Below are 56165 nucleotides of genomic sequence, written 5' to 3'. Positions count from 1 at the left end.
GGCGCCGCCGGACCGTGCTGACGATGGGGCTCGGGCTGCTGGTCGCCACCGCCGGCACCCTGGCGGTGGCGAGGATGGCCACGGACGGGCAGCGCAGCGACCGGGCCGCCACGGTGGTGCTGACCGACGACGGACCGCAGCAGCCCGCGCCGCTGCCGGACGCCTCCACTCCGCGCGCCCCCGCGGCCGTGGCCTCGGGCAAGGCCTCCGGAGCCGCGAAGGCCACCGGGGCCGCTTCGAAGTCCGGCGGGCCCGCGGCGGAGGGCTCCGAGGGTGCGGCGCAGCCGGCGCCCTCCTCCTCCGCCCCCGCCCCGGCGACCTCGGGGCCGGCCTCCGGCACGCCCAGCCCGCGGGGCTCCGCGAAGCCGACCGCGTCGGGACAGCCGACGCCGACCGGGGCCCCGACCACGGCGCCGCCGCCCGCGCCGCCTGCGCCGGCGCCCCCACCCCCCAAGGACTGCGGCTTCCTGGGGATCCTGTGCTGGGGTGACTAGCCCAGCATCCGCCTGAGCAGGTCCCGCAGGGCCGTCCGCTCCTCGGCCGACAGGCCGGCGAGCGGTTCGCGCGCGAAGTCCAGCGACTCGCGCAGCCGGTCCGCCGTCTGCACGCCCTCCTCGGTGGGGGCCGCCAGCTTGACGCGCCGGTCCGCGGGGTCCGGGCGGCGCTCGACCAGGCCGCGGGTCTCCAGCCGGTCCACGATGCCGGTCACGTTCGAGGGCTCGCACCTCAGCTTCTGGGCGATCCGGCGCATCGGCAGCGGCTCCAGCGCCAGCAGGTTCAGCACCCGGGCCTGGGCTCCGGTCAGCTGGTGGCTGGCGGCCGCGTGCTCGTACTCCATGTGGTAGCGGGCCACGACGTCGCCGATGAGTTCGACGACCTCGAGGGTCACTGGGTCTGCGCGACGACTGGGCATGGAACCAGCGTACCCATTTACTTGACAACATGAAATATCCAGGCGCATGGTTGTTTCACCTAGTGAAGCAATTTCGTCTTACCAGGAGCGCCGCATGTCCCAGATCCCTGCCGTCAGCCGCGAATGGCACCTCGTCCGCCGCCCGCAGGGCTGGCCCGTCGCCGAGGACTTCGCCCTGCGCGAGGTCCCCGTATCCGCCGAGCCCGCCCCCGGCCGGATCCTCGTGCGCAACCTCCACATGTCCGTGGACCCCTACATGCGCGGCCGGATGAACGACGTGAAGTCCTACGTCCCGCCCTTCCAGCTGGACGAGCCGATGCAGGGCGGCGCGGTCGGCGAGGTCGTCGCCTCCGCGGCCGAGGGCTTCGCCGTCGGCGACCACGTCCTGCACCACCTGGGCTGGCGCGAGTACGCGGACCTCGACGCGAAGTACGCCACCAAGGTCGACGCCGCGCTCGCCCCGCTCTCCGCCTACCTCGGCGTCCTCGGCATGCCGGGCCTGACCGCCTACGCCGGGCTCTTCGAGGTCGGCTCCTTCAAGGAGGGCGACGCCGTCTTCGTCTCCGGCGCCGCCGGTGCGGTCGGCAGCCTCGTCGGCCAGTTCGCGAAGATCAAGGGCGCGTCCCGGGTGATCGGCTCCGCCGGCTCCGACGAGAAGGTGACGCTCCTCACGGAGAAGTACGGCTTCGACGCCGCCTTCAACTACAAGAACGGCCCGGTCGGCGAGCAGCTGCGCGCCGCCGCCCCCGAGGGCATCGACGTCTACTTCGACAACGTCGGCGGGGACCACCTGGAGGCCGCGATCTCCTCCCTGAACGTGAACGGCCGGGCCACCCTGTGCGGCGCGATCGCCGGCTACAACGACACCGAGGCCGCCCCGGGCCCCCGCAACCTGATGCAGGTCATCGGCAAGCGCCTGCGCCTGCAGGGCATCCTCGTCAACGACCACGCCGGCCTCCAGCCGCAGTTCGTCCAGGACGTGGCCGGATGGCTGCGTTCCGGTGAGCTCCGCTACGACGAGACGGTCGTCGAGGGCGTCGAGAACGCGACCTCCGCCTTCCTCGGCATGCTGCGCGGTGAGAACACCGGAAAGATGATCGTTTCTTTCACCGGTTAGGCTCACCCCACACCGCTGTGGTCGTGGGCGCGAGTCACGGCGATTCATCTGGAGGATTTTCTTCATGACCATCACGCAGTCCGACGTCGCTTACACCGCTGTCGCCACCGCCGAGAACGGCCGTGACGGCCGCGTCGCCACCAACGACGGCCAGCTCGACGTCGTCGTGAACCCGCCGAAGGAGCTCGGCGGCAGCGGCGCCGGCACCAACCCGGAGCAGCTGTTCGCCGCCGGCTACAGCGCCTGCTTCCAGGGCGCCCTGGGTGTCGTCGCGAAGAACGTGAACGCCGACATCTCCGGCTCCACCGTCACCGCCGAGGTCGGCATCGGCAAGAACGACGAGGGCTTCGGCCTGATCGTCAAGATCTCCGCCGTGATCCCGAACGTGGACGCCGCCACCGCCAAGGAGCTCATCGAGAAGGCCCACGAGGTCTGCCCGTACTCCAAGGCCACCCGCGGCAACATCACCGTCGAGCTCGCCGTCTGATCCGGCGCCGCTCGAGGAAGGCCGCACCCCGGCTCGGGGTGCGGCCTTCGTCGTAGACTGGCGCCATGCGTGATCTTGCGGGGGGATTCCGGTATCTGCTGGCCGGACAGCGATGGGTGCTGGGGCACGGCCGCTGGCTCGGCTTCGGACTGCTTCCCGGGCTGGTCTCGCTCGTCCTGTACGCCGGCGCGCTGATCGGGCTCGGCTACGGCGCCGACGACTTCGCCGCGTGGGCCACGCCCTTCGCCGACGACTGGTCCTCGCCGTGGCTCGGGATGCTGCGCGGCTTCCTGACCGGGCTGGTCTTCTGCCTCGGCCTCTTCCTCTCCGTCATCACCTTCACGGCCGTGACCCTGCTGATCGGCCAGCCCTTCTACGAGTCCCTCTCGGAGCAGGTCGACCGCAGCGAGGGCGGCGACGTCCCCGAGTCCGGGCTCCCGCTGTGGCGGGAGCTGTGGATCTCCGCCCGGGACAGCGTCAAGGTGCTCGGCCGGGTGCTGCTGTACGGGATCCTGCTCTTCGCCCTCGGTTTCATCCCGCTGGTCGGGCAGACCGTGGTCCCGGTCCTCGGGTTCTGCGTCTCCGGGTTCTTCCTGACCCAGGAGCTCACCTCCGTGGCCCTCCAGCGGCGCAAGGTGGACCTGGCCGAGCGGCTCGTGCTGCTGCGGTCGCGGCGGATGCTGGTCCTGGGCTTCGGGGTGCCGCTGGTGCTGGCGTTCCTGGTCCCGCTGGTCGCGGTGTTCCTGATGCCGGGCGCCGTGGCCGGCGCCACGCTGATGGCCCGGGACCTGACGGGCGCCGACGAGGCTCCGCGGGGACAGGCCGGAGCCGGATCGGGGCACGGGGCCGGGCCCGGGGTCACGGCCGGCGGGTTCGGGCCGCCGCCGCCCGCGTACCCGTAACCGCCCGCCCGCGTATTCGCCCCCGCGCGCCGCGTACCCGTAACCGCCCGCCCGCGTATTCGCCCCCGCGCGCCGCGTACCCGCCACCGCCCCGCCTGCGCGGGAGCGCCCGCCTTCCCGCGGTCAGGCGTGCCCGGGCAGGCTGATCGCCCCTTCGGTCGGGGGCCGTCCCTTACCCCGGGTGGGCCCGTAGTATGCATGGCAGCAACTGCCAAGGCTGTCTCTCACTGCCCTTGAGTTCGCCCTGGCCCGGAGCTTCGGCGCGGGGTCCGGAGTCGGGCAGCGGCTTGCCGAGCAACGACCGGCCGTCGGGCCGAGGACCGACCAGCAGTAGGGACACAGCAGTGACAGTCAGTACCGAGGGCACCGCGACCGTGCTGCCCCCGGGCGGACCGGCCGCGTCCGCCCGCCCCATACCGGCCGCCCGGCGCAGGCCGGGCTCCCGTGGCACGCTCCTGCTCCTCGAAGCCGTCGTCGCGTTCGCCGCGGCGCTCGTGCTCCCGCTGCTGGCCCGCGGCTTCGACCTCGACCCCCTCGACCGGATCGCCCAGGTCAGCGGCCTCGCCGCGATCCAGCTGCGGTTCGCGCTCGTCGGGCTGCTGTTCATCGCCGCCGTGGCGCTGGCCCTGCGGCTGCGCCAGGGCCGGCACTTCGACCTGGCCGCCCGGATCGCCTCCGCCGCCATCGCCGGCCTGGCCAGCGGCTTCGTCGCCGCCGGCGCGGTCGTCGCCCTGCACGGCACGCCCTGGCCGATGTTCGGCCTCAACGGCGACAGCGGCCGCATCGTCGAATGGGCCAACGCGGTGGCCAACGGCCGCCCCTCCGGCTCCCCGGTCTACCCGCCGGCCCCCCTGCACACCCTCGGCTACTACGCCGAATGGTTCCGCGGCGGCAACACCGCCTACGCCTTCAAGGACCTGCAGATCCTGGGGGCCGCCGCCTTCGGGCCGCTGGTCTACCTCTGCTGGCGCATGCTGCTCAGCCCGGTCCGGGCCCTGGCCTTCGGCGTGGCCCCGGCCTTCGCGCTGATCGACGCCTACAAGCCGTACAGCCAGACCGTCCTCGTGCTCCTGGTGCCGGTCCTGGTGGCGCTCGTGGTGTCGCTGGGCCGCAGCGCCGCGCAGGGCTGGCGGCCGCTCCTGGCCAAGGGCGCCGGCTTCGGCGCGCTGCTCGGCCTGCTGTTCCTCACGTACTCGGGCTGGTTCCTGTGGAGCGCGGCCGGTGTGTTCTTCGCCGCACTGCTCTACTTCCCCTGGCGGAGCGGCCGGCTCGGCCGCCTCAAGGGCGCGGCCTTCCTCGGGACCACCCTGGCGGCCTTCCTCGTGGTCGCCGGGCGCTACCTGCTGGTCATGCTGACCGAGGGCCAGACCACCAAGGACTACAACTTCCGCTTCGACAACTTCACCGACCCGGCGTACTACCTCATGTGGCGCACCGACATGCCCGGCAAGGTGGGGGACTGGCCGCCGCCCGGCGAGTACGGCGGCGTCGGGCTGTTCGCGCTGGTCACCTTCGTCTGCCTCGGTGCCGCGATCTGGCTGGGCATCCGCAAGCCGATGGTGGTCACCATCGCGGCCATGTTCATCAGCGCGTGGGTGATGCGCATGTACATCGCCTCGCACATGTACGAGACGCAGACCGTCCAGCTCTACACCCGCACCAACAACCAGCTGCTCTACTGCGGGCTGCTGCTGTGCGCGCTCGTCGCCCACCTGGTCTCGCAGCGGATGGCCGCACGCAGGGCCGAGGCCGAAGCCGTCGCCGGGCCCGCCGCCGGGCCCGCGGGGAGCAGGTCGTCCGCAGGCTTCCCGGCCCGCGAAGGGGCGGTGATCGGATCCCTGTGCGCCCTGCTGCTGCTCCTCGGTACCGTCTCCTCGTCGATGGCCGACCGCTACATGCCGGCCAAGGAGAACACCTACCGCATCCTGCCCTGGGTCTCGCACACCATCACGGAGCAGGACGGGAGCTGCCCGAAGTACGCACCCGGCGGCACCTGCTCCAAGGACGGCGACCAGAGCTGGCTGAGCTTCATCCGATGACTCGAGGGAACCGATGATCCCCGCACTGACGCGGTTGGCCGACTGGTCGGCCGGAACACCCAAGCGGCTCTGGCTCGTCTCGTTCGCGCTGTTCTTCGCGCTCGCGGGCTCCTGGTCCGCGGCCAGCCCCCTCGGCGGCTCCCCCGACGAGCACGCGCACTTCATCCGTGCCGCGGCCGTCGCCCGGGGCCAGATCGGCGGACCGCAGGTGATGGTCCCGCACACGGTGGCGGGCGTCGAGGGGCAGTTCGCCGAAACGGGGGTGCAGCTGCCGGAGTGGTACCGGAACCTGCCCTCCGTGCACGAGTGCTACTCCTGGAAGCAGTCCCGGCCCGCGTCCTGCGCGCCCTCGCTCGGGAACTCCGAGAAGATCGTGCAGACCACCACGGCCGCCGGGCGATACCACCCGGCCTACTACCTGGCGACCGGCTGGCCCAGCCTGCTCGTCGACGGCCCCAAGGGCCTGTACCTGATGCGCTTCGTGTCGGCGCTGCTCTGCTCCGCGCTGCTGGCCAGCGCGGTGGTCACGGCCGCCGAATGGCGGCGGCGCTCGCTGGCGGTGCTCGGCGTGCTCGCGGCGGCCACGCCCATGACCCTGTACATGAGCGGCATGGTCAACCCCAGCGGCGGCGAGATCGCCGCCGGGATCCTGGTGTGGACGGCCCTGCTCGCGATCGTGCTGTCACCCGATCCGCACCTGCTGAACCGCCGGCTCGCCCGGTTGGGCATCGGCGCACTGGTGCTGATCAACATCCGGCCGCTCGGCCTGATCTGGTTCGTCGGGGCCGTGGTCTTCTGCCTGCTGCTGACGCAGCGGCGCGGCGTGCTCGGCTCGGTGCTGCGCCGCAAGGCCATGTGGATGTGGACGGGCCTGCTGGGCCTGGCCACGGCCGGGGCGCTGTACTGGGCGGCGAACCACCCCGACAACTCGAAGATAGACATCCCCGACACGATCACGGCGGGCTGGGCGGCCAAGCGCACCATGGGCAACACCGACTGGTACGTCAAGCAGATGCTCGGGTTCTTCGGCTGGCTGGACACCCCCGCCCCGGCCTTCACGTACCTGGTGTGGATGGCGGTGCTCGCGACGATCGCCGCGCTGGCGCTGGTCTACGGCCGCAAGCGCGACGTGCTGGCGGTTCTCGGCATGCTCGCGGCCATCGTGCTGGTCCCGGTGGCCGCGCAGGCCTCGGAAGCGGAGCGGATCGGCATGGTCTGGCAGGGCCGCTACCTGCTGCCGTTCGCCGTCGGCCTGCCGCTGATGGCCGTGCTGATCTGCGCCACCCGCGCCCCCGAGCGGGGCTTCCCGTGGCGGCGGCTGGTCGGCTTCTCCGTCGCCGGCCTCGCGCTGGCCAACGGGGCGGCGTTCTACTGGACGCTGCGCCGCTTCACGGTCGGCACCGGGGGTTCGTGGCTGGCGACCCACGCGCACTGGGCCCCGCCCGGCGGCTGGGTGTTCTGGACCGGCGTGTACACGGCGGCCGCCTTCGCCATCGTCGTGGCGGCCCTGATGTCGGACCGCAAGCCCGCCGTGCTGCGGCTCCCGGACCTGGAGCCGCCGCGGCCGGAGTCCCAGGCGCGGGTTCCCGAGCCCGCCTGATCCGCCCGTCAGGTGGTGGCCCCGACCCCGGCGGTCACCACCGACGGTGTCCGGTCGTCCGCCTCGGCCAGCAGCCCGCCGCCCGGCGCCCACACGGCCGCGCCGCCGCAGCCGGTCCACGGGCCCGCCGGGCCGACGTGGTTGGCGAGGACGACGTACACGCCGTTGCGCTCCGCGATCCCGGGGTGGATGCTCGTCCGCTCCTGGACGCCCCCGCCCGTCCCGTACAGGGACGAGGCGAGGTGCACCCGGCAGCCGTCGGCGGCGCCCCGGCCGGGCAGCTCGGGGAAGTGGTTGTCGTAGCAGATGCCGAGCGAGAAGCGGATCCCGCCGAGTTCGAACCGCCCGTCGCGGTCCCCGGGGCTGAAGACGTCCTGCTCGTGCCGGTAGAGGTGCTGCTTGAGGTACGTGGTCACGTGCGCGCCGTCCGCGTCGTGGACCAGCGTCGCGATGGCGGGCCGCCCGTCCCCGGCGGGCACGGCCACGTTGACGGCGGTCGCGATGCCGGCGGAGCGCAGCGGGTCCAGCCGGGGATCGTCGGCGGCCGTCCACAGCCCGGGGTCGGCGGCCAGCGCGTCCAGCTCGTAGCCGGTGAGCGCGAGCTCGGGGAACACCACGAGCCCGGCGCCCTGTTCACGGGCCTGGACGGCGAGGGCGGCGGCCCGTGCGGCGTTGCCGCGGACATCGGCGGGGATGCAGGTCAGCTGCGCTGCGGCGATCTTCACCCGCCCAGCCTAGGCCGTTCGGATCACCGCTGTTCCGGGCCCCGCAACAGGGCCAGGAAGGAGCGGAACGCCGCGGGCATGTCCACCGATTCGGGGGCGAGGAGCCACTGGTACTGGAGGCCGTCCATGACCGCCGTCAGCAGCGGAGCCGCCTCTTCCGGCGTGAGGCCCGAGGGGAGGCGCTCGCCGAACTCGGCGCGCAGGACCGCCGCCATCTCGCCGCGGACCTGCGCGTAGCGCTCGGTGAAGAACTCCCGGGCCGGGTGGCCGTCGGTCACGCTCTCGCCCAGCAGCGCCGAGAAGGTCTGCACGATGCCCGGGCGCATGGCGTTGTACTCCACCAGCGAGGCCAGCAGGTCCAGGCGCCAGGTGTCCGCCGAGGCGCGCGAGCCGCCGCCCGTGTCCCAGCGGTCGCGCTCCCGCAGCACCGCGACCAGCAGGGCCTCCTTGGTCGGGAAGTAGTGCAGCAGCCCCTGCTGGGTCAGGCCGACCCGCTCGGCGACCGCCCCCAGGGACGCACCCCGGTAGCCGCGTTCCGCGATGACCTCCACCGCCGCGCGCACGATGTCCTCGCGCCGTTCCTCGCTCCTCGCCCTGGCCATCGCCCGGCACCCCTTTTCCGTTCGCGCCCGTCCGCAGCACCGTACGACATTCGAATATCACGAAAACATTACGACACCTACCGCTCTACAGGTAACAGGTCCACGATGGGGGCACCGCACCGCGCTCGCACCGCACTCGCACCGCACTCAACGAGGAGGCACGGCCGTGACCGATGCCGATCAGGTCCGCAACAGCGTCGTAGAAGAGGCGCTCGGCAAGCTGGATCTCGACACCAAGACCCGTCTGCTGGCCGGCCAGGACATGTGGTCCCTGCCCGCCGTCCCCGAGATCGGGCTGCAGTCCCTGGTCATGTCCGACGGCCCCATCGGGGTGCGCGGCGTGCGCTGGACCGCCGACGACCCGTCCATCGCGCTGCCCTCCCCGACCGCGCTGGCCGCCGCCTGGGACCCCGGCCTCGCCCGCCGGGCGGGCCGGCTCCTGGCCCAGGAGGCCCGCCGCAAGGGCGTCCACGTCCTCCTCGCCCCCACCGTCAACCTGCACCGCTCCCCGCTCGGCGGCCGCCACTTCGAGTGCTACTCCGAGGACCCGTACCTGACCGGCGCCGTGGGAGCCGGGTACGTGAACGGCGTCCAGGACGGCGGGGTCGGCACCACGGTCAAGCACTTCGTCGGCAACGACGCCGAGACCGACCGGTTCACCGTCGACAGCGTCATCGCCCCCCGCCCGCTGCGCGAGCTGTACCTGGCCCCCTTCGAGGCCATCGTCGCCAACGCCCACCCCTGGGGCATCATGACCGCCTACAACCAGGTCAACGGCACGACGATGACCGAGCACCGGTACCTGGTCAACGAGGTCCTGCGCGGTGAATGGGGCTTCGACGGCTGCAACGTCTCGGATTGGATGGCGGCCCGCTCCACCACCGGGGACATCGAAGGCGGCATGGACGTGGCCATGCCCGGGCCGCAGAGCGTCTACGGTCCCGCCCTGGCCGAGGCCGTGCGCTCCGGCGAGGTCCCCGAGTCCGCCGTCGACGACGCCGTGCGCAACGTGCTGCGCCTCGCGGCCCGCGTCGGCATCCTGGAGGGCGCCCCCGCCGCCGTCCCCGAGGCGCCCGCCCCGGTCGACGGCCAGGCGCTGGCCCGCGAACTCGCCGCCCGCGGCATCGTCCTCGTGCGCAACGAGGCCGCGGCGGGCCGGGGCGCAGCCCTGCCCCTGGACGCCTCCGCCGGCCGCACCGTCGCCCTGTCCGGCGCGGCCGCCCGGGACGCCCGCGTCCTCGGCGGCGGCTCCGCCACCGTCTTCCCCGAGCGGATCGTCTCCCCGCTCGACGGCCTCACCGCCGCGCTCCCGGACGGCGCCCTGACCTACTGCGTCGGCGCCGACCCCTCCGAGGAACTCGCCCCCGCGGACAAGGGCTTCGAGCTGAGGGCCGTCTGCCGCGACGCCTCCGGCGCCGTCCTCGGCGAGGGCAGCCTGCCGTCCGGCCAGGTCCAGTGGATCGGCAACGACCTGCCGGCGGGCGCCACGTACGAGAACATGGCGTCCATCGAGGTCACCGGCACCTTCCTGCCGCGCGAGAGCGGCGAGCACGCCTTCGGTACCCGGGGGCTGGGCGCCTTCACCCTCGCCGTCGGGGGGCGCACCCGCTGGGAGGGCGTCCAGGAGATGGGCAACGAGGCGGACCCCTTCGAGGCCTTCTTCGGCGCCCCCAGCGAACGCGCCCGGGTCGACCTCGCCGAGGGCGAGCCCGTCGAGGTCTCGCTGACCTTCCACGTCCCCGACATGACCGCGCTGCCGCTCAAGGCGATCATGTTCTCGTTGCTGCACCTCGGCCCGCGGCGCGACGCCGACGAGCTGATCGCCGAGGCCGTGGCGGCCGCCCGCGCCGCCGACACCGCCGTCGTGGTCGTCGCCACCACCGACCGCGTGGAGTCCGAGGGCTTCGACCGCAAGGACCTGGCCCTGCCGGGCCGCCAGGACGACCTGGTCCGCGCCGTCGCCGCCGCCAACCCGAACACCGTGGTGGTCGTCAACGCCGGCTCCCCGGTCGAGCTCCCGTGGCGCGAGGACGTGGCCGCCGTGCTGCTGACCTGGTTCCCCGGGCAGGAGGGCGGGGCCGCGCTGGCCGACGTACTCCTCGGGGACGCGGAGCCGGGCGGGCGGCTGCCCACCACCTGGCCGGCCCGGTTCGCCGACGCACCCGTCACCGAGGTCGTGCCCACCGAGGGGCGCCTGGAGTACCGCGAGGGGCTCTTCATCGGCTACCGGGCGTACGAGCGGCACGGGGTCGAGCCCGCCTTCCCCTTCGGGCACGGGCTCGGCTACACCGACTGGACGTACGAATCCCTCGAGGTCACCGCCACCACGGCGCGGGTCCGCGTCATGAACACCGGCACCCGGCCCGGCCGCGAGGTCGTCCAGGTCTACCTGGCGCCGGTGGCCGACGCGTCCGACGGCGCGCAGGGCGCGACGGCGGAACGCCCGGCCAGCTGGCTGGCGGCCTTCGCGGGGGTCGAGGCGGGGCCCGGCGAGAGCGTCGAGGCCGAGATCGCCCTGCCCGCGCGGGCCTTCGAGATCTGGGACGAGGAGGCCGGCGGCTGGCAGCGGATCGGCGGCGGCTACGAGGTCCGCGCGAGCCACTCGCACGGCGACACCCGGCTGACGGCCGCCCTCGACATCTCGTGACACAGGGTCACGACACGCCGTAAGGACGAAATGGCCGGAAATGACCCCTGCCGCGTCCCCTGAGACCGGGCCGGAGGCGGGACCTGACACCCGCCTCCGGTCCGCCGCGTCAACGTGGCGGCTGCGCCGCCGTCACCTGTCGGTGCGCCAGTTCCGCCAGCCGCGCCTGGCCGTCCTTGCCCGGATGGAACCAGTCCCAGCGGCTCAACTGCTCCGCCGAGAAGGGGTACTGGAAGACCGCCCCGCCGTCGTAGCGGCACAGCGGATCCTTCGCGCACACCTCGCGGAGCACCTCGTTGTACTCGACCACCCGCGCCCGCACCTGCTCGCGGCGGGTCTTCGCCCCCAGCGCCGCCGACAGCGGATCGGCGAGCATCGACTGGCAGATGCCGAGGCTCCACACCTTGCGCACCATCGGGTCGTCCTTGCCCTGCTCCCACAGCCGCTGGAGGTCCGGGACGCTGGAGACGTAGACCTGGGTGGCGGGGGACGCGGCCCGCAGCCCCGCGAGGGCCGCCTCGAAACCGGACCGGAACTCCGCCACCGGAGTCATCGACGAAGCCGTGGGCCGGCAGGCGTCGTTCGAGCCCACCATGACCGTGACCAGGTCGGGCTTGTACGCGGCCGCCTGCGACAGCTGCCCCGGCAGGTCCGCCATCCGCGATCCGGTCACCGCGAGGTTCCAGCTGCGGGCGGGCGCCTCGGCGTCCCCCAGCAGCCGCGCGGCCAGGGAGCGGACCGCCGGATCGTTCCCGGTGGCCCAGGAGACCTCGGGGCAGTCGGCCAGCACCGAACAGGCGTCGAAACCGCGGGTGATGGAGTCGCCGACGGCCGCGATCGAGGAGGGCGCCGTGTTCCAGCGCGGGGCGCCCTGCGCCCCGCGCTCGCCCTCGTCGCCCGGACCGCCCGGCCCGCACCCCGTCAGCACCCCGGCCGTCAACGCCGCCGCCGCTCCCGCGCCCGCGAGGGTCCGGCGCACGCGGCGGCGTCGCGGAGCGGTGGTGCGCATCGGTTGGTCCCCTCCTCGACACCCCCGTGTCGTCCGGGGGGTCCTGCTGAGTGAAAGCTCTGTGTTTACCGGCCTCGGAGAGACCGTACGTCACACCATGACCCCTGACGCACGGTAGCTTTTTCCCGTGGCGTTTCGGCCGCAGGTCCCGTAGCGCAATGTCAAATAATTTCCGTTACATTACATCACGTCACATACTGTCCGTTTTCTGGAGTTTATTCCCGACCTCGTCCCACACTGGAGGTCCCGGTGACGACACGTGGAGTTCTGTACGTGCATTCCGCACCGCGTGCGCTCTGCCCGCACGTGGAATGGGCTGTTGCGGGCGTGCTCGGGGTGCGGGTGAACCTCGACTGGATCAGGCAGCCCGCCTCCCCGGGCACCTGGAGAGCCGAGTTCTCCTGGCAGGCCGAGGCGGGTACCGCCTCGAAGCTCGCCTCCGCACTGCGCGGCTGGCACCTGCTGCGCTTCGAGGTGACCGCGGAACCCTGTCCGACCGCCGAGGGCGAGCGCTACAGCTCCACCCCGGAGCTCGGCATCTTCCACGCCGTCACCGGCATGCACGGCGACATCCTGATCCCCGAGGACCGGCTGCGCGCCGCCCTCGCCCGGTCCGGCCGCGGTGAGACGGACCTGGAGGCGGAGATCGCCAAGCTGCTCGGCAAACCCTGGGACGACGAACTGGAGCCCTTCCGCTACGCGGGCGAGGGCGCCCCGGTGCGCTGGCTCCACCAGGTGGTCTGAGGACAGACGCGAAGGGCCCCGCCCGGCAGCTGCCGGGCGGGGCCCTTCCTGCGTACGGGGTCAGACGGACCGGAACGCGAGGGTCACGTTGTGGCCGCCGAAGCCGAAGGAGTTGTTGATCGCGGAGATCGGGCCGTCGGCCGGCAGCTTGCGCGGCTCGCCGCGCACGATGTCCGCGTCGATGTCGTCGTCGAGCTCGTCGACGTTGATGGTCGGCGGGGCCAGCCGGTTGTACAGCGCCAGCACGGTCGCGACGGTCTCGATGCCGCCCGCACCGCCCAGCAGGTGGCCGGTCATCGACTTCGTCGCGGAGATCGCGATGTGGTCGAGGTCGTCGCCCAGCACCTTGCGCAGGGCCTTCAGCTCGGCCGTGTCACCCTGCGGGGTGGACGTGGCGTGCGCGTTCAGGTGCACCAGCTCGGCCGGGTCGAGCCCGGTGTTGTCGAGCAGGTTCTGCACCGCGGCCGCGACACCGCGGCCGGTCGGCTCCGGCTGCGCGATGTGGTGGCTGTCCGCGGAAAGGCCCTGGCCCAGCACCTCGCAGTAGACGCGGGCGCCGCGCGCGGCGGCGTGCTCGGCGGACTCCAGGACGACGACGCCCGCGCCCTCGCCCAGGACGAAGCCGTCACGGCCCTTGTCGTAGGGGCGCGAGGCCTGCTCGGGGTTCTCGTTGTTCTTGGACATCGCCATCATGTTGGCGAACGCGGCGATCGGCAGCGGGTGGATCGCCGCCTCGGTGCCGCCCGCGACGACCACGTCGGCACGGCCGCTGCGGATCATCTCGACGGCGTAGCCGATGGCCTCGGCGCCGGACGCGCAGGCGCTGACCGGAGTGTGCACGCCCGCCTGGGCGTTGACCTCCAGGCCGACGTTGGCGGACGGGCCGTTCGGCATGAGCATCGGGACGGTGTGCGGGGACACCCGGCGCACACCCTTCTCCTTCAGCACGTCGTACTGGTCGAGCAGGGTCGTCACGCCGCCGATGCCGGAGGCGATCACGGTGCCCAGACGCTCGGGGGCGATGGACGCGCCCTCCGTCGCCTCGGCTCCGGCCGGGTCGGTGTAGCCGGCGTCGGCCCACGCCTCGCGGGCGGCGATGACGGCGAACTGCGCCGAGCGGTCGAGCTTGCGGGCCAGCGGCCGGGGCAGGACCTCGCTCGGGTCCACGGCGGCGGCTGCGGCGATGCGGACCGGGAGTTCGGCGAAGCGCTCGCCCTCCAGGGGCTTTACGCCGGAACGGCCGGCGAGCAGACCTTCCCAGGTCGAAGCGCTGTCGCCACCCAGCGGAGTGGTTGCGCCGATACCGGTGACGACCACGGTGCGATTGGTCGGGCTCACAGGAATTCTTTCTCCACGTCTCAGGGGGTCTGAATTGTCACGGCGCCACCGCCAGGTGGCGACAAACGCTCGTCAGGCTCAGGCCTGGTGGTTCAGGATGTAGTCCGCGGCGTCGCCGACCGTCTTGAGGTTCTTGACGTCCTCGTCCGGGATCTTGACGTCGAAGCGCTCTTCGGCGGCGACGACGACCTCGACCATGGAGAGGGAGTCGACGTCGAGGTCGTCGGTGAACGACTTGTCGGTCTGGACGTCCTCGACGGGGATGCCGGCGATCTCGTTGACGATCTCGGCGAGACCGGCGACGATCTCTTCCTGGGTGGCGGCCATGTGGCGCTCCTTCTCTGGGTAACTGGGTATTCGGGCCGGATGCGAATCCGGACCCTAGGGGAGGGTAACGACCGTCGCGGCGTAGACGAGTCCCGCCCCGAAGCCGATGACGAGCGCGGTGTCGCCGCTCTTCGCCGCTCCGGTCGCCAGGAGCCGCTCCATAGCGAGCGGGATCGAGGCGGCCGAGGTGTTGCCGGTGGTCTCCACGTCACGGGCGACCGTGACGTGCTCCGGCAGCTTCAGAGTCTTCACCATCGAGTCGATGATCCGCATGTTTGCCTGGTGCGGAATGAAGACGTCCAGGTCGTCGGCGGTGATCCCGGCGGCGTCGAGCGCCTGCTGGGCCACCTTGGCCATCTCGAAGACGGCCCAGCGGAAGACCGCCTGGCCCTCCTGCGTGATGGCCGGGAACTTCTCGGCGCTGTCCTTGCTGCGGAACTCGTCCCACGGCACGGTCTGCTTGATGGTCTCGGACTTGTCGCCCTCCGAACCCCACACCGTGGGGCCGATGGCGGCCTCGTCCGAGGGGCCCACGACCACGGCGCCGGCGCCGTCACCGAACAGGAAGGCCGTCGCGCGGTCCTCCAGGTCGGTCAGGTCCGAGAGCCGCTCCACGCCGATGACGAGCACGTACTGGGCGGAACCTTCCACCACCAGGCCCTTGGCCAGGGTCAGGCCGTAGCCGAACCCGGCACAGCCCGCGGAGATGTCGAAGGCGGCGGGCTTGACCGCGCCGATCCGGTGCGCGATCTCCGTCGCGATGGCGGGGGTCTGCTTGAAGTGCGAGACCGTCGAGACGATCACGGCACCGATCTGCTCCGGGGACACGCCGGCGTCGGCCAGCGCCTTGCCGGAGGCCTCCACCGACATCGCGGCGACGGTCTCCTGGGGCGAGGCCCAGTGCCGCGTGGCGATGCCGGAGCGGGAACGGATCCACTCGTCGGACGAGTCGATCGTCTCGAGGATGACCTCGTTGGGCACCACACGGGTCGGGCGGTAGCCGCCGACACCGAGGATGCGGGCGTACGGGGAGCCCTTGGCCGGCTTGATCTTGGACATGCTGTGTGGGCTCCTTCTCTCAGGCCGTCTGCTCGGCGATGAGCGCCGCGGCCTTGTCGAGATCGTCCGGGGTCTTCAGCGCCACGTTCGGCACGCCCTTCAGCGCACGCTTGGCCAGACCCGTCAGGGTGCCGCCGGGGCAGAGCTCGATGATCCCCGTGACGCCCAGCTCGGCGAACGTCTCCATGCACAGGTCCCAGCGGACCGGGTTCGCGACCTGGCCGACCAGGCGGGCGACGACGTCGGCGCCCGTGGTGACGACGAGGCCGTCCCTGTTCGAGACGTACTTCAGCGCCGGGTCCGCCGGGGACAGGGCCGTGGCGGCCTTCTCCAGCGTGGCGACCGCGGGGGCCATGTGGTGCGTGTGGAAGGCGCCCGCGACCTTGAGGGCGACGACCTTCGTGGAGCCTTCGGGCTTCTCGGCGACCAGGGCGGAGATCTGCTCCGTGGTGCCGGCCGCCACGATCTGGCCCGCGCCGTTGATGTTGGCGGGGGTCAGGCCCATCGCCTCCAGGTGCGCGACCACCACGTCGCGGTCACCGCCGAGGACCGCGGCCATGCCCGTCTCCGCGACGGCGGCGGCCTCGGCCATGGCCAGACCGCGCGTGCGGACGAGCGACAGCGCGTCGACGTCCGACAGGACGCCGGCGTACGCGGCGGCGGCGAACTCGCCGACGCTGTGGCCCGCGACGGCGCCGAACGCCGAGGACGGCCCCAGCGCGTCGGCGGACAGCAGACCCGCGGCCACCAGCAGCGGCTGGGCCACGGCCGTGTCGCGGATCTCGTCCGCGTCGGCCTTGGTGCCGTAGTGGGCGAGGTCGAGCCCGATGGCGTCCGACCAGGCGGCGACGCGGTCAGCGGCACCGGGGAGGTCGAGCCAGGGAGTCAGGAAGCCGGGCGTCTGAGCGCCTTGGCCGGGAGCGACGAGTACGAGCACCCTCACACTCTCTCTTGTGGATGGTCCCTGCCGCCCGTGGGGACAGGGACCAAGAACCGTCGGGGTAATTGTTGATGTCCGACAAAAGTCTAGGACTGGCTGTCGCCGTCGGCCAGACGCCCCAGAATCAGGGCGATCCGCAGCGTGAACGCCGAGCGGACATCAGAAGGTGACCAGCCGGTGACGTCGGTCACACGTCGCAGCCGGTAGCGCACCGTGTTCGGGTGCACGAAGAGCATGCGGGCCGCCCCTTCGAGGCTGCTCGCCTGCTCCAGGTAGACACTCAGCGTCTCCAGCAGCGCGGAGCCCGCCTCTTCCAGCGGTCTGTAGATCTCCTCCACCAACTGCTCCCGGGCGGCGGGATCCGAGGCGATCGCCCGCTCCGGCAGCAGATCGTCCGCCAGAACGGGGCGCGGAGCGTCCTGCCACGCCGTGCAGGCCTTGAGCCCGGCCGCCGCGGCCTGCGCCGACTTCGTCGCGTTCAGCAGGTCGGACACCACCGGACCGGCCACCACCGGACCGGCCGCGAACGGCCCGATCAGGGACTTCGCCACCTGCATCGGGTTGTCGCTGCCGCCCGCGATGACCACCAGGCGGTCCCCGAGCACCCCCGTCAGGACCTGGAGCTTGTGGTGCCGGGCCGCGCGCCGGATCGCCTCGACCGTCAGCTCGCTGTCCCCCTCCGGCGCGGTGCCCAGCACCACGCACACGTGCTCCGGGGAGTTCCAGCCCAGCGCCGCCGCCCGCGAGAGCGCGCCCTCGTCGGCCTCACCGGACAGCACCGCGTTGACGACGAGCGACTCCAGCCGCGCGTCCCAGGCCCCGCGCGCCTCGGCGGCCTGCGCGTACACCTGGGCCGTCGCGAAGGCGATCTCGCGGGCGTAGACGAGCAGCGCCTCGCGCAGGATCTGCTCGTCGCCCGGGGCCGCCACCTCCTCGATCGCGGTCTCCATGACCTCGATCGTGGTGCGGACCATCTCGACCGTCTGGCGCAGGGTGATCGCCCGCGTCAGCTCCCGCGGAGCCGTCCCGAAGACGTCGGTGGAGATCGCCTGAGGGGTTTCCGGGTGCCGGAACCACTCCGTGAACGCGGCGATGCCGGCCTGGGCGACCAGGCCGATCCAGGACCGGTTCTCCGGGGGCATCGCCCGGTACCACGGCAGGGTCTCGTCCATGCGCGCGATCGCGTTGGCGGCGAGCCGGCCGGAGGACTTCTCCAGCCGGCGCAGCGTCGCGGTGTGCGGATGCGCGGGAGCGGGATGCGCGGTCTGTGTCGCGGGGGAATGCTCACGTTCGGGTTGGGGCACGTGACAAGACTGCCTTATCGGGACGGCTGCGCGGAGTCCGGTCCCGCGCCCGGCCCCTGCCCGGCGGCTACCGTGGCCCCCATGATTGATGTACGCCGCGGCGCCGACCGGTACGAGGGCGGGGATCCGGCCGCCGGGATCACCACCCGGCACGCCTTCTCCTTCGGGTCCCACTACGACCCGGACAACCTGCGCTTCGGCCCGGTCCTGGCGTGCAACGAGGAGACGCTCGCCCCGGGCGCCGGATTCGACGAGCACCCGCACAGCCACACCGAGATCGTCACCTGGGTCGTCGAGGGCGAGCTCACCCACCGCGACGACACCGGCGAGGAGGGCGTGGTGCGCCCCGGCGACGTACAGCGGCTCAGCGCCGGATCCGGGGCGCGGCACGTGGAGCGCAACGAGGGCGCCGGCCGGCTGCGCTTCGTGCAGACCTGGCTGGCGCCGCTGGCCCCCGGCGGCGCCCCCTCGTACGAGGTGGTCAGGGGCGTCGCCGACGGCGCGTCCTACGAGGTCCCCGCGGCCGGAGCCGTGCTGCACGTCCGGCGGCCGGGCGCGGGCGAGCGGGTCCCCGTACCGGCGGCGGAGCGCGTCTACCTGCACGTGGTGCACGGGGACCTGCGCCTGGACGGGGAGGAGCTTGGCCCCGGGGACGCGGTGCGCATCACGGACGAGAAGGACCTGGAGATCGTCGCGGGGTCCCCGGGCGAGCTGCTGATCTGGGAACTGCCCGACCAGCCCGAGCAGCCGGACGGGTCGGACCAGCCGGGCTAGAGGGAGCGGAGCTCGGCGAGGACCGCGTCGGTGAACGGGGTCCAGGCCTCGACCGCCCACGGGCCGAACGCGCGGTCCGTCAGGGCCACGCACGCGGCGCCGGCGTCCGGGTCCACCCACAGGAAGGTGCCCGACTGGCCGAAGTGGCCGAAGGTGCGCCCGGAGGAGGACGTTCCCGTCCAGTGCGGGGACTTGCCGTCGCGGATCTCCATGCCCAGGCCCCAGTCGTTGGGCGACTGGTGCCCGTAGCCCGGCAGGACGCCCTTGAGGCCGGGGTGCACGACGGAGGTGGCCTCCGCGACCGTGCGCACGTCGAGGAGCCGGGGCGCCTGGAGCTCGGCGGCGAACCGTACGAGGTCGGAGACGGTGGAGACGCCGTCCTTGGCGGGCGAACCCTCCAGGGTGGTGGAGGCCATCCCCAGCGGCTCGCACACCGCCTGGTGCAGGTACTGCGCGAACGGGATGCCGGTCGCCTTGGTGATGTGGTCGCCCAGCACCTCGAAACCTGCGTTCGAGTACAGCCGGCGCTGCCCGGGCGGGGCGCTGGCCCGGTGCTCGTCGAAGGCCAGCCCGCTGGTGTGCGCCAGCAGGTGACGGACCGTCGAGCCCTCGGGCCCGGCCGGCTCGTCCAGCTCGATCGCCCCCTCCTCGTACGCGACGAGGGCCGCGTACGCGGCGAGCGGCTTGGTGACCGAGGCCAGCGCGAAACGGTGGCCGACGGGCCCGTGGGAGCCGGCCAGGCTGCCGTCGGCGCGTACGACGGCGGCCGCGGCCGTCTGCACCGGCCAGTTCTCGATGATCCGCAAGCTCTGCATGGCCTCGAGCCTACTTGCTTGGAGTGCACTCAAGGGTTTTAGCGTGTGGCCCATGAGCCTGACGCAGACGCGGTACACGATCAGCGAGGTCGAGGCCCGGACCGGTCTGACCCAGCACACGCTGCGCTGGTACGAGCGGATCGGCCTGATGCCGCACGTGGACCGCTCGCACTCGGGGCAGCGGCGGTTCAGCGACAAGGACCTCGACTGGCTGGCGTTCGTCGGCAAGCTGCGCGCCACCGGCATGTCGGTGGCGGACATGGTGCGCTACGCCGAACTGGTCCGCGAGGGCGAGCACACCCTCGACGACCGCCGCGAGCTGCTGGAGGCGACACGGCGCGACGTACGGGCGCGGATCTCGGAGCTGACGGACGCGCTCGCCGTGCTGGACTACAAGATCGATTTCTATGCGATGAACGCGGTCGCGGGGAAGAAGGCGCAGTCATGACGGTCGTTTCGCAGTACGACGGCACCCTCGGGCAGGTCGAACTCGGCAAGGGCGGCCCGCTGGTGGGCGTCCAGGGCCTGGGCTGCATGGGCATGAGCGAGTTCTACGGGGACACCGACGAGGCGGCGGCCCGCGCGACCCTGGATGAGGCCCTGGCCGCCGGGGTCACCCTCTTCGACACCGCGGACACCTACGGGCTGGGGCGCAACGAGGAGTTCCTCGCCCCCTTCGTGGCCGCGCACCGCGAGGAGATCACCCTGGCGACGAAGTTCGCCATAGAGCGCGGCGAGGACCCGCTCCACCGGGGCATCCGCAACGACCCCGGCTACATCCGGCAGGCGGTCGAGGGCAGCCTGCGCAGGCTCGGCGTGGACGTCATCGACCTGTACTACATGCACCGGCGCGACCCGGCCGTGCCGCTCGCCGAGTCGGTGGGCGCCATGGCGGAGCTGGTGCGCGAGGGCAAGGTGCGCCACCTCGGGCTCAGCGAGGTCACCGGCGCGGAACTGCGCGAGGCGCACGCCGTGCACCCCATCGCGGCCCTCCAGTCGGAGTGGTCGCTGTTCAGCCGGGACGTGGAGCGCAGCGCGGTGGGCGCGGCGGCGGAGCTGGGCGTGGCCTTCGTGCCGTACTCCCCGCTGGGCCGGGGCTTCCTGACGGGGGCCTTCGCCGACGCGTCGGCGGACCTGGGGGCCGAGGACTTCCGCCGCCACCAGCCGCGGTTCACCGGCGAGAACGCGAGGACGAACGCGGCGCTGCTGGCCCCGGTCCGGGAGATCGCCGCGGCGCACGGGGCGAGCCCGGCGCAGATCGCCCTGGCCTGGGTCCAGCAGCGGGCGCGGGTGCACGGTCTGACCGTGGTCCCGATCCCGGGCACCCGCAGGGCGACGCGGCTGCGGGAGAACACGGCGGCGACGCGCATCACGCTGACGGATCCGGAACTGGCCCTCCTGGAGCCGATCGCGTCCGCGGTGGCGGGGGACCGCTACCCGGACATGACCTTCACCTCGGCCTCGCGGGAGGCATGAGGGCCGGGGCCGGCCGGACCGGGTCGCGCCGGGGGCGGTCAGGGCCGCTCGGCGGTGAACCGGTCCCGCAGGGCCACGTACTCCGCGTCCGTCAGCAGCCCGGCGCAGTGGAGCTCGCTCAGGTGCTCGAGCCGGTCGTCGGACGGCCGGGGCGAGGGGAGGGCGGCGACCGGCGTGCGGCCGCGCAGGGCGGCCAGGACCGCCGCGGCGAAGGGGAGGGACTCGTGGACCGAGCCGTAGCCCACCGCGAAGACGGCCGTCGCGAGGTCGTGGCTCGGGCGGGGGTCGGGCTCGGTGTCGCGGGGCTCGCGCAGCAGCAGCCGCAGGTGGCCGCCGGGGCCGTCGGGGGAGCTCCACTGCACGCCGGCGAGTTCGGACAGGGGGTAACGCCGGTCGCCCGCCTTCCATTTGGTGCTGGTCGCGCCGGTGCGCGACCAGTGGAGGGTGACCGCCGCGCCGTCGAAGGCCACGCGGGCGTCGTACGCCTTCAGCTGGAGCGGCGGCCGCGGGACGTCGACCAGGAAGTGCTCGGAGGGCTCCGCCGCCTCCGGGCCGAGCCGGGAGCGCAGCGCGTCGGCGAAGGCCTCCGCGGAGGCGGCCCGGTCGCCCGGCAGGACCAGCCGGTAGGGGTCGCAGACCTCCCTCAGCTGTCCGGCGGCGGCCTCCATCAGCGGATCGGCGCCCAGCCGCGGGACGGCGCGCAGCACCACCGTGTCCCGCTTCCCGGCGGTCACGGTCACCGCGGACACCGCTTCCAGGGGGATCCGGCGCTCGCCCAGGGCGTGCAGGAGCCTCGGCTGCCTCGGCGTTCGTAGCCCCCGTGCGAAGCGGATGAGCACCGAGTCCGTGTCGAACTCCCAGACGGCATGGTTTCCGGCCAGTACGTCACCCATGCGGCACATCGTAGAGGGAGGGGCCCTCGCGCGTCCCCCTCGGTGCGGGTCCCACTTTTCGGGCCTCTACGCGCGTCCGTCGCTCTCCGCGCCGGAAATACCGTCCCGGCAGGCGTCGTCCCCGGTCGCGCACACGACGGAACCGAATGCGCCGGTTCCGATTTTGGCGAAGTTGTCCACCGAATCGGTACCTGGCTCGAAATAGCCGGTGTGGGCCCTGGCGGTGGCCGAGGACAGCAGCCGCGCGCCGAACTCCGCGGAGACCGGGTCGGCTCCGTGGCCCAGCCCGCCGAACTCCAGGTGCGGCACGTCCGCGATCCAGTCGCCCTCGTCCCGCGTGGCCCAGACCCGGGCCGAGGTGCGCAGTCCGGCCACGTTCGAAGCGCGCATCCCGGGGCTGCCCGCCACCACCACGTCCGTCACCCGGCGCGGCAGCTCGTGTGCGGCGACCCCGCACACCACCGATCCGTAGCTGTGGCAGAACAGCGCCACCGTGGAGTCCCCGGGCAGGGCGGTGGCCAGCGACTTCAGCCGGACGGCGCCCTCGAGGGCCATGCGGCCGGTGGCGGCGTCCATGCCGACCCCGGTGGGCGCGCTGTACCCGGCCCAGGCGATGACCGCGGTCCGGCTGTCCGGGGCGGCCGCGCGCTGGGCCTCATAGAGGGACTCGGCCATGCCGACCGGGGCGGTGAAACGGCGCTGCGTGCGCTCGAAGGTGACCGCGTCGGTGTCGACGCCGGGGACGACCACCGAGACCCGGCGGGCCCGGTCGAGGTCCCCGAAGACCTCGGCGACGAGGCCGCCGCCGGTGGGGTCGAAGGCGAGGATCTGCCGGCCGGGCTCGGCGAGCGAGGCGAAGCGGTGGGCGCGGCGGGTGGCCGTGACCCGGTCGGCCGGGGCCAGGGCCACATCGCGGCCGCGGGCCTCCTCGACCAGGCCGGCCTGCTCCAGGCCGAGCCGGTTGGCCCGGTAGCGGGTGGCGGCGGGGGCCCCGTCGAGGTTGCCCACGACCAGGGGGTAGCCGTCGGCGAGCCGGGCCCGCTGGGCGCCGTCGAGCCCGTCGAAGAAGCGGGCCACGGTCCGTGCGGGGGCGTCCGCGGGAGGCACCGGCCGGCCGCCGATGCGGGCCTGGGACCAGGCGGAGAGGGCGGCGGCGCGCAGCGGGGTACCGCCCTCGGGGCGGTGCACGGCCGTCCAGCCGGTCGTCGCCAGCATGACGAAGACCACCGCGAGCGCGAGCAGGGTGCGCAGGGCGGCGGGGCGCGGGTCGGCGACGGGGGCGGTGGGGAGGGCGGGGCCGGGCAGTTTCACTGGGACCAGCGTAGGAGACCGTTTCCGGCCGGGGCGCGCCGGGTGACGGGTCTCACGGCCGACCGGGTGGGTCCGTGCGGCCAGTTGGCGATCAGCGGCCGGCCGGCCCGGAGCCCGCCCCCGGCGCGTCCGCGGCGCCCGGTCCCCGCCAGTTCCCCGCCAGAGCAGGGCCGATCTGGTCCAGATAAGCCTCGGTCATCCGCCGGATCGCCGCCACGCTGGTGTCCTCGCCCTGCCCCCACAACCGACCCGTGACCCGCATCACCCCGCAGAACGCGGCGGCGGCCACGCGCGGGCGCGGGTCGGCGTCGGCGTCCAGGCCCTCGCGGGCGGCGAGCAGCCGGGAGATCCGCTCCTCCAGGCCGGTGGAGCGGCGCAGGTGCACGGCGAGCAGGGCCGGGGTGCGCTCGATCAGTCGGTAGCCGCGCATGTAGAGGTCGACGGGGACCACCTCGCCCAGGGCCTGGTCGAGGGTGTCCCAGGCGGCGAGCACCGCACCGCGCATGGCCTCGAGCGGGCCCTCGGCATCCGGCCGGGCCTGCAGCGCGGTGAGGAAGTGGGACTCGACCAGGTCCTGGACGCCGAAGGCGACCTCCTCCTTGTTCACGAAGTACCGGAAGAAGGTCCGCTGCGAGACGTGCACGGTGTCGGTGATCTCGTCGACGGTGGTGCGCTCGTACCCCTGGGAGACGAAGAGCAGCAGGGCGGTGCGCAGCAGAGCGTCCCGGGTGCGCCGCTTCTTGCGCTCGCGCAGTCCCGCCGCCACCGGTGCGGCCGGTGCCGTCCGCTCGTCGGTCCTCACCGCGGGGGCTCCCTTCTGACGCCGGGTGGGCGGTCAGGCTACCGGTGACCTCCCCGCAGGCGGCCGTCCCGTTGGGCCGTTGGTGAAGGGACGGCAACCCGTTCGGGGACAGCCCCCGGGCCGGGCGGCCGGGCCGGAAGCGCCCGGAAGCAGGCCCGCCGGAGCCCGGCGGACGGGTCAACTCCGTACGTACGAGGGCGCGGCCGGAGGGTTCCGGGAGGGCTGTCGCCTATCAGGGTGGACCCGGCCGCGACCCCTTCCGCCCGCCCTTATGCGCAGGTCAGCGTGGTGTCAGCGGAGCCCCGGAAACGGTCCGGGGGCCGCCCGTCCACAAGGAGTTGACCCGTCATGCGTACGTGGAGCACCACTTTCGCCGCCTTCGCCCTGGCCCTGACCGCCCTCATCCCGAGCACGGCCGGCTCCGCCCACGCCGCGGGCCAGGCGGCCCTCGGGGCATGCGCCACGGGCCAGCTGTGCCTATGGGCGAAACCGGAGTTCAAGGGCACCCGGCACACCCATGAACTGAGCACGCTGGAGATCAACAGCTGCACCGCGCTGCCCCCCGGAACCAGCGCGCAGTCGATCGCCAACCGCACCGGGCGCCCGGTGACGACCTACCAGTCGGCCGTGTGCGCGGAGACCGGCGAGTTCCAGACCTATCCCGGCGACGGGGTCTGGCTGCCCCAGTCCCCCTACCAGGTAAGGGCGTTCAAGGTGTGGGAGAACTAGCCCGGTCCGGCTGCCCCGCCACCGCCTCGCACGGCGGGGCAGCCGGACCGCGCGGCGCCGGGGCCGCCGGCCGCCCGGCCTGCGGGCCGCCCAGCCGGGACACCTCGGCGCGCAGCGCCCGCACCTCCGCGTGGAGCTCCTCGATCGCCGCCAGCTGGAGCCGCTCCGCCCGGTCGTCCCGCTCGAAGCGGGCGATGAACCACGCGGCGATGTTCGCCGTCACCACACCGAGCAGGGCGATCCCGGACAGCATCAGCCCGACGGCCAGCACCCGGCCGAGCCCGGTGGTGGGGGAGTGGTCCCCGTACCCGACCGTCGTCATGGTGGTGAAGGACCACCACACCGCGTCGCCCAGGTTCCGGATGTTCCCCTCCGGGGCGTCCCGCTCCACGCTCAGCACCGCCAGGGAGCCGAACATCAGCAGCCCCACGACGGCCCCGGCCACATAGGTCGTCAGCCGGATCTGCGGAGCCATCCGGGCCCGCCGGCCCACCAGCAGCAGCGTCGACACCAGCCGCAGCAGCCGCAGCGGCTGCACCAGCGGCAGCAGCACGGCGCACAGGTCCAGCCAGTGCGTCCGTACGAAGTGCCGGCGGTCGGCCGTGATGCCGAGGCGCACCAGGTAGTCGACGGCGAAGGCCGCCCACACCACCCACTCCGCGTGGGTGCACGCCCGGTGCACCCACGGGCGCGCGTCGGGCACCACGATCGGCACGGCGTACGCGACGGCGAAGCACACGGCGAGCACCAGCAGGGGAGCCTGCGTACGGCGCTCCCAGCGGGCCTGGAGGGAGGGTTCCTTCATGCGGAGCATCGTAAGGAACGCGTAAAACGCAGGTGCCCCCGGCTCTGCCGGAGGCACCTGCGCTCACACCTGGACGGGGCCGGACCCGCGGGCCGCCCTCATCCGCTCCGCCGGGCGGCGGTTACGCGTCGCCGCCCGCCGCGCCCGGGTCCGCCGCCGTGACGTCCAGCAGCTGGTAGCGGTCCACGGCCTGCTTCAGCACCGAGCGGTCCACCTGGCCCGTCTTGGCCAGCTCGGTCAGCGTCGCCAGGACCACCGACTGCGCGTCGATGTGGAAGAAGCGGCGGGCCGCACCACGGGTGTCCGCGAAGCCGAAACCGTCCGCGCCCAGCGAGGTGTACGGGCCGGGCACCCAGCGCGAGATCTGGTCCGGCACCGCCCGCATCCAGTCGGAGACCGCCACGAAGGGACCCTCGGCGCCCGACAGCTTGCGCGTCACGTACGGGACGCGCTGCTCCTCCTCCGGGTGCAGCAGGTTGTGCTCCTCCACCTCCACGGCCTCGCGGCGCAGCTCGTTCCAGGAGGTCGCCGACCAGACGTCCGCGCGCACGTTCCAGTCCGCCGCGAGGATCCGCTGCGCCTCCAGCGCCCACGGCACCCCCACGCCCGAGGCCAGGATCTGCGCCCCGATGGTGCCCGACGTGCCCGCCGACACCCGGTGGATGCCCCTGAGGATCCCGTCCACGTCCACGTCCGCCGGCTCGGCCGGGTGCTGGATGGGCTCGTTGTAGACGGTCAGGTAGTAGAAGACGTCCTCCGCGTCGGGCCCGTACATGCGCCGCAGACCGTCCCTGACGATGTGCGCGATCTCGTAGCCGTACGCCGGGTCGTACGCCACGCAGCCCGGGTTCGTCGACGCCAGCAGCTGCGAGTGGCCGTCGGCGTGCTGGAGCCCCTCACCCGTCAGGGTGGTCCGGCCGGCGGTCGCACCCAGCACGAAACCGCGCGCCAGCTGGTCGGCCATCTGCCAGAACTGGTCACCGGTGCGCTGGAAGCCGAACATCGAGTAGAAGACGTAGACCGGGATCAGCGGCTCGCCGTGCGTGGCGTACGCCGAACCCGCCGCGATCAGCGAGGCCGTGCAGCCCGCCTCCGAGATGCCGTCGTGCAGCATCTGGCCCGTCGGCGACTCCTTGTACGCGAGCAGCAGCTCGCGGTCGACCGCCTCGTACTGCTGCCCCAGCGGGTTGTAGATCTTGGCGCTCGGGAAGAACGCGTCCATGCCGAAGGTGCGGTACTCGTCGGGCGCGATCAGCACGAAGCGCTTGCCGATCTCCTTGTCCCGCATCAGGTCCTTCAGGATGCGGACGAAGGCCATCGTGGTGGCGATCGACTGCTGCCCCGAACCCTTCTTGGCGGCCGCGTACGCCGCGTCGCCCGGCAGCTCCAGCGGCTTGGCCCGCACCACACGGGTCGGCACGTAGCCGCCCAGCGAGCTGCGCTGGTCGTGCATGTACTGGATCTCGGGCGAGTTGCGGCCCGGGTGGTAGTACGGCGGCGCGCCGCCCTCCAGCTGCTGGTCCGTGATCGGGATGTGCAGGCGGTCGCGGAAGCGCTTGAGGTCGTCGACCGTCAGCTTCTTCATCTGGTGCGTCGCGTTGCGGCCCTCGAAGTTCGGGCCCAGCGTCCAGCCCTTGACCGTCTGGGCCAGGATCACCGTCGGCTGGCCCTTGTGGGCCTTGGCCGCCGCGTATGCCGCGTACACCTTCTTGTGGTCGTGCCCGCCGCGGCCCAGGTGCTGGATCTGGTAGTCGGTCATGTTCTCGACCATCGCGCGCAGCCGCTGGTCGTCCCCGAAGAAGTGGTCGCGGATGTACGCGCCCGATTCGGTGGCGTACGTCTGGAACTGCCCGTCGGGCGTGGTGTTCATCTTGTTGACCAGGATGCCGTCGCGGTCCTGGGCCAGCAGCGGGTCCCAGGAGCGGTCCCAGATCAGCTTGATGACGTTCCAGCCGGCGCCGCGGAACTGCGACTCCAGCTCCTGGATGATCTTGCCGTTGCCGCGCACCGGGCCGTCGAGGCGCTGCAGGTTGCAGTTCACGACGAAGGTCAGGTTGTCCAGGCCCTCGCGGGCGGCGATCGACAGCTGGCCGAGCGACTCCGGCTCGTCCATCTCGCCGTCGCCGAGATACGCCCAAACGTGGGACTTGGAGGTGTCCGCGATCCCGCGCGCCTCCATGTACCGGTTCATCCGGGCCTGGTAGATCGCACCGAGCGGGCCCAGGCCCATCGAGACGGTCGGGAACTCCCAGAAGTCCGGCATCAGCCGCGGGTGCGGGTAGCTCGAAAGGCCGTACGGCGCCTTCGACTTCTCCTGCCGGAACGCGTCGAGCTGCTGCTCGGAGAGCCGGTCCAGGAGGTAGGCGCGCGCGTAGATGCCGGGAGAGGCGTGGCCCTGGAAGAAGATCTGGTCGCCGCCGTCACCCTCGTCCTTACCCCGGAAGAAGTGGTTGAAGCCCACGTCGTAGAGGGAGGCGGAGGAGGCGAAGGTCGCGATGTGGCCGCCGACTCCGATGCCCGGCCGCTGGGCGCGCGAGACCATCACGGCCGCGTTCCACCGGGTGGCGTTGAGGACCTTGCGCTCGATCTCCTCGTTGCCGGGGAAGAACGGCTCGTCCTTGGTGGCGATCGTGTTGACGTAGTCCGTGCTGCGCATCTCGGGCACGGCCACGCGCTTCTCGCGGGCCCGCTCGATCAGCCGCAGCATCAGGTAACGGGCACGCTCACGGCCCCGCTCGTCGACCGCCGCGTCCAGGGAGTCGAGCCACTCCTGCGTCTCCTCCGGATCGAAGTCCGGGACCTGACTGGGCAGGCCGCCAATGATGATCGGATTGCGATCGGATGCGGAAACCACGCTGTTCCTTCGCTGTCGGGGGAGTCGTGCCTTGGGTTCGCCGCCTCCCATGGTCTTACGCTCGGCCGAAATCGTCATCTTTACCGCTGGGTAATCCCTGGAGACGGCAGGAAGTCCGGGATGGGCGATCCGAAGGCGGCCCGGCCAAACCGCAACCTTACGCCCAAGCCGGTCACACACGGTCAACGAACTCGTAAGGACGTTCGTCCCTCAAACAGGTAGGAAAGTCCCAAGGCGTCGCCGATGATGCCGAAAGAAACCGCAATGGTGTGGGATGAATCACCAGAGCCCCGAACGGGGAGGCTGAAAGTTGCGGCGAGACGGCCGCAATCGTCACCGTTTCGACGGTCTCGGCGGCCGGGTACTTGCGCGATCCGCCGCGCCCGTGTGGACTACGTCCAATGCTGCGCGTACGCGCGCCGCCAGAAGACATTCACCGAACATGAGCAGGAGGCACCCCGTGAGCGCGACCGCGGACCACGCGGAGAACCTGGCCGCCCGGCTGGGTTTCCAGTCCGAACAGGTGGTCCAGGAGATCGGCTACGACGACGACGTCGATCAGGAATTCCGTGATGTCGTTGATGAGCTCGTCGGCGACCTCGTCGACGAGGACTACGACGACGTCGCGGACGCCGTGTTGCTGTGGTTCCGCGAGGACGACGGCGATCTGGCGGACGCACTGGTCGATGCCACCGAGCTGATCGAGGACGGCGCACTGATCCTGCTGCTGACCCCCAAGACGGGCCGCCCCGGCTACGTCGAGGCCAGCGACATCAAGGAAGCCGCGGAAACCGCCGGCCTCTCGCTGGCCAAGGGTCTTCCCGTGGGCAAGGAGTGGGCCGCCACCAAGCTGGTGACGCCCAAGACGGCCGTCAAGTCCAAGCGCTAAGCCGCGCGCCCTCCGCTCCAGAGCGGACACTTTTCGCACCCCGTCGACCCCGGTCGGCGGGGTGTGTGCGTTCCCGGCCGTGCCCGGCCTAGGCTGTGCCTCACCCGAACGGCCCACTGCGGGCGATCCAGGAATGCGGGAACGAAGGGATGCGAGAGATGGCGATCGAGGTCGGCGACAAGGCCCCGGACTTCGAGCTCAAGGACAACCACGGCGCCACCGTGCGGCTCTCCGACTTCCGGGGGGAGAAGGCCGTGGTGCTGCTCTTCTACCCGTTCGCCTTCACCGGCGTCTGCACCGGCGAGCTGTGCGAGCTGCGCGACCAGCTGCCGCGCTTCCAGAACGACGAGGTCCAGCTCCTCGCCGTCTCCAACGACTCCGTGCCGACCCTGCGGGTCTTCGGGGAGCAGGAGAACCTGGACTACCCGCTGCTGTCGGACTTCTGGCCGCACGGCCGGACCTCGCGCGACTACGGGGTCTTCGACGAGGGCAAGGGCTGCGCGGTCCGCGGCACCTTCATCATCGACAAGGACGGCGTCGTGCGCTGGACTGTCGTCAACGGACTGCCCGACGCGCGTGACCTGAACGAGTACATCAAGGCGCTCGACAGCCTCTGAGGCCCGCCTCGGGGGAGCACCCGGGGAGAGCCCCGAAGGAGCTCCCCGCGCTCTTCGCCGCAGTTCCGCGCGAAAACCGTTTACAGGCGGGAACCCGTCACTAGGATCGAAACGTTGATCCGGTAGCTTCCCCGGCCACGGCCGGGAGGGCCCACCGCACGACGGGGCACCGCCCCACACACAGAACCCAATGGAGGACCCGTGGGAGTCAGCCTCAGCAAGGGCGGCAACGTCTCGCTGACCAAGGCCGCGCCTAACCTGACGGCGGTCATCGTCGGTCTGGGCTGGGACGCTCGCACCACCACCGGTGTCGACTTCGACCTCGACGCCAGCGCGATCCTGACCAACGACCAGGGCAAGGTCGCCAGCGACGCGAACTTCGTCTTCTTCAACAACCTGAAGAGCCCCGACGGCTCGGTCGAGCACACCGGTGACAACACCACCGGTGAGGGCGAGGGCGACGACGAGGCGATCAAGGTGAACCTCGCCGGCGTGCCGGCCGATGTAGCCAAGATCGTCTTCCCGGTCTCGATCTACGAGGCCGAGAGCCGCCAGCAGAGCTTCGGCCAGGTCCGCAACGCGTACATCCGCGTGGTGAACCAGGCGGACAACACCGAGCTCGCCCGCTACGACCTCTCCGAGGACGCCTCGACCGAGACCGCCATGGTCTTCGGCGAGCTGTACCGCAACGGCGCGGAGTGGAAGTTCCGCGCCATCGGCCAGGGCTACGCCTCGGGCCTGCGCGGCATCGCGCAGGACTTCGGCGTCAACGTCTGAGCCCAGAGCAGTTCATCCGTCCGGCGCCGTGCACTGTGTGTACGGCGCCGGACCGGCTTTGCGGCCCCCCGGGCCGGCCCCGCGGCCGGCCCGGGGCCGCGTCCCACGGCACACCGCACGCGGGCACCGCACGGCCACACCGCACACGGCCACGCCGCAACACCGCACACGGCCACACCGCACGCAGCCACACCGTCACGCAGGCACACCGTCGTCCGGGGAGGACCACAACATGGGCGTCACACTCGCCAAGGGGGGCAATGTCTCCCTCTCCAAGGCCGCACCGAACCTGACCAGGGTTCTCATCGGCCTCGGCTGGGACGCGCGCTCGACCACGGGCGCGGACTTCGACCTCGACGCCAGCGCGCTGCTGTGCAACAGCGGCCGGGTGCTGGGGGACGAGTACTTCGTCTTCTACAACAACCTGAAGAGCCCCGAGGGCTCCGTCGAACACACCGGGGACAATCTCACCGGCGAGGGTGACGGCGACGACGAGTCGATCATCATCGACCTCAGCAAGGTGCCGGAGCGCGTCGACAAGATCGTCTTTCCGGTCTCGATCCACGAGGCCGACAGCCGCCGGCAGAGCTTCGGCCAGGTCAGCAACGCCTTCATCCGCGTGGTGAACCAGGCGGACGGCCAGGAACTGGCCCGCTACGACCTCTCCGAGGACGCCTCCAGCGAGACCGCGATGATCTTCGGCGAGGTCTACCGGTACGGAGGTGAATGGAAGTTCCGTGCAGTGGGGCAGGGGTACGCGTCGGGCCTGAGGGGCATCGCTCTAGACTTCGGGGTCAACGTTTCGTAAAGCCGCAACAAGACGCATGGGGTGCCAGGTGCCAGTGGTTCTGAAAACCTTCGGCTGGTCGTTCGCCATCACGGCGCTCGGCCTCGCCTTTGCCGCGTGGCAGTGGGGGTGGGAGGCGTTCGGGATCGTACTGATCCTGTCGATCCTCGAGATCTCGCTGTCCTTCGACAACGCGGTCGTCAATGCCGGAATCCTGAAGAAGATGAACGCCTTCTGGCAGAAGATCTTCCTCACCATCGGCATTCTGATCGCCGTGTTCGGTATGCGGCTGGTCTTCCCGGTGGCGATCGTCGCCATCAGTGCCAAGGTCGGCCCCATTGAGGCCATCCAGCTGGCGCTGGACCACCCCGAGCAGTACGAGGCTCTGGTCACCGACGCCCACCCGGCCATCGCGGCCTTCGGCGGCATGTTCCTCCTGATGATCTTCCTCGACTTCATCTTCGAGGAGCGGGAGCACAAGTGGCTCGCCTGGCTCGAGCGTCCGCTGGCCAAGCTCGGCAAGGTCGACATGCTGTCGGTCTGCATCGCCCTGATCGCGCTGCTCGTCTCGGCGATGACCTTCGCCGTCAACGCCCACACCAGCACCGGCCACGCGGACAAGTCCGCCACCGTGCTGCTCGCCGGCGTCGCCGGCCTGATCACGTACCTCATCGTCGGCGGCCTGTCCTCGTACTTCGAGGACAAGCTGGAGGAGGAAGAGGAGCGCGAGCACGAGGAGGAGGAGAAGGCCAAGGCCGCGGGCAAGCCCGTATCCGCCGTCGGCCTGGCCGGCAAGGCCGCGTTCTTCCTCTTCCTCTACCTGGAAGTCCTCGACGCCTCCTTCTCCTTCGACGGGGTCATCGGCGCCTTCGCCATTACCAACCACATCTTCTGGATGGCGCTCGGCCTCGGCATCGGCGCCATGTACGTCCGTTCGCTCACGGTCTACCTGGTCCGCCAGGGCACCCTGGACGACTACGTGTACCTGGAGCACGGCGCGCACTACGCGATCGGCGCGCTCGCGGTCATCCTCCTGGTCACCATCCAGCACGAGATCAGCGAGATCATCACCGGCCTCATCGGCGTGGTGCTGATCGCCGCCTCCTTCTGGTCCTCGGTGCGCCGCAACAAGCGCGTGGAACTGGAGGGTTCCGCCGCCGAGGCATGACGGCGGCGGTAATGCGGAACGCTCCATGGCGGGGCGGCCCGCCGGGTCCACGGACCCGGCGGGCCGCCCCGCTTCCGTAGGCATGCAGGGGTACAGGGGGGTAGGGGAATGGGCTTCTTCGACGGGATCTTGGGCAGCCGCGCCGTGCAGTTCCAGTCGGGCAGCGCCTCGTCGAACGCGATCGAGCTGACCAAACGGCATCCGACGGTGTCACTCACCAAACAGGGGGCGGTCCACGGCAATCTGCGCGTCAACCTGTCCTGGCGCATGCGCACCTCCGACATAGGCGGCAGCAGCCACGGCCAGAGCGGCCGGCTCCTGCGCCACCCGTTCAAGCTGTTCAAGCCCGACATGGTGCAGGCGCACACCCAAGGCATGGTCAACGTCGACCTCGACATGGGCTGCCTGTACGAGCTGGCCGACGGCACCCGGGGCGCGGTCCAGCCGCTCGGCAACCTGCTGGGCGACATCAACGACCCGCCGTTCGTGAAGCTCAGCGGCGACGACCGGTTCGGCTCGGCGTCCGGGGAGACCCTCTACATCAACCTCGACCACGCCGAAGAGATCAAGCGGCTCCTGGTCTTCGTCTACATCTACGACCAGACCCCGGCCTTCGACCGCACCCACGCCATGGTCACGCTGTTCCCGGTCACCGGTCCGCGCATCGAGATCCCCCTGGAGGAACGGCACCCGCAGGCCCGCTCCTGCGCGGTGGTCTCCCTGGAGCACGTCAAGGGCGAGCTCACCGTCCGGCGCGAGGTGAAGTTCGTGTACGGGTTCCAGGCCGAGCTGGACCGGCTGTACGGCTGGGGGCTCCAGTGGGGGCGGGGCTACAAGAGCACCAAGGCCTGAGCCTGACCGGAGCCCCGCGCGGGGGCGCCGCCGGGGCCGTCAGCGGCGTCGGCGCCGTCAGCGCCGTCAGCGGCGGATGAACTGCGGGCCCTGCACCGGCAGCCGGAAGGACGGGTCGGCGCCCGGACCCGGCAGCGGGGCCGGGGACACCGGCTGCGGGTAGCCGTAGGCGGGCGGGACGGACGGCGGAGCCTGGGTGGGCGGGGCCATGGCGGCCGTCTGGTCGGCGGTGGGTCCGGCCGCCGGGCTCCCGGCCGCCGGGCTGTCCGCGGCCTCGGGGGCGTTCTCGTCGACCGAGATCCCGTGGTCGGTGGCCAGCCCCACCAGCCCGTCGGAGTAGCCCTCGCCCAGCGCGCGGAACTTCCACCCCTCGCCCCGGCGGTACAGCTCGCCGCAGATCAGAGCCGTCTCGGCGCCGGTCTCGGGCCGGACGTCGAAGTAGGCCAGCGGTTCGGAGCCGCCGCTCGCGGTGGCGTCGTACAGGAGGATCCGCAGGTCGCGGACCCGCTCGAAGGGGACGTCCTCGGCGGAGGCGACCACCAGGATCCGGTCCACGGCCGGGGTGACCGTCCGCAGGTCCGCCTGGACCGCGTCGGTGACCGCCTCGCCGAGCTGCTTCTTGCCCAGCCGCCAGACCGCCCCCGAGGGGTGCCGGGGCTGGTTGTAGAAGACGAAGTCCTCGTCCGAACGCACCCGGCCGTCGGAGCCCACGAGCAGCGCGGAGGCGTCCACGTCGGGCACCTCGGGGCCGGTGGTCCAGCGCAGCACCGCCCGGACCGCTGCGGCGGCCACCGGGATGTTCGAGCCCTTCTGCATCGCGTGCGTCATGCCCGTCATCCTGCCCTCCCCGGGTGGAGCGGGACAATGCGGCCCCCCGTAGGGCCTTGTATCGAACGCGAGAGCTGGGCATGGTGCAAGAGGGTTACCTGAACTTCATGTGCTTGAGGAACTCTTGACTCACGTTCGTACGTACTATTACCGGCCACGCCAGTTGGGCCGCCGAGGCAGTACGGGGGAAGCACATGCGTCACTTTGGGCACATCTCGCCCACCGTCCGTAAGGACCTCTTCCACCAGGAACCGGCGGAATTCACCGGAGCCTCGCCCGCCCGCACCCTCGCCGCAGCCCTCGGAGCCACCCTCTACAGCCCCGCCACCCGCCCCCAGCTCGCCCGGGACATCCGCAAGCAGGCCGGCCGCGGAGTCGTCTCCATGGTCCTCTGCCTGGAGGATTCCATCAGCGACGGCGACGTCGCCGGAGCCGAGGAGAACCTCGTCCGGCAGTTCGCCGAACTCGACACCGACGACACCGAGCTCCCGCTCCTGTTCATCCGCGTCCGCACCCCCGAGCAGATCCCCGACCTGGTGCGCCGCCTCGGCGCCGCCGCGCACCTACTGTCCGGATTCGTACTTCCCAAATTCGACGAGAGCAGTGGCAACGCCTTCCTCGACGCCGTGGCCCAGGCCGAGGCCGCCGGCGGCCACTCCCGGCTGTATGCCATGCCCGTCCTGGAGACCCCTGGCCTGCTCCACCTCGAAACGCGCGTCGAGACGCTCGCCGGGATCTCCCGCACCGTCAACAGCCACCGCGAGCGGGTCCTGGCCCTGCGGCTCGGCGTCACCGACTTCTGCTCGGCCTACGGGCTGCGCCGCACCCCCGACATGACCGCCTACGACGTCCAGATCGTGGCCGGCGTGATCGCCGACGTGGTCAACGTCCTCAGCCGCGCCGACGGCACCGGCTTCACCGTCACCGGACCCGTCTGGGAGTACTTCCGCAGCCAGCAGCGCCTCTTCAAGCCCCAGCTGCGCCGCAGCCCCTTCCTCGAGGAAGGGGTGGAGGAACTGCGCACCGCCCTGATCGAACACGACCTGGACGGGCTGCTGCGCGAGATAGAACTCGACCGGGCCAACGGGCTGCTCGGCAAGACCTGCATCCACCCCGCCCACGTCACGCCCGTCCACGCACTGTCCGTGGTCTCCCACGAGGAGTACTGCGACGCCGAGGACATCCTGCGCCCCGAGCGCGGCGGTGGTGGAGTGATGAGGTCTGCTTATACGAACAAGATGAACGAGGTGAAGCCGCACCGGGCCTGGGCCGAGCGCACCATGCAGCGCGCCGAGGTCTTCGGTGTGGCGAAGGAGGAGGTCGGCTTCGTCGACCTGCTCACGGCCGGACTCCAGGTGTGAACCACCCGGTGACGGCGTCGACGACGAGGAAGGGCAAGACGATAGAAGCGGTGTGGTCGGGAACCTGGGTCGCGGACCGGCTGGGCGTCAGCCTGCAGGAGGCCGGCACGCCGGGCTCGCCGCGGCTCGCCGAGCTGCTCGGGCTGGCGCTGCGGCGCAACCCCAAGCGGGCCCACCTGCTGGTCTCGCAGGTGCTGGGCAAGCACGTCCCGCAGTCCCCGGCGACCGTCTACGCCGCCGGGTACGGGCTCGGCGAGCGGGTCCGGGCGCTGCTCGGCGCGGACGGCGCCGCCGGCGCGGTCGTCCTCGGCTACGCGGAGACGGCCACCGGGCTCGGCCACTGCGTCGCCGACGGCCTGGGCACCGCCCCCTACCTGCACTCCACCCGCCGGCCCGTCCCGGGCGTACGGCCCGCGGGCGGCTTCGAGGAGGCGCACTCGCACGCCACCTCGCACCTGCTGCTGCCGCAGGACCCCGAGCTGCTCGCGGGCAGCGGGCCGCTGGTCCTCGTCGACGACGAGTTCTCCACCGGCAACACGGTCCTCAACACCATCCGCGACCTGCACGCCCGCCACCCGCGCGCGCACTACGTGGTCGTCGCCCTCGTCGACATGCGCTCCCCGGCCGACCGCGACCGCCTCACCGCCTTCGCCGCCGAGATCGGCGCCCGCGTCGACCTCATAGCCCTGGCCTCGGGCACGGTCACCCTCCCGGAGGGAGTCCTGGCCAAGGGCCAGGCCCTGGTGGCGGAGCACGAGGCCCGGGCCGCCGCCGAGGGCGGCCGGCCCCAGCCCCGCCCCGGGTCCGGCGCAGCCCCCGCAGACGGCCCGCGGCCGGTCACGCGCGTCGACCTGAACTGGCCCGGCGATGTCCCCGACGGCGGCCGCCACGGCTTCACCCCCGCCCACCGCGCGGCCCTGGACAAGGCCCTGCCCGACATGGCCGCCCGGCTCGGCGCGGCGCTCGGCGACGACCCCGGCCGCGTGCTCGTCCTCGGCAGCGAAGAGCTGATGTACGCCCCCCTGCGCCTCGCCAAGGCCCTGGAGGAGGCGGGCGCGGCCCGCGAGGTCCGCTTCTCCACCACCACCCGCTCGCCCGTCCTCGCCGTGGACGACCCCGGCTACGCCATCCGCACCCGCCTGGTCTTCCCCGCCCACGACGCTCCGGCCGACGGCCCCGGCGACCGCTACGCCTACAACGTGGCCGGCGCCGGCTTCGACGCGGTCGTCGCCGTCGTCGACTCGGCCGGTGACACCCCCGCACTGCGCACCGGACTGCTCGCGAGCCTCGCCCCGCACACCGGCCGGGTCCTGCTGGCCGCCGTACCGTCCTACGTACCCGACCGGCAGGAGCACGAGCCGATCATGACCGAGCCGACCACGGGCGAGCCCCTGCGCGAGCCCGCCCGCGATCCCCTGCGCGAGCCGTTGCGCGGCCCCGACTTCTCCTCGTACGCCGCCGAGGACGTCGGCTGGCTGCTCCAGGACCTCTCCGACGTCGAGCTCGAAGCCCCGACCGAGGAGCGCGAGGAGGCGATCCAGGCGGGCGGCGCGCACTACGCCGAATCCCTGCCCGTCGAGTACCAGCCGTCCCCGCAGTACCAGGAGCTGTACCAGAGCGCGCTGACCGACTCGGCCGCCCGCATCGCCCGCGCCGTCGGCACCGTCACCGAGACCGTCCTCGCCGAGCGCTCGCCGTCCCCGGTGCTGGTCTCCCTGGCCCGCGCCGGCACCCCCGTCGGCGTCCTGATGCGCCGCTGGGCCCGCGCCCGGCACGGCCTGGACCTGCCGCACTACGCCGTCTCCATCGTGCGCGGCCGCGGCATCGACGCCAACGCCGTGCGCTGGCTGGCCGCCCGGCACGACCCGGCCGACGTCGTCTTCGTCGACGGCTGGACGGGCAAGGGCGCCATCACGCGGGAACTGACGGCCGCCCTCGCCGCATACCCCGGCTTCAACCCGGAGATCGTGGTCCTCGCCGACCCCGGCTCCTGCGTGCGGACGTACGGCACCCGCGAGGACTTCCTGATCCCCTCCGCCTGCCTCAACTCCACCGTGTCCGGCCTCATATCGCGTACCGTCCTGCGGTCCGACCTGGTCGGCCCGGAAGACTTCCACGGCGCGAAGTTCTACCGCGAACTCGCCGGAGCGGACGTCTCCACCGCGTTCGTCGACACGGTCGCCGCCCACTTCGACGAGGTCGCCGACGCCGTCGTCGAGGAGGTCAAGGAACTCCTCGCCACCGACCGCACCCCCACCTGGGAGGGCTGGGCGGCCGTCGAGCGGATCAGCGAGGAGTACGGCATCCACGACGTGAACCTGGTCAAGCCCGGAGTCGGCGAGACCACCCGGGTGCTGCTGCGCCGGGTGCCGTGGAAGATCCTCGCCCAGCGCGGCGCGGGCGCCGACCTGGACCACGTACGGCTGCTCGCCGAGCAGCGCGGGGTCCCGGTGGAGGAGGTCGACGGCCTGCCCTACACCTGCGTCGGCCTCATCCACCCCCGATTCACACGCGGCGCCACCGGCGCCGACGGAAAGGCCGTGGCCTCGAAGTGACTGTCCTGGTAGCCAGTGATCTCGACCGTACGCTCATCTACTCGGCGGCCGCCCTCGGCCTGACCATGCCCGACCCGGTGGCCCCCCGGCTGCTGTGCGTCGAGGTCCACGAGAGCAAGCCGCTGTCCTACATGACCGAGACGGCGGCCGGACTGCTGGCGGAACTGACGGCCGACCCGACGGTCGTCTTCGTCCCGACCACCACGCGCACCCGCAAGCAGTACCAGCGCATCCGCTTCCCCGGCCGCCCCGCCCAGTACGCGATCTGCGCAAACGGCGGCCAGCTGCTCGTCGACGGGGTGCCCGACCGGGACTGGCGGCGGCAGGTCGCGGCCCGCCTGGCACTGGAGTGCGCCCCCCTGGAGGAGGTCCACGCCCACCTGCTGGCGACGGCCGACCCGGCGTGGCTGCGCAAGGCGCGGGTGGCGGAGGAACTGTTCGCCTACCTCGTCGTGGAACGCGCGCTCGTCTCCGACGAATGGCTCAAGGCGCTGGCGCAGTGGGCCGAGCCGCGCGGCTGGACGGTGTCCCTCCAGGGCCGCAAGATCTACGCCGTGCCGCGCCCGCTGACCAAGAGCGCGGCGATGCACGAGGTGGCCCGCCGTACCGGCGCCACCACGACCCTGGCCGCCGGCGACTCCCTCCTGGACGCCGACCTGCTGCTCGCGGCGGACGCGGCGTGGCGACCGGGCCACGGCGAACTCGCCGACGCCCAGTGGCACGCCCCCAACGTGACCGCCCTGGCCACGGCGGGCGTGCTGGCGGGCGAGGAAATCCTCCGCGCATTCGGCCGAGCGGCCGGACGGGCGGCCGGAGCGTTGCGAGACTGACCGCATGACCAAGGGCAACAGCACCAAGATCACCGATGAGCTGTACCGGTACATGCTCGCCCACAACCCCCCGCTGGACGCGGTCCAGCGGGGGCTGGTGGAGACGACCTACGCCAAGTTCCCCGACGTCGCCGGAATGCAGTCGGCCGAGGAGCAGGGGCCGCTGCTGGCCTTCCTCGTCCGGCTGACGGGCGCCCGCCACATCGTGGAGGTCGGCACGTTCACCGGCTTCTCGTCCCTGTCGATGGCCCAGGCGCTGCCCGCCGGCGGCCGCCTCATCGCCTGCGACGTCTCCGAGGAGTGGACGGCGTACGGCAGGGAGGCCTGGGAGGCGGCGGGCGTCGCCGACCGCATCGAACTGCGGATCGCGCCGGCCCTGGACACCCTGCGCGCCATGCCGGAGGAACCGCACATCGACATGGCGTACGTGGACGCCGACAAGGAGAGCCAGATCGCCTACTGGGAGGAGCTGGTGCCGAGGCTGCGGCCGGGCGGCCTGATCGTCACGGACAACACGCTCTTCCACGGCTCGGTCCTCGACGAGGCGGCCACCGGCTCGGCGGCCGGCGTCCGCGCGTTCAACGACCACGTCTCGGCGGACCCCCGCATGGAGTCCGTCATGCTGGCCATCTCGGACGGCCTGACGCTCTCCCGCAAGCGCTGAGGGAGGGCGGACGGCCTAGCCGCAGCCACCTCCGCCGCAGCAGCCCCCGCCGCCCCCGCCGCCCATGGCGCGAGCGGGCGCGGGGGCACCGCCGGCAGTCCCGCCGACCGCGACGGCGGACAGCAGCTTGACGGTGTCGGCGTGACCTGCGGGACAGTCGGCGGGAGCCGAGGACTCGGCCATCGGCCGGCTCAGCTCGAAGGTGTCGTCGCAGGTCCGGCAGCGGTACTCGTATCGAGGCATGCGGCCAAGGCTATGCCGCCATGGCCGCGAGGGCTACGGGCGACCCGGCGCGGGCCGCCGGTACGCGCCGTACGCCCTGTCCTCCCGGGCGGCCTGCTCCGGATGGCGGGCCCGCCAGTACGGATTGTCGTGCGGCAGCGCGCTGCCCACCCGCCCGTACATCCCGAACCACATCAGCATCACGCCGACGACGAAGCTGAACAGCACGTTGGGAATCTTGAAGGCCAGGAAGTTCAGCTCGGTGTCGAGCAGCGCGAGATTCACGAACCCGCTGGCGATGAACAGCAGGCCCAGCACGATGTTCAGGGTGGAGGCGAACGTTCCGCCGATCACCATCCCGATGCACAGCAACGCCCCGATGCAGATCGACAGCACGCTCAGCGCCCCGTTCGTGTTCAGCGCCAGCACCGTGTCCCCGCCGGTGTCGAAGAACCCGATCCGGTCGACGAGCCCCAGGATGCCGAACACGACCAGCAGCAGCCCGGTCAGACCGGCCCCGACCCGGTAGACCTTGCTCAGCTTGTGATCGGCCGGCAGATGCTCGTCGAGGCGGGCGTTGACGGGGTGCATCACGCGCCGCAGCAACCCGTCCGGGGCCGCTGGCTCGTGGGACGGCGGGTAGGGCTCGTGCGGCACGTACGGCGCATAGGACTCATGGGGCTCGGTGCACCCGTAGAGCGCGTGGGGCGCATAGGACTCGTGCGGCGCGGAGTGTTCACCGGGCCTGCGGGAAGCGTGGGTAGCCATACCACCCTCCTCTGCTCCGAAAGGGCGCCCCTCCAGCATCCGCCGACACCCGACCAGAGACAACCCGGGCCTGGGGGCGGCGGGGGTGGGCTGGGGCGGGGCGGGGCTCTGGTCTGGCGGCGCGGGGCCTGCGAGGCCCGGCCTGGGGGCCGGGCCCGAGGCCTGACCTGGCGATGCCGGGCCGGAGGCGCGGCCCTGGCGGGGCCGGGCGCGAGGCCCGGCGGGAGGCCGATCTGGCGGCACCCGGCCCACGCCCCCCGGCCCACGCCCCCCGGCCCACGCCCCCCGGCGCCCGCCCTCCGGGGTGCATCTCATCTCGGACTCACCTCGGACGTGACTCAGACTCACCTCAGACATGACGCAGACTTGGCGCACTCCGCCGGGGAGGGCGGATCCGGATCCAACCGGCTCAGCCCTGGCCGCGCTCCGCCCGGATCCCGCTCACCACGCGGTGGACGGCCTCCCGTACGTCCTGCATCTCCAGCAGGAACGCCCAGTAGTCCGGATGCCGGCCCTCCAGCGCGGCCAGCGCCCGGTCCACCCGCGCCACCGCATCGTCCAGCGGCCGAGCGTGCCGAGGATCGGGCACGCTGCGGCCCGCCATCGCCAGCCGCTGCGCGTCCCGGATCGCGAACCGCGTCTTGTCCACCTCGGCCCGCGGATTGCGCGCCACGTCCTCCAGCCGCGTCAGCCGGTCCTGCGCCGCCGACACCGCCTCGTCCGTGGCCTCCAGCGCATCCCGTACCGCGTCGATCAGCACGCCCACATCGGCCCACCGCTGCTCGTCCCGGGCACGGGACGCCTCCAGCAGCCGGTCCTCCGCCTGCGCCACGTCCCGTACCGCCTCGTCCGGCACGTGCTGGAGGTCCTGCCAGCACGCAGCGCTGAACCGCCGACGCAATTCGCTGAGCACCGGATCCACCCGGTCCGCCCGGTTGCGCAACGCCTGGGCCCGGGTCCGCAGGCTCACCAGCCGCCGGTCGATCTCCGCGGCCCGCTCCGGCAGCCGCGCCGCCTCCGCCCGCACACCCTCCGCGTCCCGCAGGATCCGGTCGGCACGCTGCACGGTCTCCTGCACCCCGTGCCGGCCCGCACCCTCGTTCATCTTGGTCAGCTCCGGGGCCAGCGCTGCCAGCCGCGCCGCCAGATCGTCGGCCCGCATCCCCTTGGCCCGTACGGCATCCAGCGCATCGCTTGCCGCCAGCAGCGCGGCCTTCGCCCGCTCCCGGGCCGGCGCGACCCGGGCGAGCTGCGTCTCGGCCTTGTCCAGCAGCGGCTGCAACCCCTGCGCGAACTGGTCCAGCTCCCCCTTGACCCGCACCAGCTCCTCGCGCGCCCGGGTCAGCTCCTCCCGCGCCCGCGAGGCGGCCGACGCCTCCAGATCGACCCGGTCCAGGTCGTGCGCGTCCACCGCCTCGATGTACACGTGGCTGACCTGATCGATCCGCTGCCCGAGCGCGGCGAACCCCTCGCTCGCCTGCCGCCCCGCGGGCGACCCGTCCGCAGCGGCAATCGTCTCGATGGAGATCCGCAGATCCCGCTGCGCACTGTCCAGCTCGTAGAACGCCGCGGCGGCGGCATCCTTAGCCGCCTGCGCATCGGCCCGCCGACTCTCGTCCCGCCCACCGAACCACCGTCGGGATGCCGTCGTCACAATCCCTCTCCCGTACCGCGTCCGCAATGCCCCGGACCATTCTCCCCCAAGGGAACGGGTTTGCGTGGGGGGTGTGCCCGCCATGTAGGCTGTCCACTCATCCACGGGTGCGTAGCTCAGGGGTAGAGCGCTGCTCTTACAAAGCAGATGTCGGCGGTTCGAAACCGTCCGCGCCCACCAGCTAGAAGGCCCCTCGCCGATCACGGCGGGGGGTCTTTTGCATGCAGATCTGACATCAACGGGGACGGTCTGGAGCGGCCGCGACGGGTCCTGAGCAGCCGGTCCGTGTGCCCGATCGCCTCGCGCTGAGTGTCCTGCACAACGTGCGCGTAGACGTTCATGGTGACGGCGATCTGAGAGTGCCCGAGGATCTCCATGACCACCCGAGGCGGGACGCCGGCGGCGGTCAGCAGCGTCGCGGTCCCGTGCCGTGCGTCGTGCAGCCGGACAACCCGGATCCCGACGTCCTTGGCCACGCGGGTGAAGGGCCGATAGACGTTCCGCGGCTCGATCGGCCGGCCGGTCCGGGTGGTGAACACGTAGCCGGTCTCCTCCCACTTCCCCCGGCGGCCTCCCTCATGGCGGCCTGCTTCATCCGCTGCCAGCGCAGGGGAGCGACGCAGATCCCGGGCAGGGGGAGAGTCTGCCGGCGGCGGCGCCCCTTGGGGTCATCGTCGTACGCCTCGCCTCGAACATGCTGTCGCTGAGTCCTTACCCGTATCTCCCGCTTGTCCAGGTCGACGTTTTCCCACCGGAGCCCGAGGAGTTCTCCGCGCCGGAGGCTGAGGGCGATGGCGAGCACGAAGGTGGGGTACAGCGGGTCCGTGCGGGCAGCGGCGAGGAGGTCGAGGGGCTCGTCCAGCTCCCACGGCGACAGCTCCCGCGCCTGCACCTTGGGCGGCTCGACGAGCGAAACCACGTTCCAGCTGACGAGCTCTTCCCGGCAGGCGGCGGCAACGGCGGTCCGCAGCACCCGGTGCGACTCCTTGGCGGTTGCCGCGCTGGTCTGCTTCTGCAGCTGCACCAGGGCTCGGCGCACGTCGGCGACGCTCAGCGACTCCAGCCGCTTCTTCCCCAGCAACGGCACCGAATAGAAGACGGACACACCCACCATGCACCCGCGCCGAGCGAATCCACGGCTCGGCCCAACACCACCAGCCCCAGCCCCTGACGCAGGCCCCAGCGGAACTCGCCGAGCCACCAAGAGCCAAACACCGGGATCCCAAGGCCCGGCATCACCAGCCGCTCAAAGACATGCCTCCGGCGGGGGCGCTCCGGCTCCGGGATGACCGGGGCCAGCCGTGCGGGTGCGGGCCGGTTTGTGGTGGGGGTGGGGAGCTGTCATCCCGTCTGCCGTCGACCCAGGCAAGCCGTAGCAGACCAGGCTTCTGAGGCCCAGGTCGTTCGTCCAGTAGGGCGCTCCACCTGGGCCTCGGAAGCCTGCCCCGCTATCACTCCGTTTGGGTCGACGGCAGACGGGATGACAGCCAGGGCCCGCTGTGGCTGACGTCAGCCGCGTCATGCAGCAACCCGGGTCTACCGGTCCCGGGTGGTCCACCAGTGTCCACCGTCTGCTAGCACATGGGGCGAGCCAGTCGAACATGGGACGACTGAATCAAACCCCTAGCTGCATCTACTTGTTTGCGAAGAACGGCTTAGCGATCGCCCTAATGATCTCGCCGCGCCGAATTCTACGGGCGCGTTCATTACTGCCGGAAATCACGTCAACTCGATACTGCTCGGCGCTCTCTTTGTATTCCTCTGGTGGGGCCCCCGAGGAAATTCCGTCCACCTCGGCATAGAATGAGGCGAGAGCTACACCCAATCCGGAAGTGTCGTCACATTCCTTCGGCCCGAGCCCAACAATCTCGACAAGCAAGGTGAATAGGTCGTTCTTCTGCCAGATGCGACTCTTGCTGTCGACGCCAAGCTTCTCGATCAACTCGATTGCGGCAGAGATATCACCCACAACCTTTTCGGCTTCAGGAAATTCACTATTGTACTGCTCAAGATATTCTTCGTGCTCCGTGTCGCGGCTGAAATATCCGGAGATTAGCGTGATGATCAGCGTTAGGCACCACTTTATGTCGTTCATTCGACGAATGTCGGCCGCATTAAATACGCGGTGATCGTCGAAGAAGCTCCATTCGCTAACGTCCTGCGCTGCGCGTTTGAGTGCTCCGTCGAAGCGGGCGTTATTAACCTCCATGGCATTCAGGGAGTAATTTGTTGAGTTCATCCGATAGAAGACCTGGCGAACCCTTTCGTCGCTTAGCTCACCAAGATCCCTAACGACCACGTCATAGTTGAGGAAGTCAAGCTTTTCTTTGTCCTCAAGTTCCTCGTAGGGCGTCAGGGGACCAACAGGGAGTTCCGCGGACGCCGTAAAGTACTGATACAGCGTCGTAATTCTCTGCTGCCCGTCAACGACCTGTTGCGTTCCCATGCCAGTGGTGAGGTCGACGTGCCCATCGCAGAGGAAAATTTCCGGGAATGGGAGACCTTCTAGAACCGTCTTAATGAACTCCTGCTTGTTCTTGATTGTCCAGACTAGACGGCGCTGGAAATCAGGCTGCAGAATTAGGCCGCCTTGCCCTATTGCAGTAAGGAGCTGACGTACCTTCTTGTTCGTTGCGGTCGTCTTCACAGTCGATTGCCCTCCTGGCAGGCGGACACGGATCGAGCTTGGTAACTTTCGAGAGATTCCATTTCGCTCCAAACCGCAAAGGTCACCTTATAAGGGCCGGCTGCTCGAAGCTGCTGAAGGGTGCGCCCCAGTTCCCAAAGTTTCCGTTGGGTCGGAACGAGGGGCGATACCGGGAGGTCAGTCAAATGGATCGATCCCCAAAAATGTCGAACCTTGAACATGTCCTCAAGATTCTTCTTCCAGATGCCCTTTGAGTCTTTGAAGCTGCGAACTTCACGCCAAAGGTCCGTGTAAATCTTTGATGAAACCACGGCAATGTCAACATCCGAAGTATCGCTGAAAGGTCGGAATCGGGCCTGCGGTTTTATGCTAAACCCTAGCTTTGCGGATCCCACCGTGTATACATCGCGATTAGGGTGAATATCTAGCGAGTTGGCCACTATCTCGCGAAGTGCGGCGTGAGTGCCGCGGTCGATCGCCACGCACGGTCCGTGCGTAATGAATTCACGAACAATTCTCAGCGGGTCGTCATGCCGCTTTAGTCCTTCTTGGAAATCAGCAAGTGAACTCGCAATGGCATCGTCGAGCTCACTCTCGCCCGCAGTCTTCAAATGCCCCCCTCGGCAACGTATGACAACTGCTTAGCTAGTGAAGACGGCTCCGTCTCCACTCCGCAACGTTTTACTGACGGCCAAGGGACACGCTGGAGTTCGCGCAGTCTCGTGGGATAGAGGTTGGGGCGAGATCGTACGCGGTCGAGAGGCCCGAGGCCGACCCGAGTCTCTCATGAGACCGGCTGATGCATCCCAGTGGACATGCGATGTACTCCTGGCCCGCCAGTGGTTGAGGCAGAGGCGCAGGAGACTCAGCCCGAGCATCCCCGTCCGCTGTGCTTCCATCTGCGCAGGCTGCTGCTCCCTACGGGTCTGGCAAGCAAGTGTGGGCAGGCCAAGGATGACCGTACGTCAAGTGCGCGATCATCAAGGCTCTCAGTGTCAGCTACGCCAGGGCGGGAGAAGGCGGCCGAACCGAAGATCGGAAGCTCCTGAGGGCGAAGCGAGCTTGTGGCAGTCATCCGTTGACATCCGCAGCCGACATCAACGTGGGTGGACATGAGTGCCCCCGGGCAGTCGGGCAGGGGCGGCCGGCTCTGGGTGGTGTGGGTGGCCGGCGAGCGTGCAGAGCAGCTGTCGATGACCGTGCGGCACAGGTTCGTTGCTCGCGGCCCATTCGTGGACTGGCAAAGCGGGTAGCAGCGCATCCAGCCCCTTGACCAGCTAAAACACGTGAGGCGCACGGGGCCTCCGGAGCCGTGTGCGCTGGGCGGCATGATGGCTCCATGACCTCTGATTCCAGCAGGGCCCCCGTTGAGAGCACCCAACTTACGGCCGTGACCGATGGTGTCGCGCAAGTCTTCACTTGGGAGGCGGACGCGCGGATCGAGGTGCGGGGCCTCGGGGGAGAGGTCGTAATCGAAGCGAACGCCGCAGGTCTCAGGACGCTTGCTGGGCATCTGCTGGTGCTTGCCGCGGAGGGTGTTCCCGACGGGAGTCACCTGCACCTCGAAGACAGCAACAGGCTGGAGGGCGGTTCCCTCAGCCTGGTCCTGGAGCGGTGCGACGAGGAGTAAGGGCGGCCGGCAGTCGTAGTACAGCTGGGGGATGGAGCTGACATCAACGATGGCGCGGATAGCAGTAGCTATCTGCGTCTCTTCAGGAGACGACTGGCCGTGGAAACTCAGGGCAAGACGAGTGCCTGGGCGAGGTTACAAAGCAGATGTCGGCGGTTCGAAACCGTCCGCGCCCACCATCGCAAAGGCCCCCAACCGATCATGGTTGGGGGCCTTTCCGTGTCACATCGACGCCACCTGACTCTAGGGGTCGACGAATACTTGAGGGGCTTGCGAGTGTCAGCCAGGGCGCCGGCTTCGGATAAGCGTGCCGGGCCGTCTGGGGGCCGTGCGACAGGGTTCACGGGCGACCTGGGGCGACCGCCAGTGACCGGTCGGCTACGAGGTGTCCGGGATGCGCAGGTCGAGAGGCTCGCCCCCGACTGATCCGCACGGGTGGCGGTCAGCGCAAGTTGAGTGCCTCCTACTGTGACGGACAGTGAAGTTGCTCGTGGTAGTGCCAGACGAGGTAGCGGTCCTCGCGCCGCAGTTCGGCAGAGCCCCACTCGATGCGCATCACGCCCTGGGTCATTGAGCAGGCGTAGGCGACGAGGATGAGCTTGACGTCCTCTGACAACAAGGCGAGGTCGGGGTGGGCTTCTGATGCGACGAGTTCGTCGAGGCCGAGGTCGAAGGCTTGCTGCATGGGTTCGGGCCCGTGCCGGCGTATCAGGTCGGCTCGGAAGCCGGTGGCCCGTCGCAGTCGTGCCGCAGTGACCGGAACGTCCTTCTTGGCGTAGCGGAGCGGGTAGATCACGTGGTCGCCGAGGACCACGAGCGTTCGCCCCTGTAGCCGCACGGGGGCCGCTGAGGGAAGCGAGGCGAGCCCGGCGGCCAGCTCCTCGTACTGAGCGGCGTACAGGCCGTGTCCGTACGCCTCCAACGTCTGGGTCTGTACTCCCTCATGGCCGCTGCGGGCTCGGGCATGGGCTCGGGCCAAGCTGGCAGGAATCAAGTCGGCCAACTGGCCGGCGGCGTCGCCGAAGGTCTTCTCGGCCCACCCTGTCACGGTTCCCACGGCCTACCGCCCTTCCCCCTGATGGCATGTGAGTGCCGAGCAGTACAGCAGTCAATGGAACGGTGCAGCGTGAGGGCGAGCCCCGCAAGAGGACATCCGGCGTACGACGGGGCGCACGGTGCCGCGGAGTCAGACGTCGGGGTGCGTGGAGCGGCTTCTGCAGAGCTCGGACGTAGGCTGCCGCCATGCGTATGGGAGCGATCACACAGGGATCCGTACTCAAGGCCATAGCGGAGTACGACCAATTGGGGCGGGATGGCTTCCTGGCGAAGTACGGCTTCGCAGCGGCCCTTTCGTACGTCGTGGTGCATGAGGGGAGGGAGTACGACTCCAAGGCCATCGCCGGAGTGGCGCACCAGTGGGATCACGGCCGCCCGCTCGAACCTGCCGAATTCAGCGGGGGCAAGGATCACGCTGCGGCGTGGCTGAAGCGGGCAGGCTTCCAGATCAAGGCCGTCAAGAACCCCGACTGGGCGCGAGACGAGATCATCCTCGCCTGTCAGCTCGTGAGGGAGAACGGCTGGAAGGGGCTGGACGCTCAAGACGCCAGGGTGGTGGAGCTGTCAGCTCTGCTTCAGTTGCTCCCCATCCATGCCGAGACGGAGCGCAACGAAAAGTTCCGGAACTCCAACGGGGTGGCGCGTAAGACGTTCGACATCGCCACGCGGCATCCGTCCTACCAGGGCAAGCCCACCAAGGGCGGCGCTCTCGATGTCGCGGTGCTGAAGGAGTTCCTGGCTCGGCCGGAGGAGATGGCCGAGGTTGCGGAGCTCATCCGCCATGGCATCGCCACGGGGGAGCTCCAGACTCTTCCGCTGACCGGCGATGAGGACTTCGACGACGACTACAGCGCCCCCGAAGGCCGGCTCCTCATGCGTCGGCACCAGGCTCGCGAGCGCAACAAGAGCCTGCGCAAAAGGAAGATCGCTTCCGTGCTGCAGCGCGGCGGGCAGCTGGCGTGCGAGGCGTGCGGGTTCGACTTCGAGGCGGTCTACGGTGACCGCGGCGCCGGGTACATCGAGTGCCATCACGTCCTTCCGCTCCACGTAGCGGGGGAGGGACGGACCAAGCTCGGCGATCTCGCCCTCATATGCGCCAACTGCCACCGCATGATCCATCGACGCGCGCCATGGCCGACTCCCGAGGAGCTGCGATCCTCCATAGAGCGAAAGCATGCAGATGACAGGCGTGCAGCGGAGGTTTTGGGTCGACCCCGCAGGGCGGCTGACCAGCAGATGCCCAACCCGTGATCTGACATCGACAGCTGACATCACCGCGGTGTTGTCGGACGAGCGGCGGTGCTCGCCTATGGTTGCGAGTTGATCATCAGGCGTGAGTAGCGAGGGGGCGCGAACGTGCGCGGATTGAAGGGTGCGGTGGGGGCCGTGGGGATGGTTCTGCTGCTGGCGGGGTGCGGTGGTGGTGCGTCGGCGCCGGAGTCGGAGCTGCTCGGCAAGGACACCGGGATCCGGTACGACAAGTCCCGGGTGCCGACGGTTAAGGACATGGCCTGCGACCGCAAGCGCGGGACGATCCGGTACGGGCTCAACGTCCACACGGACGAATCCCTGCCCGCGTACAAGGGGGAGAACGGCTCCGAGGACTACGTCTGCCACGGGCCGGAGCGGATCAGCCTTGCCGTCGAAGGGCGGACCGTGGCGGTGCCGCACATCGCGGCCGAGTACGACCTCTACGGGGCCGTTCCGGACCCGCTCAAGAGCGTCAAGAGCGCGTACAGCGAATCCTTGGCGGCGGAGGACGACCGCACCCTGGTCGGCGAGGCGGAGACGGTCACCACCCAGACGGCCGCGATCAGCTGCCAGAAGAACGTCTGGAAGACCTTTCCCATGACCACCTGCCTGTGGGCGAACCACGGCGCGGTCGGCGCGGTCGACTTCTTCCCGCCCGCGGGCCGGCACCCCGAGATCGCGGAAGCGGTCGCCCGTACCAAGGAACTCATCGCGACCGGCCTGGTCGAAGCCCCGCGCTGACCGCCAGGACGGCGGTCAGCCGCGATGGGGTTACCAGGACGCCCGGGCCGTGGGAACCTCGGCAGATGGGGCAGTGGCTCGCGTGGGGCGGGGTGGTCGCGGCGGTCGCCGCGGCCTCGGCGGTGCTGGTGATACTGGAGCGGGCGGCCAGTGCGGGTTTCGAGCGGAAACGGGCCGAGGAGAGGGCCAGGCTGCTCGCGCACGTCGCCGAACCGGGGGTCATCACGCCGCGGCATCCGAAGTTCGATGACGTCGGGGGGATCCAGCACCCACCGGCCGGGCAACTGGGAGACCGGCGCGATGAGTTCACGCCGATCCTCGTGGAGTACTACGCCTACGGACTGACCCAGGCCCGCAGCAGCTTCGCCACCAGCCAGCGGTTCGCCGGCGTCGGCGCGACCATACTCCTCGCCGGCGTCGCCCTGGCCGTATGGAAGGCCGAGAGCGGCGGAGAGCTGTACCTCGGGGTCGTGACCAGCTCGGTCGGACTGGTCACCACCCTGGTCGGGCAGCTCTTCCACCGGCGGGCCGACATCGCGCTCAAGCACATGGCCGCCCAGACCGCCTCGCTGCGCGACGACCGGCGGGCCGCCGAGACCACGCAGCAGGCCATCGGACTGCTGGACGAGGTCGCCGACCCGGAACTCCGCAGCCGACTCCAAGCCGGACTGATCATGAAGTTGTCCGGGGCCGAGCTGCCCCGGTAGCGGGATAGTAGGAGTATGTGCCGCTCCATTAAGACCCTGCGCCCGCCCGCCATCCCCGAGAAGGCCACCGAGGAGGAGATCCGCGCCGCCGCGCTGCAGTACGTACGCAAGGTGTCCGGCTTCCGCGCTCCCGCCGCGCACAACCGCGAGGTGTTCGACGCGGCCGTCGAAGCCATCGCCGAGGCCACCGCCGAGCTCCTCGACGGCATGCACGTAAGGGGCCAGGCCGCCCCCGCATGACAGGGGCGGGGGCCGTACTCGACCACGTGCGCGGTCAGGCGGCCGCGCGGCGCCGCAGGATCCACACCCCGGCGCCGAGCGCACCCGCGACGAGGGCGCCGCCGACGGCGATCTGACCCGGGCTCATCGAGTCGATGCTGCCGCCCGTGCCGCCGCGCGCGGCGCCCGGGGTGACGTTCAGGGACACGGTGACGCGCTCACCGCCCGGGGCGCACTCGAAGGTGACGCGGTGGGTGCCCGTGCCGGCGTTGCGGTGGACGGTGGCGCTGCCGAACAGGTTCGTGGCCTCCAGGTTCCCGGGGGTCAGGCGTACCTCGCCGAACGCGCTGGAGGTGGCCCGGCCGACCTTGGTGCCGCAGCCCTCGAGGTTCAGGGCCACCCGGCCGCCCGGGGCGACGCTGGTGGGGGAGACGGTGGCGGTGGGGGCGGCGTACGCGGGCGTGGCGCACGTGGCGGCCGCGATGGCCAGGGTCGCGGCCGCGGCGGCCAGCACACGGCGCGGCGCGGGCCCGGCGCCCGGCCGGGTGGAGGGCACGGCGACCCGGGGGGCGGACTGCTCGGCAAGCGGTGTGGCAGGCGGTTTGGCGGGCATGGAGAGAACTCCTCGGCTCCTCGAAACGGCGCGGCCACGGCACGGATGTGACGCGGGTTCGATTGCGCACCGTGATGTGACGCTAGGAGCCCAGCCCGGGGGCGGCGATCGGGGCCGGGTGAACGGGTGAGCCACTGCTCCGCCCGGGGGAGCCGCCGGCACCGGGACCTCCGCGCGGGTACGCCTGGCAGCTCAGCCGGACGCCGTGCCGGACCTACGCTGCCGTAGCTGCCGTGGCGTCCTGTCGGACCTACGCCGCCGGAGCCGCCGTCGGCGTGGCCGGGCGTCGGACGAGGAAGGCCGCCAGCGCGCCCGCGGCGAACAGGGCCACGATGGAGACCGCCGTACCCAGCCACTGCGTGCCGAGCCACTGGGTGCCGAAATAGCCCAGGGCCACGCTGTAGCCCGCCCAGGCCATGCCCGCCAGCATCGACCAGGGCAGGAACTCCTTCACCTTGCGGTGCGTCTTGCCCGCGCCCAGCGACACCACCGAGCGCCCGGCCGGGGCGAAGCGGGCGATCACCACCAGGGCGCCGCCGCCCCGGGCCAGAGCCGTACCGAGGCGCTCATGGGCACGCGTCAGCCGGCGCGAACGGGCGATGGCCCGGTCCAGCCGGGCACCACCGCGCCGGCCCAGCCGGTACGCGGCCATGTCACCCAGCACCGAGGCGGTCGTGGCGATCACGAGCAGGGCCAGGATGTCCGGCACCCGCTCGGGCACGGCCACCGGCCCCGCCGCCCCGGCGGCCGCGGCCGCCGCCGCAGCGGTGATCACCAGAACCCCGCTCGGCAGCACCGGAAGGAACACGTCGAGCACGACGGACACCGCCACCACGGCGTAGATCCATGGGCTCGCGGTCAGCGACCCCAGAGTCTCAAACAAGGCGGGACTCCCCAGTCCGGTTGACGTGCAGCGGCATAAAAGCGCCGCGACGTCGCGGGGGAGCGGCAGGAGCGGCTTGACAGCCATACAGCGTACGCCCGGCGTTCGCACACCGGATGCCCGGGGCGCCCCCGCACCCCCCGACGCGTCAGACCCCGATGTCACACCGAATGCCACACCCGACGCAAGACCCGAGGCCAAGCCCGCACCCTACTCCGCCCCGGCCAGCTCCCGGTCCAGCACCGTCTCCAGCCGGGCACCGCCCCGCCCCCAGCCCTTGCGCGCCTGGTCCAACCGCAGCCGCGCCGTCCGCCCCGCCAGCGCCAGCGTCATCAGCTGGTTCCCGAACCACGGCCCGCCCGTACGCCGCCAGCTGACCGGCGGCCGCCCCGTCCGCCCGTGCCGCGAGAAGCCGCGCCCCAGCCACCGCCCCATCCGCGACCAGCCCAGCCGGAAGCCCAGCTTCACCGCCGTGTGGATGGAGTTGTGCACCGGAGAGCACGTCAGCTGGAACACCCGCGCCGTACTCGGTATGACGGGCTCGGCCACATACGCGTGGTGCACGTCCCCCGACAGCACGCACACCGTCGCGGGCGCCCGCGGCCCCGTCCCCACCTCCTCGATCAGATCGGTCAGCGCCTCGAAGGAGGCCGGGAACGCCGCCCAGTGCTCCAGATCGCTGCGCCGGCGCAGGTTCTCACCGATCCGCGCCCACCTCGGCCCGCGCTCCCCGCGGCACAGCGCGGCATTCCACGTCTCCGCGTCGTGGATCAGCGGCGGCATCAGCCACGGCAGCGAGGACCCGATCAGCAGATGGTCGTACCCTCCGTGCCCCGCGAGCGCGTTGTCCCGCAGCCACCCCTGCTCCGCCGGATCGAGCATCGCCCGGCCGTCCTCGGCCAGCACCCGGGCGCCCCGGGTGTCCACCATCAGCAGCCGCGTCCGGCCGAAGTCGCGCCGGTAGCTCCAGCGCACCGACGCCGGGTCGACATCGGCCGCGGACGCGAAGGAGCGCAGCAGGTCCGTGCCGTCAGGGAGCTGCCGCACCGCCCCGTACAGCCCGTCGGCCTCCAGCTCGGCGGGGGAGAGGTTCCCCAGGTGCTGGTACACCCAGTACGACATCAGCCCGCTGATCACCCGCTCCTGCCACCATGGCGTCGCCCGCATCTCCGCCAGCCACGCCGCGGACGTGTTCCAGTCGTCGATGACGTCGTGGTCGTCGAATATGTGCAGGCTCGGCACCGTCGACAGCAGCCAGCGGATCTCCGGGTCCAGCCAGGACTCGTAGTAGAGCCGGGTGTACTCCTCGTAGTCCGCGACCTGGGCGCCGGGCGGATCACGCAGGTCCCGCCGGGCCGAGAGCCACTGCCGGGTCTCCTGGGACAGCGCGTCCGCGTACACCTGGTCCCCGAGCAGCAGCAGCACGTCCGGGCGCACCGCCTCCGGGTCGGCGGCCAGCCGTGCCGCGAGGGTGTCGAGGGCGTCCGCCCCGTGCGGCCCGCGCCGCCCGGCGGGCGGCGCGGCCTGCCGGCAGGAGCCGAAGGTGATGCGCAGCCCCGGATCGCCCCCCGCCACGGCCGGACTGGTGATCGTGCTCGGCGGGAAGCCGCTGTCCGCCGGCGGCCATACGAGGACCCCGTCGAGCAGCACCTCATACGCCGTCGCGGTCCCCGGGGTCAGCCCGGTCACCGGTACCAGCGCGTAGTGGTGCCCGGCGATCTGGAACGTGCGCCCGCTGCCGCCGGCCCCGTCGGCACACCGCACCTCGGCCGTGCACGGGCGGTCCGCCTCGACCCATATGGTGGCGGAGCCGCCCGTCTCCCAGTCGACGTGGCGCAGCAGCGGCCCCAGACGCAGTCCGGCCATGTAACTCCCCCTCCTCGGCAACCCCTTTGATCACGGTACGACGCGGAGGGGGAGCCCCGCCTCCCCCTGGCGGGGGAAATGGCCGGCCGCCCGGATCAGCAGCCGCTGAGGACGTTCACGAGGGTGTTCTTCTCCGCGGAGTCCATGCTCAGAGCCCAGTACTGCTTCACGTGCACCCACATCCGCGCGTACGTACAGCGGTACGCGGTGCGCGAGGGCAGCCACTCGGCGGGGTCGAGGTCGCCCTTGCCCTGGTTCACGTTGTCGGTGACCGCGATGAGCTGCGGCCGGGTGAGGTCGTTGGCGAACTGCTGGCGTTTGGCGGTGGTCCAGGAACTGGCGCCCGAGCGCCAGGCCTCGGAGAGCGCCACGACGTGGTCGATGTCGAGGTCGGAGGCGGCGGTCCAAGTGGCGCCGTCGTACTCGGAGTACCAGCTTCCGCTCACGGCGGCGCAGGAGGAGTCCTGGACGACGTTGACGCCGTCCCGCTTCAGGACGGTCTCGCGGGTGTTGCAGCTGCCGGAGACGGTGCTCCAGTGCGGGAAGAGGTCCCGGCTGTAGCCGCTGCTGGACCCCTCCGCCCGCGGCGTGACCGTGGCCAGGTACGAGCGGGCGGCCGAGGCGCTGATGGGGGCGGGCGGGGCGGCCTGGGCGGCGGGTGCGTTGACGAGGGAGGTGAGCGAAGCGAGGGCGACGGCTGATGCGAACACGCCAATTCGACGCGCGTAGACGGTGGATATGAGTGCCATGAGGGGCTCCCAGGGTGCGGGGGGTGTGGCCGTTCGGCCCCGGCGGGGCGCGGCCATGGTTGCGGCGCCAGGTTTCGCGGGGATGGGCGCCGGGTGACAGCCTGGCGACATGAGCACGTCAGATCAAGCCACGCAACAACCCTCACTCAAGCGGAAGTTGAGATTCCGGTGGCGTGGCGCGCCCGCACCTGCGTAGAGCGGGACCAAGGGCCTATACCGGACACCCGCCGACGTCGCGTACCCTGGACCCAGCAGAAGGGGAGTAGCTCTTCGCCGGACCGTCGACACACTGCTGGGTCACCCAGCCGGCGCCCGGAGGCAGGCCGCATCACAGCGGCAGGCCAGCGAGACCTTCGGCCGCAGTGTCCTGTCCACGCGCATGCACGCATACGCGAACCAGGGCGCCGCCGAGCCGAAGCGACCCCTGAAACACACTCCAGGTCTCTCGGTACCGATGGCGCCCTGCCCTACCGATCGAGGTCCCACCCCCGTGTTCAGCTTCACCGTCACGGCCATCGCCTTCGGCGTCGTCTTCCTCGCCGAACTCCCCGACAAGACGGCCCTCGCCGGCCTGATGCTCGGCACCCGCTACCGCGCCTCGTACGTCTTCGCGGGCGTCGCCGCCGCCTTCGCCGTACACGTCGCCCTCGCCATCGCCGCGGGAAGCGTGCTCACCCTGCTCCCGCACCGCCTCGTGCAGGCCGTCGTCGGCGTCCTCTTCCTCGCGGGCGCGGCCATGCTGCTGTGGAAGAAGGACGACGGCGAAGACGAGGTCAAGCCGCCCGCCGACCAGTCCTTCTGGAAGGTCTCCGGCGCCGGCTTCATGCTCATCCTGGTGGCCGAGTTCGGCGATCTCACCCAGATCATGACCGCCAACCTCGCCGCCCGGTACGACAACCCGGTCTCCGTCGGCATCGGCGCCGTACTCGCCCTGTGGGCGGTCGCGGCCATCGGCATCCTGGGCGGCCGCACCCTGATGAAGTACGTCCCCCTGCGCCTGATCAGCAAGGTCGCGGCAGCGGTCATGGCAGCCCTGGCGGCGTTCTCCCTGTACGAGGCCATCGCAGGCTGATGCGCGAGAGGCGGGGCGGGACCATCGGTGCCCGCCCCCTGGCCCCGCCCCGCGGCCGCAGTGCTTGGCGGCCCGCGTCTCACCACCCGCCACGGAAACCACAAACAGGCCGCGCCGGGAGCGGAACACCAGGCGCGGCCGACAAGACCACCCACGCGACCCTCTGGGGCAGCCTGTTCCCAGCCCACACCGGCCGGATCGCCGCCAGATCACCTCAACTCACCGGCGATCGTCGACGGCGGCCGCTCCCAGCCCCAGACGGCCGCAGGACGCCAGTGAATGAGCAGCGCGTAGCGATCTGACGCGTCCCCGCCCCTGAGGGCCATCTCGCCGCTGCTCGGTGCGGTTTGGGCGGCCCGCCCCCCAGATCGCTTCCGTGTGGGCCTGGGCGGGGGTCCGTCGGCCCGCCGTCGGCTAGGTGCCGGTCCCTGATGCCCATAGGTCGGTCTCTGGAACCAGTGGACCGTTCTTTTGGGGGCTTCCCGTCAGTCCTTGTCTTTCCGGGACGGGACGGCCTGTCAAGGGTGGCCGAAGGCCATCGCGAAGC

The 56165-nt window shown here is 71.2% G+C and carries 54 protein-coding genes, 1 tRNA gene and 1 pseudogene (1 of these 56 running past the window's edge); 29 read left to right on the top strand and 27 right to left on the bottom strand.

Features of this window, described 5'->3' with window-relative positions:
- Positions 1–494 carry the 3' portion of a hypothetical protein gene (locus tag AB0D66_RS20700; protein WP_362305240.1) on the top strand. The gene continues 157 nt to the left of window position 1, outside the view, so the window shows 494 of its 651 coding nt (coding positions 158–651); its start codon lies beyond the left edge, outside the window; its stop codon occupies positions 492–494.
- Here the strand turns inward: AB0D66_RS20700 and AB0D66_RS20695 are convergent.
- Positions 491–913 carry a MarR family transcriptional regulator gene (locus AB0D66_RS20695; protein ID WP_362305237.1) on the bottom strand — a complete coding sequence of 141 codons (423 nt, stop codon included), beginning with the start codon at positions 911–913 and terminating at the stop codon, positions 491–493. The two genes, AB0D66_RS20700 and AB0D66_RS20695, sit on opposite strands and share 4 nt — an antisense overlap.
- A 94-nt stretch (positions 914–1007) precedes the next feature.
- Between AB0D66_RS20695 and AB0D66_RS20690 the strand changes: the two genes are divergently transcribed.
- The 5 genes from AB0D66_RS20690 to AB0D66_RS20670 all read left to right on the top strand — a co-directional run bounded on the left by AB0D66_RS20690 (position 1008) and on the right by AB0D66_RS20670 (position 7058).
- Positions 1008–2030, top strand: a complete 1023-nt coding sequence (locus AB0D66_RS20690) for an NADP-dependent oxidoreductase (RefSeq protein WP_362305234.1) — start codon at positions 1008–1010, stop codon at positions 2028–2030.
- Between the two features lie 64 nt (positions 2031–2094).
- Positions 2095–2517 carry an organic hydroperoxide resistance protein gene (locus tag AB0D66_RS20685; RefSeq protein WP_362305231.1) on the top strand — a complete coding sequence of 141 codons (423 nt, stop codon included), beginning with the start codon at positions 2095–2097 and terminating at the stop codon, positions 2515–2517.
- A 65-nt stretch (positions 2518–2582) separates the two neighbouring features.
- Positions 2583–3419: an EI24 domain-containing protein gene (locus tag AB0D66_RS20680; RefSeq protein WP_362305228.1), complete on the top strand. Its 837-nt coding sequence runs from the start codon at positions 2583–2585 to the stop codon at positions 3417–3419.
- Between the two features lie 344 nt (positions 3420–3763).
- Positions 3764–5458 (top strand): hypothetical protein, encoded by a 1695-nt coding sequence (locus AB0D66_RS20675; RefSeq protein ID WP_362305225.1) that lies wholly within the window; start codon positions 3764–3766, stop codon positions 5456–5458.
- 13 nt (positions 5459–5471) lie between these two features.
- The gene (locus tag AB0D66_RS20670; protein WP_362305222.1) at positions 5472–7058 is read left to right on the top strand and encodes a DUF2142 domain-containing protein; all 1587 of its coding nucleotides are present in this window, start codon (positions 5472–5474) and stop codon (positions 7056–7058) included.
- 8 nt (positions 7059–7066) lie between these two features.
- On the opposite strand, the gene AB0D66_RS20665 is transcribed toward AB0D66_RS20670, so the two are convergent.
- Entirely contained in the window at positions 7067–7783 is a 717-nt protein-coding gene (locus tag AB0D66_RS20665) for a carbon-nitrogen hydrolase family protein (protein WP_362305219.1), read from the bottom strand.
- 23 nt (positions 7784–7806) lie between these two features.
- Positions 7807–8385, bottom strand: coding sequence for a TetR/AcrR family transcriptional regulator (locus AB0D66_RS20660; protein ID WP_362305217.1), 579 nt, complete (start codon positions 8383–8385; stop codon positions 7807–7809).
- A 166-nt stretch (positions 8386–8551) separates the two neighbouring features.
- Between AB0D66_RS20660 and AB0D66_RS20655 the strand changes: the two genes are divergently transcribed.
- On the top strand, positions 8552–11032 hold the full coding sequence (locus tag AB0D66_RS20655; RefSeq protein ID WP_362305214.1) for a glycoside hydrolase family 3 C-terminal domain-containing protein: 2481 nt from the start codon (positions 8552–8554) through the stop codon (positions 11030–11032).
- Between the two features lie 109 nt (positions 11033–11141).
- On the opposite strand, the gene AB0D66_RS20650 is transcribed toward AB0D66_RS20655, so the two are convergent.
- The gene (locus AB0D66_RS20650) at positions 11142–12041 is read right to left on the bottom strand and encodes an SGNH/GDSL hydrolase family protein (RefSeq protein WP_362305211.1); all 900 of its coding nucleotides are present in this window, start codon (positions 12039–12041) and stop codon (positions 11142–11144) included.
- Between the two features lie 249 nt (positions 12042–12290).
- On the opposite strand from AB0D66_RS20650, the gene AB0D66_RS20645 reads away from it, so the two are divergent.
- Positions 12291–12785: a DUF3145 domain-containing protein gene (locus tag AB0D66_RS20645; protein WP_069920163.1), complete on the top strand. Its 495-nt coding sequence runs from the start codon at positions 12291–12293 to the stop codon at positions 12783–12785.
- Between the two features lie 60 nt (positions 12786–12845).
- On the opposite strand, the gene AB0D66_RS20640 is transcribed toward AB0D66_RS20645, so the two are convergent.
- The 5 genes from AB0D66_RS20640 to AB0D66_RS20620 all read right to left on the bottom strand — a co-directional run bounded on the left by AB0D66_RS20640 (position 12846) and on the right by AB0D66_RS20620 (position 17753).
- Positions 12846–14123, bottom strand: coding sequence for a beta-ketoacyl-[acyl-carrier-protein] synthase family protein (locus tag AB0D66_RS20640; protein ID WP_362305208.1), 1278 nt, complete (start codon positions 14121–14123; stop codon positions 12846–12848).
- Between the two features lie 78 nt (positions 14124–14201).
- Complete coding sequence (locus AB0D66_RS20635; protein ID WP_361760513.1) at positions 14202–14450, bottom strand: acyl carrier protein; 249 nt, start codon at positions 14448–14450, stop codon at positions 14202–14204.
- A gap of 54 nt (positions 14451–14504) precedes the next feature.
- Positions 14505–15509 (bottom strand): ketoacyl-ACP synthase III, encoded by a 1005-nt coding sequence (locus AB0D66_RS20630; RefSeq protein ID WP_361760510.1) that lies wholly within the window; start codon positions 15507–15509, stop codon positions 14505–14507.
- 19 nt (positions 15510–15528) lie between these two features.
- A complete protein-coding gene (locus tag AB0D66_RS20625) occupies positions 15529–16446 on the bottom strand; it encodes an ACP S-malonyltransferase (protein ID WP_362305203.1) in 918 nt (305 codons plus the stop codon).
- Between the two features lie 89 nt (positions 16447–16535).
- Positions 16536–17753 (bottom strand): helix-turn-helix domain-containing protein, encoded by a 1218-nt coding sequence (locus tag AB0D66_RS20620; RefSeq protein ID WP_069920158.1) that lies wholly within the window; start codon positions 17751–17753, stop codon positions 16536–16538.
- Between the two features lie 81 nt (positions 17754–17834).
- Between AB0D66_RS20620 and AB0D66_RS20615 the strand changes: the two genes are divergently transcribed.
- Entirely contained in the window at positions 17835–18527 is a 693-nt protein-coding gene (locus AB0D66_RS20615; RefSeq protein WP_362305199.1) for a pirin family protein, read from the top strand.
- Here AB0D66_RS20615 and AB0D66_RS20610 read toward each other — a convergent pair.
- Positions 18524–19342: a serine hydrolase domain-containing protein gene (locus AB0D66_RS20610; RefSeq protein ID WP_362305196.1), complete on the bottom strand. Its 819-nt coding sequence runs from the start codon at positions 19340–19342 to the stop codon at positions 18524–18526. The two genes, AB0D66_RS20615 and AB0D66_RS20610, sit on opposite strands and share 4 nt — an antisense overlap.
- A gap of 52 nt (positions 19343–19394) precedes the next feature.
- Here AB0D66_RS20610 and AB0D66_RS20605 point away from each other — a divergent pair, with 52 nt between their 5' ends.
- Together AB0D66_RS20605 and AB0D66_RS20600 are read left to right on the top strand one after the other, a co-directional pair.
- A complete protein-coding gene (locus AB0D66_RS20605) occupies positions 19395–19790 on the top strand; it encodes a MerR family transcriptional regulator (protein ID WP_244291201.1) in 396 nt (131 codons plus the stop codon).
- The gene (locus AB0D66_RS20600) at positions 19787–20818 is read left to right on the top strand and encodes an aldo/keto reductase (RefSeq protein WP_362305191.1); all 1032 of its coding nucleotides are present in this window, start codon (positions 19787–19789) and stop codon (positions 20816–20818) included. The genes AB0D66_RS20605 and AB0D66_RS20600 overlap by 4 nt, the downstream gene beginning before the upstream one ends.
- Positions 20819–20856: 38 nt before the next feature.
- Here the strand turns inward: AB0D66_RS20600 and AB0D66_RS20595 are convergent, their stop codons facing one another.
- The 3 genes from AB0D66_RS20595 to AB0D66_RS20585 all read right to left on the bottom strand — a co-directional run bounded on the left by AB0D66_RS20595 (position 20857) and on the right by AB0D66_RS20585 (position 23824).
- Positions 20857–21711, bottom strand: a complete 855-nt coding sequence (locus AB0D66_RS20595; protein WP_362305188.1) for a DUF4429 domain-containing protein — start codon at positions 21709–21711, stop codon at positions 20857–20859.
- Between the two features lie 66 nt (positions 21712–21777).
- The gene (locus tag AB0D66_RS20590; protein ID WP_362305405.1) at positions 21778–23016 is read right to left on the bottom strand and encodes an alpha/beta hydrolase; all 1239 of its coding nucleotides are present in this window, start codon (positions 23014–23016) and stop codon (positions 21778–21780) included.
- Positions 23017–23113: 97 nt separating this feature from the next.
- Entirely contained in the window at positions 23114–23824 is a 711-nt protein-coding gene (locus AB0D66_RS20585; protein ID WP_362305185.1) for a TetR family transcriptional regulator, read from the bottom strand.
- A gap of 348 nt (positions 23825–24172) precedes the next feature.
- Here AB0D66_RS20585 and AB0D66_RS20580 point away from each other — a divergent pair, with 348 nt between their 5' ends.
- Positions 24173–24553, top strand: a complete 381-nt coding sequence (locus tag AB0D66_RS20580) for a peptidase inhibitor family I36 protein (RefSeq protein WP_362305182.1) — start codon at positions 24173–24175, stop codon at positions 24551–24553.
- Here the strand turns inward: AB0D66_RS20580 and AB0D66_RS20575 are convergent.
- Entirely contained in the window at positions 24534–25358 is an 825-nt protein-coding gene (locus tag AB0D66_RS20575; protein ID WP_362305179.1) for an ion channel, read from the bottom strand. The two genes, AB0D66_RS20580 and AB0D66_RS20575, sit on opposite strands and share 20 nt — an antisense overlap.
- Positions 25359–25479: 121 nt before the next feature.
- The gene (gene aceE, locus AB0D66_RS20570; RefSeq protein ID WP_362305176.1) at positions 25480–28212 is read right to left on the bottom strand and encodes a pyruvate dehydrogenase (acetyl-transferring), homodimeric type; all 2733 of its coding nucleotides are present in this window, start codon (positions 28210–28212) and stop codon (positions 25480–25482) included.
- A 460-nt stretch (positions 28213–28672) separates the two neighbouring features.
- On the opposite strand from aceE, the gene AB0D66_RS20565 reads away from it, so the two are divergent.
- From AB0D66_RS20565 to AB0D66_RS20540, 6 genes are all read left to right on the top strand, one after another.
- Complete coding sequence (locus AB0D66_RS20565) at positions 28673–29101, top strand: DUF3052 domain-containing protein (protein WP_069920150.1); 429 nt, start codon at positions 28673–28675, stop codon at positions 29099–29101.
- Positions 29102–29259: 158 nt separating this feature from the next.
- On the top strand, positions 29260–29718 hold the full coding sequence (locus AB0D66_RS20560) for a peroxiredoxin (RefSeq protein ID WP_362305171.1): 459 nt from the start codon (positions 29260–29262) through the stop codon (positions 29716–29718).
- A gap of 201 nt (positions 29719–29919) precedes the next feature.
- The gene (locus AB0D66_RS20555; RefSeq protein ID WP_008739115.1) at positions 29920–30495 is read left to right on the top strand and encodes a TerD family protein; all 576 of its coding nucleotides are present in this window, start codon (positions 29920–29922) and stop codon (positions 30493–30495) included.
- 232 nt (positions 30496–30727) lie between these two features.
- Positions 30728–31303: a TerD family protein gene (locus AB0D66_RS20550; protein WP_266936833.1), complete on the top strand. Its 576-nt coding sequence runs from the start codon at positions 30728–30730 to the stop codon at positions 31301–31303.
- Between the two features lie 34 nt (positions 31304–31337).
- Positions 31338–32450 carry a DUF475 domain-containing protein gene (locus tag AB0D66_RS20545; RefSeq protein ID WP_362305168.1) on the top strand — a complete coding sequence of 371 codons (1113 nt, stop codon included), beginning with the start codon at positions 31338–31340 and terminating at the stop codon, positions 32448–32450.
- 108 nt (positions 32451–32558) lie between these two features.
- Positions 32559–33302, top strand: coding sequence for a Tellurium resistance (locus AB0D66_RS20540; RefSeq protein WP_362305165.1), 744 nt, complete (start codon positions 32559–32561; stop codon positions 33300–33302).
- A 66-nt stretch (positions 33303–33368) separates the two neighbouring features.
- On the opposite strand, the gene AB0D66_RS20535 is transcribed toward AB0D66_RS20540, so the two are convergent.
- A complete protein-coding gene (locus AB0D66_RS20535) occupies positions 33369–34130 on the bottom strand; it encodes a TerD family protein (protein WP_362305161.1) in 762 nt (253 codons plus the stop codon).
- A gap of 194 nt (positions 34131–34324) precedes the next feature.
- Here AB0D66_RS20535 and AB0D66_RS20530 point away from each other — a divergent pair, with 194 nt between their 5' ends.
- The 4 genes from AB0D66_RS20530 to AB0D66_RS20515 are packed head-to-tail and all read left to right on the top strand — an operon-like array spanning position 34325 to position 39540.
- A complete protein-coding gene (locus AB0D66_RS20530) occupies positions 34325–35491 on the top strand; it encodes an HpcH/HpaI aldolase/citrate lyase family protein (RefSeq protein ID WP_362305158.1) in 1167 nt (388 codons plus the stop codon).
- 8 nt (positions 35492–35499) lie between these two features.
- The gene (locus AB0D66_RS20525; RefSeq protein ID WP_362305155.1) at positions 35500–38046 is read left to right on the top strand and encodes a phosphoribosyltransferase; all 2547 of its coding nucleotides are present in this window, start codon (positions 35500–35502) and stop codon (positions 38044–38046) included.
- Positions 38043–38876, top strand: coding sequence for an HAD family hydrolase (locus tag AB0D66_RS20520; RefSeq protein ID WP_362305152.1), 834 nt, complete (start codon positions 38043–38045; stop codon positions 38874–38876). Before AB0D66_RS20525 ends, AB0D66_RS20520 begins: the two co-directional genes overlap by 4 nt.
- Positions 38877–38880: 4 nt before the next feature.
- On the top strand, positions 38881–39540 hold the full coding sequence (locus AB0D66_RS20515) for an O-methyltransferase (protein WP_362305149.1): 660 nt from the start codon (positions 38881–38883) through the stop codon (positions 39538–39540).
- A gap of 15 nt (positions 39541–39555) precedes the next feature.
- Here AB0D66_RS20515 and AB0D66_RS20510 read toward each other — a convergent pair whose 3' ends face one another.
- The 3 genes from AB0D66_RS20510 to AB0D66_RS20500 form a co-directional block, all read right to left on the bottom strand.
- Positions 39556–39783 carry a zinc ribbon domain-containing protein gene (locus AB0D66_RS20510; protein WP_362305146.1) on the bottom strand — a complete coding sequence of 76 codons (228 nt, stop codon included), beginning with the start codon at positions 39781–39783 and terminating at the stop codon, positions 39556–39558.
- Positions 39784–39816: 33 nt separating this feature from the next.
- Positions 39817–40353 carry a DUF4383 domain-containing protein gene (locus tag AB0D66_RS20505; RefSeq protein WP_362305402.1) on the bottom strand — a complete coding sequence of 179 codons (537 nt, stop codon included), beginning with the start codon at positions 40351–40353 and terminating at the stop codon, positions 39817–39819.
- Positions 40354–40939: 586 nt separating this feature from the next.
- Positions 40940–42184: a hypothetical protein gene (locus tag AB0D66_RS20500; RefSeq protein WP_362305143.1), complete on the bottom strand. Its 1245-nt coding sequence runs from the start codon at positions 42182–42184 to the stop codon at positions 40940–40942.
- 105 nt (positions 42185–42289) lie between these two features.
- Between AB0D66_RS20500 and AB0D66_RS20495 the strand changes: the two genes are divergently transcribed.
- Positions 42290–42364, top strand: a tRNA-Val gene (locus AB0D66_RS20495).
- Positions 42365–42384: 20 nt separating this feature from the next.
- On the opposite strand, the pseudogene AB0D66_RS20490 reads toward AB0D66_RS20495, so the two are convergent.
- The 3 genes and pseudogenes from AB0D66_RS20490 to AB0D66_RS20480 all read right to left on the bottom strand — a co-directional run.
- A pseudogene (locus AB0D66_RS20490) lies at positions 42385–43271 on the bottom strand (site-specific integrase); the annotation flags it as partial.
- A 546-nt stretch (positions 43272–43817) separates the two neighbouring features.
- Complete coding sequence (locus tag AB0D66_RS20485; protein ID WP_362305140.1) at positions 43818–44831, bottom strand: DUF262 domain-containing protein; 1014 nt, start codon at positions 44829–44831, stop codon at positions 43818–43820.
- Entirely contained in the window at positions 44828–45442 is a 615-nt protein-coding gene (locus AB0D66_RS20480) for a hypothetical protein (protein WP_362305137.1), read from the bottom strand. The genes AB0D66_RS20485 and AB0D66_RS20480 overlap by 4 nt, the downstream gene beginning before the upstream one ends.
- A 728-nt stretch (positions 45443–46170) precedes the next feature.
- Here AB0D66_RS20480 and AB0D66_RS20475 point away from each other — a divergent pair.
- On the top strand, positions 46171–46461 hold the full coding sequence (locus AB0D66_RS20475; RefSeq protein ID WP_362305134.1) for a hypothetical protein: 291 nt from the start codon (positions 46171–46173) through the stop codon (positions 46459–46461).
- A gap of 463 nt (positions 46462–46924) precedes the next feature.
- On the opposite strand, the gene AB0D66_RS20470 is transcribed toward AB0D66_RS20475, so the two are convergent.
- On the bottom strand, positions 46925–47518 hold the full coding sequence (locus AB0D66_RS20470) for a hypothetical protein (protein WP_362305131.1): 594 nt from the start codon (positions 47516–47518) through the stop codon (positions 46925–46927).
- Between the two features lie 185 nt (positions 47519–47703).
- Here AB0D66_RS20470 and AB0D66_RS20465 point away from each other — a divergent pair, with 185 nt between their 5' ends.
- The 4 genes from AB0D66_RS20465 to AB0D66_RS20450 all read left to right on the top strand — a co-directional run bounded on the left by AB0D66_RS20465 (position 47704) and on the right by AB0D66_RS20450 (position 50456).
- Entirely contained in the window at positions 47704–48768 is a 1065-nt protein-coding gene (locus AB0D66_RS20465; protein WP_362305128.1) for an HNH endonuclease, read from the top strand.
- Positions 48769–48903: 135 nt separating this feature from the next.
- Complete coding sequence (locus AB0D66_RS20460; RefSeq protein ID WP_362305125.1) at positions 48904–49509, top strand: hypothetical protein; 606 nt, start codon at positions 48904–48906, stop codon at positions 49507–49509.
- 65 nt (positions 49510–49574) lie between these two features.
- Positions 49575–50216 carry a hypothetical protein gene (locus AB0D66_RS20455; RefSeq protein ID WP_362305122.1) on the top strand — a complete coding sequence of 214 codons (642 nt, stop codon included), beginning with the start codon at positions 49575–49577 and terminating at the stop codon, positions 50214–50216.
- A gap of 15 nt (positions 50217–50231) precedes the next feature.
- Entirely contained in the window at positions 50232–50456 is a 225-nt protein-coding gene (locus AB0D66_RS20450; RefSeq protein WP_362305119.1) for a DUF2277 domain-containing protein, read from the top strand.
- A gap of 34 nt (positions 50457–50490) precedes the next feature.
- Here AB0D66_RS20450 and AB0D66_RS20445 read toward each other — a convergent pair whose 3' ends face one another.
- The 4 genes from AB0D66_RS20445 to AB0D66_RS20430 form a co-directional block, all read right to left on the bottom strand.
- Complete coding sequence (locus tag AB0D66_RS20445; protein WP_362305116.1) at positions 50491–51048, bottom strand: hypothetical protein; 558 nt, start codon at positions 51046–51048, stop codon at positions 50491–50493.
- A 250-nt stretch (positions 51049–51298) separates the two neighbouring features.
- Positions 51299–51931 carry a VTT domain-containing protein gene (locus AB0D66_RS20440; protein ID WP_362305113.1) on the bottom strand — a complete coding sequence of 211 codons (633 nt, stop codon included), beginning with the start codon at positions 51929–51931 and terminating at the stop codon, positions 51299–51301.
- A 210-nt stretch (positions 51932–52141) separates the two neighbouring features.
- Positions 52142–53797 carry an alkaline phosphatase D family protein gene (locus AB0D66_RS20435; protein ID WP_362305110.1) on the bottom strand — a complete coding sequence of 552 codons (1656 nt, stop codon included), beginning with the start codon at positions 53795–53797 and terminating at the stop codon, positions 52142–52144.
- A 95-nt stretch (positions 53798–53892) separates the two neighbouring features.
- Positions 53893–54537 (bottom strand): HNH endonuclease family protein, encoded by a 645-nt coding sequence (locus tag AB0D66_RS20430; RefSeq protein WP_362305399.1) that lies wholly within the window; start codon positions 54535–54537, stop codon positions 53893–53895.
- Positions 54538–55036: 499 nt separating this feature from the next.
- Here AB0D66_RS20430 and AB0D66_RS20425 point away from each other — a divergent pair, with 499 nt between their 5' ends.
- Positions 55037–55618, top strand: coding sequence for a TMEM165/GDT1 family protein (locus AB0D66_RS20425; RefSeq protein WP_362305107.1), 582 nt, complete (start codon positions 55037–55039; stop codon positions 55616–55618).
- Positions 55619–56165: the final 547 nt, after the last annotated feature.

The sequence above is a fragment of the Streptomyces sp. NPDC048270 genome (assembly GCF_040652335.1).
GTDB lineage: Bacteria > Actinomycetota > Actinomycetes > Streptomycetales > Streptomycetaceae > Streptomyces.
The sequence above is the reverse complement of the archived record's forward strand: the minus strand, read 5'-3'. Positions and strand labels throughout refer to the sequence as shown.

Coding starts and splice junctions, on each gene's coding strand:
- AB0D66_RS20695 (WP_362305237.1), bottom strand. CDS start 913: ATGCCCAGTCGTCGCGCAGACCCAGTGACCCTCGAGGTCGTCGAACTC.
- AB0D66_RS20690 (WP_362305234.1), top strand. CDS start 1,008: ATGTCCCAGATCCCTGCCGTCAGCCGCGAATGGCACCTCGTCCGCCGC.
- AB0D66_RS20685 (WP_362305231.1), top strand. CDS start 2,095: ATGACCATCACGCAGTCCGACGTCGCTTACACCGCTGTCGCCACCGCC.
- AB0D66_RS20680 (WP_362305228.1), top strand. CDS start 2,583: ATGCGTGATCTTGCGGGGGGATTCCGGTATCTGCTGGCCGGACAGCGA.
- AB0D66_RS20670 (WP_362305222.1), top strand. CDS start 5,472: ATGATCCCCGCACTGACGCGGTTGGCCGACTGGTCGGCCGGAACACCC.
- AB0D66_RS20660 (WP_362305217.1), bottom strand. CDS start 8,385: ATGGCCAGGGCGAGGAGCGAGGAACGGCGCGAGGACATCGTGCGCGCG.
- AB0D66_RS20650 (WP_362305211.1), bottom strand. CDS start 12,041: ATGCGCACCACCGCTCCGCGACGCCGCCGCGTGCGCCGGACCCTCGCG.
- AB0D66_RS20635 (WP_361760513.1), bottom strand. CDS start 14,450: ATGGCCGCCACCCAGGAAGAGATCGTCGCCGGTCTCGCCGAGATCGTC.
- AB0D66_RS20630 (WP_361760510.1), bottom strand. CDS start 15,509: ATGTCCAAGATCAAGCCGGCCAAGGGCTCCCCGTACGCCCGCATCCTC.
- AB0D66_RS20615 (WP_362305199.1), top strand. CDS start 17,835: ATGATTGATGTACGCCGCGGCGCCGACCGGTACGAGGGCGGGGATCCG.
- AB0D66_RS20610 (WP_362305196.1), bottom strand. CDS start 19,342: ATGCAGAGCTTGCGGATCATCGAGAACTGGCCGGTGCAGACGGCCGCG.
- AB0D66_RS20605 (WP_244291201.1), top strand. CDS start 19,395: ATGAGCCTGACGCAGACGCGGTACACGATCAGCGAGGTCGAGGCCCGG.
- AB0D66_RS20600 (WP_362305191.1), top strand. CDS start 19,787: ATGACGGTCGTTTCGCAGTACGACGGCACCCTCGGGCAGGTCGAACTC.
- AB0D66_RS20595 (WP_362305188.1), bottom strand. CDS start 21,711: ATGGGTGACGTACTGGCCGGAAACCATGCCGTCTGGGAGTTCGACACG.
- AB0D66_RS20580 (WP_362305182.1), top strand. CDS start 24,173: ATGCGTACGTGGAGCACCACTTTCGCCGCCTTCGCCCTGGCCCTGACC.
- AB0D66_RS20575 (WP_362305179.1), bottom strand. CDS start 25,358: ATGAAGGAACCCTCCCTCCAGGCCCGCTGGGAGCGCCGTACGCAGGCT.
- AB0D66_RS20560 (WP_362305171.1), top strand. CDS start 29,260: ATGGCGATCGAGGTCGGCGACAAGGCCCCGGACTTCGAGCTCAAGGAC.
- AB0D66_RS20550 (WP_266936833.1), top strand. CDS start 30,728: ATGGGCGTCACACTCGCCAAGGGGGGCAATGTCTCCCTCTCCAAGGCC.
- AB0D66_RS20540 (WP_362305165.1), top strand. CDS start 32,559: ATGGGCTTCTTCGACGGGATCTTGGGCAGCCGCGCCGTGCAGTTCCAG.
- AB0D66_RS20535 (WP_362305161.1), bottom strand. CDS start 34,130: ATGACGCACGCGATGCAGAAGGGCTCGAACATCCCGGTGGCCGCCGCA.
- AB0D66_RS20530 (WP_362305158.1), top strand. CDS start 34,325: ATGCGTCACTTTGGGCACATCTCGCCCACCGTCCGTAAGGACCTCTTC.
- AB0D66_RS20515 (WP_362305149.1), top strand. CDS start 38,881: ATGACCAAGGGCAACAGCACCAAGATCACCGATGAGCTGTACCGGTAC.
- AB0D66_RS20510 (WP_362305146.1), bottom strand. CDS start 39,783: ATGCCTCGATACGAGTACCGCTGCCGGACCTGCGACGACACCTTCGAG.
- AB0D66_RS20505 (WP_362305402.1), bottom strand. CDS start 40,353: ATGCACCCCGTCAACGCCCGCCTCGACGAGCATCTGCCGGCCGATCAC.
- AB0D66_RS20475 (WP_362305134.1), top strand. CDS start 46,171: ATGACCTCTGATTCCAGCAGGGCCCCCGTTGAGAGCACCCAACTTACG.
- AB0D66_RS20465 (WP_362305128.1), top strand. CDS start 47,704: ATGCGTATGGGAGCGATCACACAGGGATCCGTACTCAAGGCCATAGCG.
- AB0D66_RS20455 (WP_362305122.1), top strand. CDS start 49,575: ATGGGGCAGTGGCTCGCGTGGGGCGGGGTGGTCGCGGCGGTCGCCGCG.
- AB0D66_RS20450 (WP_362305119.1), top strand. CDS start 50,232: ATGTGCCGCTCCATTAAGACCCTGCGCCCGCCCGCCATCCCCGAGAAG.
- AB0D66_RS20445 (WP_362305116.1), bottom strand. CDS start 51,048: ATGCCCGCCAAACCGCCTGCCACACCGCTTGCCGAGCAGTCCGCCCCC.
- AB0D66_RS20435 (WP_362305110.1), bottom strand. CDS start 53,797: ATGGCCGGACTGCGTCTGGGGCCGCTGCTGCGCCACGTCGACTGGGAG.